Annotated in this window: 40 protein-coding genes and 1 CRISPR repeat array; of the genes, 9 read left to right on the plus strand and 31 right to left on the minus strand. The window is 61.3% G+C overall.

What is annotated here, in order from left to right:
* The first annotated feature begins 7 nt into the window (after window positions 1–7).
* Window positions 8–635: a CRISPR direct-repeat array (repeat unit 28 nt; unit sequence GTTCACTGCCGAATAGGCAGCTTAGAAA).
* 121 nt (window positions 636–756) lie between these two features.
* The 7 genes from bfr to BUE21_RS10390 form a co-directional block, all read right to left on the minus strand.
* Complete coding sequence (gene bfr, locus BUE21_RS10360; RefSeq protein WP_073356632.1) at window positions 757–1239, minus strand: bacterioferritin; 483 nt, start codon at window positions 1237–1239, stop codon at window positions 757–759.
* Between the two features lie 197 nt (window positions 1240–1436).
* Window positions 1437–2309 carry a segregation and condensation protein A gene (locus BUE21_RS10365; protein WP_073356602.1) on the minus strand — a complete coding sequence of 291 codons (873 nt, stop codon included), beginning with the start codon at window positions 2307–2309 and terminating at the stop codon, window positions 1437–1439.
* 6 nt (window positions 2310–2315) lie between these two features.
* Window positions 2316–2534 (minus strand): DUF3460 family protein, encoded by a 219-nt coding sequence (locus BUE21_RS10370; RefSeq protein WP_073356603.1) that lies wholly within the window; start codon window positions 2532–2534, stop codon window positions 2316–2318.
* 188 nt (window positions 2535–2722) lie between these two features.
* Entirely contained in the window at window positions 2723–4042 is a 1320-nt protein-coding gene (aceA, locus tag BUE21_RS10375) for an isocitrate lyase (RefSeq protein ID WP_073356604.1), read from the minus strand.
* Window positions 4043–4300: 258 nt separating this feature from the next.
* Complete coding sequence (gene ptsP, locus BUE21_RS10380; RefSeq protein ID WP_073356633.1) at window positions 4301–6043, minus strand: phosphoenolpyruvate--protein phosphotransferase; 1743 nt, start codon at window positions 6041–6043, stop codon at window positions 4301–4303.
* 85 nt (window positions 6044–6128) lie between these two features.
* Window positions 6129–6398, minus strand: coding sequence for an HPr family phosphocarrier protein (locus BUE21_RS10385; RefSeq protein WP_073356605.1), 270 nt, complete (start codon window positions 6396–6398; stop codon window positions 6129–6131).
* Window positions 6367–6867, minus strand: a complete 501-nt coding sequence (locus tag BUE21_RS10390) for a PTS sugar transporter subunit IIA (RefSeq protein WP_073356606.1) — start codon at window positions 6865–6867, stop codon at window positions 6367–6369. Before BUE21_RS10390 ends, BUE21_RS10385 begins: the two co-directional genes overlap by 32 nt.
* Window positions 6868–7083: 216 nt before the next feature.
* On the opposite strand from BUE21_RS10390, the gene BUE21_RS10395 reads away from it, so the two are divergent.
* Together BUE21_RS10395 and BUE21_RS10400 are read left to right on the plus strand one after the other, a co-directional pair.
* Entirely contained in the window at window positions 7084–7596 is a 513-nt protein-coding gene (locus BUE21_RS10395) for a TlpA family protein disulfide reductase (RefSeq protein ID WP_084523172.1), read from the plus strand.
* A 48-nt stretch (window positions 7597–7644) separates the two neighbouring features.
* Entirely contained in the window at window positions 7645–8136 is a 492-nt protein-coding gene (locus tag BUE21_RS10400) for a GNAT family N-acetyltransferase (protein ID WP_073356607.1), read from the plus strand.
* 33 nt (window positions 8137–8169) lie between these two features.
* Here BUE21_RS10400 and hisI read toward each other — a convergent pair whose 3' ends face one another.
* From hisI to BUE21_RS10440, 8 genes are all read right to left on the minus strand, one after another.
* Window positions 8170–8586, minus strand: coding sequence for a phosphoribosyl-AMP cyclohydrolase (hisI, locus tag BUE21_RS10405; RefSeq protein WP_073356608.1), 417 nt, complete (start codon window positions 8584–8586; stop codon window positions 8170–8172).
* A gap of 41 nt (window positions 8587–8627) precedes the next feature.
* On the minus strand, window positions 8628–9428 hold the full coding sequence (hisF, locus tag BUE21_RS10410; RefSeq protein ID WP_073356635.1) for an imidazole glycerol phosphate synthase subunit HisF: 801 nt from the start codon (window positions 9426–9428) through the stop codon (window positions 8628–8630).
* 107 nt (window positions 9429–9535) lie between these two features.
* The gene (gene hisA / locus BUE21_RS10415) at window positions 9536–10282 is read right to left on the minus strand and encodes a 1-(5-phosphoribosyl)-5-[(5-phosphoribosylamino)methylideneamino]imidazole-4-carboxamide isomerase (protein WP_073356609.1); all 747 of its coding nucleotides are present in this window, start codon (window positions 10280–10282) and stop codon (window positions 9536–9538) included.
* Between the two features lie 90 nt (window positions 10283–10372).
* Window positions 10373–11038 (minus strand): imidazole glycerol phosphate synthase subunit HisH, encoded by a 666-nt coding sequence (gene hisH, locus BUE21_RS10420; protein WP_073356610.1) that lies wholly within the window; start codon window positions 11036–11038, stop codon window positions 10373–10375.
* Window positions 11039–11091: 53 nt separating this feature from the next.
* The gene (hisB, locus tag BUE21_RS10425) at window positions 11092–11715 is read right to left on the minus strand and encodes an imidazoleglycerol-phosphate dehydratase HisB (protein ID WP_073356611.1); all 624 of its coding nucleotides are present in this window, start codon (window positions 11713–11715) and stop codon (window positions 11092–11094) included.
* A 117-nt stretch (window positions 11716–11832) separates the two neighbouring features.
* Window positions 11833–12783, minus strand: a complete 951-nt coding sequence (locus BUE21_RS10430) for a TRAP transporter substrate-binding protein (RefSeq protein WP_200796725.1) — start codon at window positions 12781–12783, stop codon at window positions 11833–11835.
* A gap of 93 nt (window positions 12784–12876) precedes the next feature.
* Entirely contained in the window at window positions 12877–14721 is a 1845-nt protein-coding gene (locus tag BUE21_RS10435) for a TRAP transporter large permease (protein ID WP_200796726.1), read from the minus strand.
* 5 nt (window positions 14722–14726) lie between these two features.
* Entirely contained in the window at window positions 14727–15041 is a 315-nt protein-coding gene (locus BUE21_RS10440) for an NIPSNAP family protein (protein ID WP_073356613.1), read from the minus strand.
* A 280-nt stretch (window positions 15042–15321) separates the two neighbouring features.
* Between BUE21_RS10440 and BUE21_RS10445 the strand changes: the two genes are divergently transcribed.
* Window positions 15322–16419: an AI-2E family transporter gene (locus tag BUE21_RS10445; protein WP_084523179.1), complete on the plus strand. Its 1098-nt coding sequence runs from the start codon at window positions 15322–15324 to the stop codon at window positions 16417–16419.
* 69 nt (window positions 16420–16488) lie between these two features.
* On the opposite strand, the gene BUE21_RS10450 is transcribed toward BUE21_RS10445, so the two are convergent.
* Window positions 16489–16950: an RcnB family protein gene (locus BUE21_RS10450; protein WP_073356615.1), complete on the minus strand. Its 462-nt coding sequence runs from the start codon at window positions 16948–16950 to the stop codon at window positions 16489–16491.
* 276 nt (window positions 16951–17226) lie between these two features.
* Between BUE21_RS10450 and BUE21_RS10455 the strand changes: the two genes are divergently transcribed.
* The gene (locus BUE21_RS10455) at window positions 17227–17541 is read left to right on the plus strand and encodes a hypothetical protein (protein ID WP_073356616.1); all 315 of its coding nucleotides are present in this window, start codon (window positions 17227–17229) and stop codon (window positions 17539–17541) included.
* A gap of 85 nt (window positions 17542–17626) precedes the next feature.
* Here the strand turns inward: BUE21_RS10455 and BUE21_RS10460 are convergent, their stop codons facing one another.
* The 4 genes from BUE21_RS10460 to BUE21_RS10475 all read right to left on the minus strand — a co-directional run bounded on the left by BUE21_RS10460 (window position 17627) and on the right by BUE21_RS10475 (window position 21273).
* Complete coding sequence (locus BUE21_RS10460) at window positions 17627–19531, minus strand: bifunctional metallophosphatase/5'-nucleotidase (RefSeq protein ID WP_073356617.1); 1905 nt, start codon at window positions 19529–19531, stop codon at window positions 17627–17629.
* Between the two features lie 72 nt (window positions 19532–19603).
* A complete protein-coding gene (gene rsmD / locus BUE21_RS10465; protein WP_073356618.1) occupies window positions 19604–20212 on the minus strand; it encodes a 16S rRNA (guanine(966)-N(2))-methyltransferase RsmD in 609 nt (202 codons plus the stop codon).
* 104 nt (window positions 20213–20316) lie between these two features.
* Window positions 20317–20685, minus strand: a complete 369-nt coding sequence (locus BUE21_RS10470; RefSeq protein WP_073356619.1) for a TraR/DksA family transcriptional regulator — start codon at window positions 20683–20685, stop codon at window positions 20317–20319.
* 102 nt (window positions 20686–20787) lie between these two features.
* Entirely contained in the window at window positions 20788–21273 is a 486-nt protein-coding gene (locus BUE21_RS10475) for a hypothetical protein (RefSeq protein WP_073356620.1), read from the minus strand.
* A 169-nt stretch (window positions 21274–21442) separates the two neighbouring features.
* On the opposite strand from BUE21_RS10475, the gene BUE21_RS10480 reads away from it, so the two are divergent.
* Window positions 21443–21976, plus strand: coding sequence for an FKBP-type peptidyl-prolyl cis-trans isomerase (locus BUE21_RS10480; protein ID WP_073356637.1), 534 nt, complete (start codon window positions 21443–21445; stop codon window positions 21974–21976).
* 67 nt (window positions 21977–22043) lie between these two features.
* Here BUE21_RS10480 and BUE21_RS10485 read toward each other — a convergent pair whose 3' ends face one another.
* The 7 genes from BUE21_RS10485 to hrpA form a co-directional block, all read right to left on the minus strand.
* Complete coding sequence (locus BUE21_RS10485; RefSeq protein WP_073356621.1) at window positions 22044–22742, minus strand: ABC transporter ATP-binding protein; 699 nt, start codon at window positions 22740–22742, stop codon at window positions 22044–22046.
* A gap of 20 nt (window positions 22743–22762) precedes the next feature.
* The gene (livG, locus tag BUE21_RS10490) at window positions 22763–23545 is read right to left on the minus strand and encodes a high-affinity branched-chain amino acid ABC transporter ATP-binding protein LivG (RefSeq protein ID WP_073356622.1); all 783 of its coding nucleotides are present in this window, start codon (window positions 23543–23545) and stop codon (window positions 22763–22765) included.
* A complete protein-coding gene (locus tag BUE21_RS10495; RefSeq protein ID WP_073356623.1) occupies window positions 23542–24804 on the minus strand; it encodes a high-affinity branched-chain amino acid ABC transporter permease LivM in 1263 nt (420 codons plus the stop codon). Before BUE21_RS10495 ends, livG begins: the two co-directional genes overlap by 4 nt.
* The gene (livH, locus tag BUE21_RS10500) at window positions 24804–25724 is read right to left on the minus strand and encodes a high-affinity branched-chain amino acid ABC transporter permease LivH (protein ID WP_073356624.1); all 921 of its coding nucleotides are present in this window, start codon (window positions 25722–25724) and stop codon (window positions 24804–24806) included. The genes BUE21_RS10495 and livH overlap by 1 nt, the downstream gene beginning before the upstream one ends.
* 174 nt (window positions 25725–25898) lie before the next feature.
* The gene (locus BUE21_RS10505) at window positions 25899–27011 is read right to left on the minus strand and encodes a high-affinity branched-chain amino acid ABC transporter substrate-binding protein (protein WP_073356625.1); all 1113 of its coding nucleotides are present in this window, start codon (window positions 27009–27011) and stop codon (window positions 25899–25901) included.
* Between the two features lie 131 nt (window positions 27012–27142).
* Window positions 27143–28264 carry a branched-chain amino acid ABC transporter substrate-binding protein gene (locus tag BUE21_RS10510; RefSeq protein WP_073356626.1) on the minus strand — a complete coding sequence of 374 codons (1122 nt, stop codon included), beginning with the start codon at window positions 28262–28264 and terminating at the stop codon, window positions 27143–27145.
* Window positions 28265–28403: 139 nt separating this feature from the next.
* On the minus strand, window positions 28404–32597 hold the full coding sequence (gene hrpA, locus BUE21_RS10515; protein WP_084523176.1) for an ATP-dependent RNA helicase HrpA: 4194 nt from the start codon (window positions 32595–32597) through the stop codon (window positions 28404–28406).
* A gap of 80 nt (window positions 32598–32677) precedes the next feature.
* On the opposite strand from hrpA, the gene orn reads away from it, so the two are divergent.
* Window positions 32678–33274: an oligoribonuclease gene (gene orn, locus BUE21_RS10520; protein WP_073356627.1), complete on the plus strand. Its 597-nt coding sequence runs from the start codon at window positions 32678–32680 to the stop codon at window positions 33272–33274.
* Window positions 33275–33454: 180 nt separating this feature from the next.
* Here orn and BUE21_RS10525 read toward each other — a convergent pair whose 3' ends face one another.
* Window positions 33455–34582 carry a cytochrome-c peroxidase gene (locus BUE21_RS10525; RefSeq protein WP_234971123.1) on the minus strand — a complete coding sequence of 376 codons (1128 nt, stop codon included), beginning with the start codon at window positions 34580–34582 and terminating at the stop codon, window positions 33455–33457.
* Window positions 34583–34713: 131 nt separating this feature from the next.
* Here BUE21_RS10525 and BUE21_RS10530 point away from each other — a divergent pair, with 131 nt between their 5' ends.
* From BUE21_RS10530 to proC, 3 genes are all read left to right on the plus strand, one after another.
* Entirely contained in the window at window positions 34714–37317 is a 2604-nt protein-coding gene (locus tag BUE21_RS10530) for a TonB-dependent receptor plug domain-containing protein (protein WP_073356628.1), read from the plus strand.
* 108 nt (window positions 37318–37425) lie between these two features.
* On the plus strand, window positions 37426–37599 hold the full coding sequence (locus tag BUE21_RS14830; protein ID WP_200796727.1) for a hypothetical protein: 174 nt from the start codon (window positions 37426–37428) through the stop codon (window positions 37597–37599).
* 101 nt (window positions 37600–37700) lie between these two features.
* Entirely contained in the window at window positions 37701–38537 is an 837-nt protein-coding gene (gene proC / locus BUE21_RS10535) for a pyrroline-5-carboxylate reductase (RefSeq protein WP_073356629.1), read from the plus strand.
* Window positions 38538–38572: 35 nt separating this feature from the next.
* Here the strand turns inward: proC and BUE21_RS10540 are convergent, their stop codons facing one another.
* The 3 genes from BUE21_RS10540 to BUE21_RS10550 all read right to left on the minus strand — a co-directional run.
* Window positions 38573–39361 (minus strand): phosphate/phosphite/phosphonate ABC transporter substrate-binding protein, encoded by a 789-nt coding sequence (locus tag BUE21_RS10540; RefSeq protein ID WP_073356630.1) that lies wholly within the window; start codon window positions 39359–39361, stop codon window positions 38573–38575.
* Entirely contained in the window at window positions 39358–39897 is a 540-nt protein-coding gene (locus tag BUE21_RS10545; protein WP_073356631.1) for a PAS domain-containing protein, read from the minus strand. The genes BUE21_RS10540 and BUE21_RS10545 overlap by 4 nt, the downstream gene beginning before the upstream one ends.
* Before the next feature lie 209 nt (window positions 39898–40106).
* The coding region (locus tag BUE21_RS10550; protein WP_234971124.1) for an integrase core domain-containing protein at window positions 40107–40411 on the minus strand (305 nt) is incomplete at its 5' end.

Genomic DNA, 40411 nt, shown 5'->3' on the forward strand with positions numbered 1-40411 from the left:
CACAGCCGTTCACTGCCGAATAGGCAGCTTAGAAATCAAGACGTTTTTTGAACACCTTCAACTGGTCGTTCACTGCCGAATAGGCAGCTTAGAAAAGTCAGATCGCTTGTGGGGTCATACGCCATAGGTTCACTGCCGAATAGGCAGCTTAGAAATGAATCACCGTTTCCGCTTCGGCTTGTGAAATGTTCACTGCCGAATAGGCAGCTTAGAAAAACAATGTGCTGATGGATTATCAGACGACTGCGTTCACTGCCGAATAGGCAGCTTAGAAACAGCATGGCAGCGTCATCTTGGTGATTGCACTGTTCACTGCCGAATAGGCAGCTTAGAAAAATACGCCGATGGCGAAAGCCCACTGTAAAAAGTTCACTGCCGAATAGGCAGCTTAGAAAATAAATACGGACGCCTTTGATAAAAGCGGAAGGTTCACTGCCGAATAGGCAGCTTAGAAAATCGTCATAAGATGCGGCTGGCAATGTAATTCGTTCACTGCCGAATAGGCAGCTTAGAAAGAAGAACAGCCGATGGTATGCGCGTGGGACGTGTTCACTGCCGAATAGGCAGCTTAGAAACTACGGGGAAAAAGCCGCGGTTAATTCTGCGCGTTCACTGCCGAATAGGCAGCTTAGGAATGGTCGCCCCAGATTCCCAGATTTCGAGCAGCTCTTTTTCGTTCACCGCCGAATAGGCAGCAGAAGCTGCAAAGATAAATGAAAGAATCCTCAACAACTTTTACTGCCGTACGGTGGTAACTCAATGCGCTTCAGCCTCACCCAGTTGCGATTGCATGTAGTTTTCCGGGCCGATTTTCTGGATCAGGGCCAGTTGTGTATCGAGGTAATCGATGCGTTCCTCGGTTTCTTCCAGCAGGCGGCGCAAGGTGTCACGAGAGACGTAGTCGAGCACTTCTTCGCAGGCGATGATGCCGTCGCGCAGGTTTTTCTGCGATTCATATTCCAGTGCCAGATCGCATTCCAGCAGTTCTTCCACGGTTTCGCCGATGCGCAGTTTGCCCAGGTCTTGCAGGTTGGGCAGGCCGTCGAGGATGAAGACTCGCTCCATCAGGCGGTCGGTGTACTTCATGGCGTGGATGGATGCCTTGTATTCTTTTTTGCCCAGCTCGGAAAAGCCCCAGTGTTCCAGCATCCGGTAATGCACGAAATACTGGTTGATGGCTGTCAGCTCGATCTTGAGCTGGGATTGCAGACTCTGCATGACTTTCTTATCGCCGATCATGGCATACCCTTTCTGGTGGAGCGACCGCTGGCGTGGGAGCATGTGGCCAATGCCTGTGCCCTGCCCCCGCCTGTTCTGTGAATGTCTGCCATTGTCGGCGGCCTGTGACGACCGTGCAATGCAAGTCCTCACAGCAGTGGTCTGGTTGCTTTTGATGCTGTGTGTCGGAATCATTCCTGCTGCCACACTTGCGCAATTCACACAGTGCGCACCATCACATAAATAGGCGCGAAGGCTTCGGCCTGCACGATTTCGATGAGGTTTTCCTTGCCCAGCTCCAGCAGGGCAACGAACGTGACGACCAGTACCGGAACGCTGTGGCTGGCATCGAAAAGTTTTTCGAATTCCACATAGGGATGGCCTTGCAGCGTGCGCAAGACCCGGCTCATGTATTCGCGGACACTGAGCTTTTCGCGCGTGATGGTGTGGTGCGCCAGCAGCTTGCTGCGCCGCACGATGGCCTGCCAGGCGCGTTGCAGGGCTTCGGGCGTGACGGTGGGCAGTGCCACCGGGGCTTCGTGGGTGGGCACATGGGCACTGGCACACCAGAAGTCCCGTCCCTGCTGTGGCAAGACGGCCAGTTGCTGGGCGGCCTGCTTGGTTTTTTCGTATTCCAGCAGCCGCCGCACCAGTTGTGCGCGCGGGTCTTCGGCCTCTTCCTCATTGACCACAGGCGGGCGTGGCAGCAGCATGCGCGATTTGATTTCGATCAGCATGGCTGCCATCAGCAGGTAATCGGCGGCCAGTTCGAGGTTGTGGCTGCGGATTTCCTGCACATAGTCCATGTATTGCCGCGTCAGCGGCTCCATCGGAATGTCGAGGATGTTGAAGTTCTGCCGACGGATCAGGTACAGCAGCAGATCCAGTGGGCCTTCGAATGCCTCCAGGAAAATTTCCAGCGCGTCGGGCGGGATGTAGAGATCGGCGGGCAGTTCAAACAGCGGCTCGCCATAGAGCCGGGCGAAAGCGGTGACAGCGGTTGCGTCGTCGGTGTTGGCATGCGCGGTGCCGGATGCCACTTCTTCTGGCTTTGCCTCCGGCACGGTATCAGCAGGGGAAGCGGTGCTCACCCGGCATCATTCGGCGGTTTCGCCTGCGTTGGTCTGGTAGACATACGGCTTTTGGGATACTTTGCCAGCGCGGTACTCCTGCCAGAGCTGGCGATCCACACTTTTGTCCCAGAGCAGGCCGCGCCCGGCGACTTGCTGTTCGTCCAGATGCGGTTTTTGCTCCTTGAGCTGGTCGATGAACTGGGTGGCTTCGGAACGGTAGTGGGGGCGTGCGAAGAAGGACATGTCAAAGCCTCGTCTGGGGTGTGGTTTCATGTGGGGATAGATGGCTGATTTTACCGGCAGTTTTCCTCCCTGCTGCACACTCGCACCACACGCCCAAAACAAAACCGGCACAAGGCCGGTTCTGTGGACACAATCACTTTACCCCCAAGGCTGCGCCAGCGCAGTCCTGGGTGAGTGATGGTCGTTTGTCAGTGGAACTGCTCTTCTTCGGTGGAGCCGGTCAGGGCCTTCACGCTGGAGGAGCCTCCCTGGATGACGGTGGTCACGTCGTCGAAGTAGCCTGCGCCGACTTCCTGCTGGTGCGACACGAACGTGTAGCCTTGTTCGCGAGCTGCGAATTCAGGCTCCTGCACCTGTTCCACGTAGTGCTTCATGCCTTCGCCACGGGCATAGGCGTGGGCGAACTGGAAGGTGTTGTACCAATTGACGTGGATACCGGCCAGCGTGATGAACTGGTACTTGTAGCCCAGTGCCGACAGGTCTTCCTGGAAGGAAGCAATCTGGCTGTCGTTGAGGTTCTTCTTCCAGTTGAAAGAAGGTGAGCAGTTGTAGGACAGCAGCTTGCCGGGGTTGGCGGCCAGCACGGCCTGGGCAAATTCACGGGCAAAGCCGATGTCAGGCACGCCGGTTTCGCACCACACCAGATCGGCGTAGGGAGCGTAGGCCACGCCACGGCTGATGGCTTGCTCCAGACCGTTCTTGACGCGGTAGAAACCTTCCTGGGTGCGTTCGCCGGTCAGGAATGGCTTGTCGTTGGCATCGTAGTCGGAGGTGATGAGGTTGGCGGCTTCTGCGTCGGTACGGGCCAGCACGATGGTGGGCACGCCCATCACGTCGGCGGCAAAGCGGGCGGCAACCAGTTTCTCGATGGCTTCCTGGGTCGGAACCAGCACCTTGCCACCCATGTGGCCGCACTTCTTGACGGCAGCGAGCTGGTCTTCAAAGTGGACGCCAGCAGCACCAGCGACGATCATGTTCTTCATCAGTTCGAAGGCGTTGAGCACGCCGCCGAAACCGGCTTCTGCATCGGCCACGATGGGCAGGAAGTAGTCGATGAAGCCTTCATCGCCAGGGCCAATGCCACGGCCCCACTGGATTTCATCGGCGCGCTTGAAGGTGTTGTTGATGCGGCGCACCATGGTAGGGACGGAGTCGTAGGCGTACAGCGACTGGTCGGGGTACATGGTTTCGGACGTGTTGCCGTCAGCGGCCACTTGCCAGCCCGACAGGTACACGGCTTCCAGACCGGCCTTGGCCTGCTGCATGGCCTGACCGGCGGTGATGGCACCGAATGCGTTCACATAGCCTTTCTTGGCTCCGCCATTGACACGCTCCCAGAGCTTTTCGGCACCTTGCTTGGCCAGGGTGTACTCGATTTGCTGGCTGCCGCGCAGACGCACCACATCGGCTGCGGAATAGGCGCGCTTGACGCTTTTCCAGCGGGGGCTTTCGGCCCATTCCTTTTCCAGGGCAGCGATCTGTTGTTCGCGGGTCAGTTGGTTGGACATGTGTGACTCCTCAAGGGCAAATGAAAAAACGAAGATGAAGGGAACGGTTTGAATTCTACCGATACCTTACATCTTATGTCTTATATAAGACTTATTTTTATATGATTAAAAATCAAACACTTACCAAAATTTTTCTTAATGTGGATGAGATTTGTGTTCAATGAAATGCCGATGCTGCATCGCAATAAGGAAATTCCCATTTGGCGAACTTTTTCTCGCAATATGAAATTTTTGACGCAAATTGGCAAGCAAGCGCGTTCAGCGCACAGGCATAAGACGGCGGGGGTCGTTGCTGGCCAGAACCTCCTGTGCCCAGGTTTGCAGGGCACGGGTATCGGCACACAGCACCTGCTCCTTGACTGCAAGGATTTGCGCCGGATGGGACGAGAAAATACGCAGTCCCATGCCCAGCAGCAAATGGGTGATGGCCGGCTCGCCTGCCATCTCGCCACAGACGCTGACTTTCTTGCCGCGCTGGCGACAGCGGTCGATGACATGGGCAATCAGGCGCAGCACCGCCGGATGCAGCGCGTCAAACAGATGCGCGACGCTTTCATCGGCGCGGTCGATGGCGAGGGTGTACTGTGTCAGGTCGTTGGTGCCGATGGAGACGAAGTCGAACACGTCCAGGAACTGATCGATCATCAGGGCTGCCGCTGGCACTTCGATCATGGCTCCCAATTGAATGGGGCCAAAGGCCACACCGGTATCGCGCAGTTCCTGCCGAGCCTGTTCCAGTTGGGCCAGCACCTGTTCAATCTCGGCCTGCTGCGCCAGCATGGGGATGAGGATGTTCACCGGCCCGTGGCAGGCAGCACGCAACAGCGCGCGCAATTGGGCGCGGAACATGACCGGTTCGGCCAATGACCAGCGAATGGCCCGCAAACCCAGTGCCGAAGGTTGCAACGCGCCCTGGCGGCCCTTGCCCAGAGGCTTGTCTGCGCCAATGTCCACGGTGCGAATGGTCACGGGCAAGCCCCCCATTCCTTCCACCGCCTGCCGGTACGCCTGGTACTGTTCTTCTTCATCGGGCAAGTCGCCCGTGCGCCCCATGAACAGGAATTCGCTGCGAAACAGGCCAATGCCATCGGCTCCATGCTCCAGTGCCGCCACCGTGTCGGTGGGCAGTTCGATGTTGGCCTGCAAGCTGATTTTTTCGCCATCGCGTGTGACGGCAGGGGTGTGCTGCAACTGCGACTGACGTTCGCGCACTTGCTGCTCGTGCTGTTGCTGCTGGCGATAGCTGGCCAGTTCGGCTGCGTCGGGTGCGACGATGACGCGCCCAGTGCCCGCCTCCACCACCAGCCAGTCATCCGCCCTAATAGACTCAATCGCCTTGCGCGCACCCACCACGGCAGGGATGTCCATGCTGCGTGCCACGATGGCGGTATGCGACGTGGAGCCGCCCACCTCGGTGACAAATCCGGCAAATGTGCCGTGGCGAAAATGCAGCATGTCCGCCGGTGCCAGATCGTGTGCCACCACAATCAACGGTGTTTCGTCCCTGGCAGCACCAGTGGCATCGGGAACCGCAGGCTTGGCTGCGTCCTTGGATGACGGACTGCTCTGCTTCATGAAACGCAACACCCGGCCCATCAACTGCGCCAGATCGGCCTTGCGTTCGCGCAGATAGGGGTCGTCCATGCGGTCGAACTCCTGCACCAGCGTTTCGTAGTGCTTGACCAATGCCCATTCGGCGTTGTAGTGGCGTTGCACAATCCAGCCCTGCACGGACTGCTTCAGTGTCTCGTCCTGCAACAGCATCAGATGCACGTCGAGCAAGGCCAGCAGTTCGGCAGAGGCCGGCTCTGCCGCCGGAAGGCTGGCCTGCACGGCCTGCAACTCACCAACGGCCTGATTCAACCCCTGTTGCAGGCGTTCGATTTCCTGGGGAATCAGTGGCGGCACGATCAGATAACGCTTCACATCCAGATTGTCGGCCCCAAACAGAACGGCGCGACCAATGGCAATGCCGCGCGAGACGGCAATGCCCTGAATCATCTTCTTCAAGTGGCTCTCCTTGAGCGGCTGCAAGCACGGCATGACGGGCCATGCGGTACGGTATGCGGGAGTGAGTCAGTGGGCCTCACTCACCTTCGCCAAAGCGGTCGGCAATCAATGCCAGCAAGGCATCCATGGCCTGCTGCTCCTGATCGCCATCGGTCTCCAGTTCCACCTCCGAGCCAATCCCGGCGGCCAGCATCATCACACCCATGATGCTCTTGGCATTGATGCGCCTGCCATTGCGGCTCATCCAGACCTGGCAGGGGAAACTGCCTGCCAGTTTGGTCAGCTTGGCCGAGGCACGCGCGTGAAGACCGAGTTTATTGATGATGGTGGTTTTGCTGCGGATCATGGGAATGGTGTTGTTGGAATTGGGTGGCCTGAACGGAAGTCTCCGGCAGTGCCAGAACCCCATTGACCCCGCCGGACACGGCCCGCTCCACCCAGTCGGCCAGTGGCTCGTGGCGATAGCTGATGGCCCGCACCAGCATGGGCAGATTGACCCCGGCGATCACCCGGACGGCGGATACCCCTGCCAGGCTCAGGGCGGCCAGTCGGTGCGCCACATTCGAGGGCGTGGCCCCGAACAGATCGGTCAGGACGAGCAACGGTGCGGCATGACCAACGCAAGCGGCTTCACCAACAGGCAGTCGCGCCAGTTGCTGCAAGGCACGATCCAGGGACTCCTGCGGATGCTCATCGGCCTGTACATCCAGCGCGGCAACATACTGGCCACAGTCAGGAAATACATGCAAGGCGCATTGCAGCAACGCACTGGCCAGCGGACTGTGCGCCACAATCAAAATCCGGGAGTCATTCATGACCTGTATTATCTTCCACCCTGTTCCGCCGGCCACGCAGCGGGAGCAGGAATTGCCCTGATTCGCTGATGTTTATCAGGGCCTAAACAACCAGCTTCCCGGAATTATGACAAGCAGGCCCGCAAGGTTTGGGGCATACTGGCATTGGCCTTGCGGGTCACACTCCTTACAATGGTTTTCTGTACCGGGAGTGCGGCTCCGGCCCACGCTGCTGACATGACCCATCTTCTGAAAAAAAACCTGCTTTCCCTGATCTTGCTGGTTCTGCTGGCCACGGCCCTGTGGCTGGTGTTGCGCCCCACTGCCGTGGCGGCTCCTGCCTCGGCATTCCTGCTGCTGGATGGCAGCGTGCGGCATACCCATGATTTTCAGGGGAAGGTGACACTGGTGAACTTCTGGGCCACCAGTTGCACGAGTTGCGTGGCAGAGATGCCGGCCCTGGCGGCCACGCACGAGAAATTCAAAAGCCGGGGCTACGATACCGTGGCCGTGGCCATGTCCTACGACCGGCCCGAATATGTACAGCATTTTGCCCAAAGTCGGCAACTGCCTTTTGATGTGGCATTCGACCGGGATGGTTCGATTGCCCGCGACTGGGCCGATGTCCGTGCCACCCCCACCAGTTTTCTGCTCGACCCCGAGGGCCGCATCGTGCGGCGTTATGTGGGGCCACCAGACATGGCGCGGCTGCATGCCAGCATCGAGAAACTGCTGCCATCTCCAGACTGACCCCACCCTTTTTTCTGCATTCACCCACCACCGCCGCAAGGCCTAGACATGGAAGCGCAAACGATTGACCTGCACATTGCCCGTAGCCCCCAGGATATGGACGATGCGCGCTTGCTGTTCGAGGAATACGCCCAGAGCCTGGAACTGGACCTGGCCTTTCAGAACTTTGAGCACGAACTCGACACCCTCCCCGGCGACTATGCCGAACCCTCCGGCGTGATTTACCTCGCCCGCATCGATGGCCTGCTGGCAGGCTGCTGTGCCCTGCGGCCGCTGTTCAATACGCATTACTCCAACGCCTGCGAGATGAAACGCCTGTATGTGCGCAAGGCGTTCAGGGGCTTTGGCCTGGGTCGGCAGTTGAGCGAGGCGATTGTGGAGTTTGCCCATATCGCGGGCTATTCGTGCATTCTGCTCGATACGCTCAACGAAATGGAAACCGCCCGCGCCCTCTACGAAGAGCTGGGCTTTGCCGAAGTGGAGCCGTACTACTTCAACCCCTACCCCGGCGCACGCTACCTCAAGGCCGATCTGAACTGAACCGGCAACTGAAGCCGCAGATGCCTCACTCCATCAGCCATAAATGCTGCCGGGGTCTTTGAGCACCGGCTCCACGGTCTGCCACTGGCCGTGTTCCAGTTTCTGGAAAAAGCAACTGTGGCGGCCAGTGTGGCAGGCAATCGACGGAGCATGGCCGTGCTGGGTGATGGTCAGCAGCACCACATCGTTGTCGCAATCGAGGCGAATTTCGTGGACTTGCTGAAAATGCCCCGACTCCTCGCCCTTGTGCCAGAGCTTGCCTCGTGAGCGGCTGTAGTACACGGCCTGGCCGCGTGCGGCGGTGGCAGCCAGTGCCTCGCGGTTCATCCAGGCGAACATGAGCACGTCGCCCGTGCCCTGTTCCTGGGCGATCACCGGAACCAGCCCCTTGTCATCCCAGCGCACGGCATCCAGCCATGCGGCATCGGCGGTGTGGTTTGTTGCTGTCATCGTGTTTCTTTCCAAAAATCCCACGCTTGCGCTGGCCGCGCTCACAGGCGCACGGGAATTCCGCGACTGGCCATGTATTCCTTGGCCTGCTGCACCGTGTAGGTGCCAAAGTGGAAGATGCTGGCGGCCAGTACTGCGTCCGCGCCTCCTTGGGTCACGCCCTCTGCCAGATGCTCCAGCGTGCCCACACCGCCAGAGGCAATGACGGGAATGCCGACCGCGTCGCTGATGGTGCGGGTCAGCTCCAGATCGAAACCGGCCTTGGTGCCATCCCGGTCCATGCTGGTCAGCAGCAACTCACCCGCGCCGCGCTGCGCCATCTCCCGCGCCCATTGCACGGCATCCAGCCCGGTATCCTTGCGGCCACCGTGGCTGAACACATTCCAGCCGGGGCCGCGTGGCTGGCCGCTGGCATCGGGCTGCTGTTGGGCCTCGGCACTGCGTCGCTTGGCATCGATGGCCACCACGATGCACTGCGAGCCGTATTTGTCGGAAGCCTCGCTGATGACTTGCGGGTTGGCGATGGCCGCTGAATTGAAGCTGGTCTTGTCGGCTCCGGCATTGAGCAGGCGGCGCACATCGGCCACGGTGCGCACCCCGCCGCCCACGGTCAGCGGAATGAAGACCTGCGAGGCCACGGCCTCGATGATGGGCAGAATCAGGTCGCGGCCATCGCTGGTGGCGGTGATGTCGAGGAAGGTGAGTTCATCCGCGCCCTGCTCGTTGTAGCGGGCGGCAATTTCCACGGGGTCGCCCGCATCGCGCAATTCCACGAAATTGACGCCCTTGACCACGCGCCCGCCCGTGACATCCAGGCAGGGAATAATCCGTTTGGCCAGCATGACAGCCTGCTCCTTGGCAATGCACATGGATTGCCGCTATGTTTTGTTGGTAAGAGTAGCAAGGCGGGCGGCAGCGCGTGCCGGTCTGCCCGCCTGGGTAGGCAGCGTTACAGCGTGGCGGCCAGTTCGTCGGCGCGTTCCTGCGCCTTGGCAAAATCCAGCGCGCCGGTGTAGATGGAGCGGCCACAGATCACGCCTTCCACTCCTTCGTGCTCCACGGCTACCAGTTGCTCGATGTCCGCAATGCCCGACAGTCCGCCCGATGCGATGATCGGCACGTCCACGGCCTGCGCCAGGCGCACGGTGGCCTCCACATTGATGCCGGTGAGCATGCCATCGCGGCCAATGTCGGTGTAGATGATGGACTCGATGCCATAGTCCTCGAACTTGCGGGCCAGATCGACCACATCCACGCCGGTGATCTTGCTCCAGCCATCGGTGGCCACCTTGCCGTCCTTGGCATCGATGCCGACGATGATATGGCCGCCGAAGGCACTGCACGCATCGCGCAGGAAACCGGGGTTCTTCACCGCCGCCGTGCCGATGATGACGTAGCTGATGCCGCTGTCGATGTACTGCTCGATGGTGTCCAGATCGCGGATGCCGCCGCCCAGTTGCACGGGGATGCGCTCGTCCACCTCTTTCAGGATGGACTTGATGGCCAACAGATTGCGGGGCTTGCCCGCGAACGCGCCGTTCAGATCGACCAGATGCAGCCGCCTCGCGCCTTCGTTGAGCCAGCGGCGCGCCACCAGCGCGGGTTCCTCGCCGAAAGTGGTGGATTGATCCATATCGCCTTGCACGAGGCGAACGCAGTGGCCATCCTTGAGGTCAATTGCAGGAATCAGAAGCATGGGAGATCAGACAGTGTGAGCGGCGCAGCGTGCGCACGGGGTTGATGGAAAGGAAAGCGGAAGAAAACGCCACAGCCACCAATCATGGCTTCATGGCTGCCAGCGCAGGAAGTTGCGGTACAGCGCGATGCCCTGGTCGGCACTTTTTTCGGGGTGAAATTGTGTCGCAAAAAGGTTGTCGCGCACAATGGCCGAGGCGAATGGTTCGCCATATTCGGTGTATCCGGCGCAATGCTCCGGGCGGTCGGGCTGGGCATAATAGCTGTGGACGAAGTAGAACCAGCTGCCATCGGCAATGCCCTGCCACATGGGGTGATTCGGATGGGCCGCACTGCGGTGCACGCGGTTCCAACCCATTTGCGGGATTTTGTAGCGGCTGCCATCGGGCTGCAACCGCCCTTCCAGCGCAAAACGCCGCACCCGCCCCGGAATCAGGCCCAGCGAGGGCGTATCGCCCTCCTCGCTGTGCTCCAGCAGCATCTGCATGCCCACGCAGACCCCGAACAGCGGCTTGCTCTGCGCGGCCTGCAACACCGGCTCCAGCAGGCCCGAGGCGCGCAACTCGCGCATGCAGTCGGCCATCGCGCCCTGCCCCGGCAGGATGATGCGGTTGGCCGCGCGCAAGATGGCAGGGTCGTTGCTGAGCGTGACCTGCCAGGGAGTGTCTGCCGCCGCATGCACCGCCGCCTGCCAGACCGAGCGCAGGTTGCCGGAGCCGTAATCGACCACCACCAGGGTTTTGGAGGAATCAGTCATCGAGAATCAGGAATTCGGGAAAAAATAGGTCAGTATCAGGGAGCGAAGCGGTTTCAGAGTACGCCCTTGGTGGAAGGAATCACGCCGACCATGCGGGCATCCTGCTCCACGGCCATGCGCAAGGCGCGGCCAAACGCCTTGAATGCAGTCTCGGCCTGATGGTGGGCGTTGATGCCCTTGAGGTTGTCCACATGCACGGTAGCCAATGCGTGGTTGGCAAAGCCCTGGAAGAATTCATAGGCCAGTTGGGTGTCGAACTGGCCGATCATGCCACTGGTGAAGGGAATGTGGAAATGCAGGCCGGGCCGACCGGAGAGATCGATGACCACGCGGCTGAGGGCTTCATCCAGCGGCACATAGGCGTGGCCGTAGCGGCGCAGACCTTTCTTGTCGCCCACGGCACGGGCAATCGCCTGCCCCAGCGTGATGCCCACATCTTCTACGGTGTGGTGCCCATCAATGTGCAGATCGCCCTGGCAATGCACGTCCAGATCGATCAGGCCGTGGCGGGCAATCTGGTCGAGCATGTGATCGAAGAAGCCGATGCCGGTGTGCAGGTTGCTGATACCACTGCCATCGAGATTCACCCGCACATGAATGCGGGTTTCGGCCGTGTCGCGGCTGACTTCGGCAATGCGGCTGCTGTGCTGGGTGGGAACGAGCGCGGAAGAGGTCATGGATCGGTGGGGTTGGCCTGTTATGCCTGTTGTAACAATCGGGAAACCCAATGGGAGTATGGCTGTATTGTGCCGCAAATTCCCGTTGCTACCGGCAGAGCGTGCATGCGTGCGCCATCAGCCACCTGCTTTGGCCAGTGCGCGGATGTCGGCAATCGCGGCCTCGCCACCCACGGCATCGGCCATTTTTTCCCAGACGGCATGTGCCCCGGCTTCCCAGGCCGGGCGGTTCTCGGCGGGCAGCACCTGCGCCCCTGCCGCCTGCGCAATCTGCATGGACACAGCTTCATCGGCCTGCATCAGGGTGTTGAAAGTCTGCGCGGCTTCGCGGGCGGCAGCCTGGAACACCGCCTGCTGTTCGGGCGACAACCGGCTCCAGAAGGACTGCGAGAAATACACCACGCCAGTCGCCCAGATATGAGCGGTTTCGGTCAGGCAGGGCACGACTTCGTAGAGGCGAAACCCCGCGTAGGCCGATTGGGTCAAGTCCATTGCCTCGACCACGCCATTGGCCAGTGCGTTGTAGGTTTCCGGGATCGGGATGCCAGTGGGAATGGCCCCGTAGGCCGACCACAGCTGCGTATGCAGCGCGCTCTGGACGCTGCGAAAACGCAGGCCGCGCAAGCCATCGGGTGTGGTGATGGGGGTCTTGGTCAGCAAATGGCGTGCCCCATAGTTGATATAGGCCAGCACCACGAATTGCTGGCTTGCGAACCGTTGCTGCAAGCGTTGCCCCGGCGCGCCTTCGGTGGCCCGCTGCACATGGGCGGCATCCTGGAACAGGAAGGGCAAATCCAGCACCTGCGCTTCAGGCACCCAGGCCGACAGGGCCGATACCGTGGAGAGGCTGGCCTGCACCGCGCCCAGCCGGATGGCTTCGGCCACCTCCCGCTCGCCACCCAATGCGGCATTTTTCACGATATTGAAGCGGAATGCACCGGGCAACCGCTGCTGCACCAGTTCGGCAAATCGGTGCCAGATGCGCGTCTCCGGCTTGTCATCCCCCAGCAGCGAGGCCACCGTCACCGTCGTGGCCTTGGCGGCATGGGCCGGGCGATTCAGTGCCATTCCAGTCGTTCCTGCCATGGCAGCGAGTGTCGCCATGCGGTGCACAAACGTGCGTCGGTTCAAACCCATCAAATTGCTCCTTTTCTTGGTATTTCAAAATAACGGCGGCAACCACAGGGCTGCGGCGCACAGCAGGGCCAGTGCCGCCAGCAAGGCCAGCACATACGGCCAGACCGCGCGGAACATGGCTGTGGCGGGCACACCGCTGAGGCCGCTGACGACCAGAATCAGCATGCCACAGGGTGGGGTCAGGCCACCGATCATCAGCGTCACGACCACAATCACGCCAAAGGCCACCGGGTCAATGCCCGCCTGCACCGCCAGTGGCAACAGCAAGGGGGCCAGCAGCAAAATGGCTGCGCCGGTATCCAGCACCAGTCCCAGCAGCAGCAACAGGCCGCAGATGAGCAACAGCACCCATGCCGGATGCGTGCCCCACTGCGCCAGCGTGGCCACCCACTGGCTGGAGAGGCCATCCACCGCCAGTGCGAACGCCAGCGGCCCGGCAGTGCCGATCAGCATACCGATGGCAGCGGCCTCGCCTGCCGCCTGGCGCAGGCCGTGGTACAGCCCACGCCATCCCAGCCGTGCCCCCCAGCCCAGCAGCAAGGTGTAGCAGGCTGCCACGGCTGCGGCCTCCGTGGTGGTGACCACGCCCATGCGGATGCCCAGCACCACAATCACCCCCAGCCCCAACGCGGGAATGGCTGCAACTGCCGCGCTGCGCACCTGTGCCCCATCCGCTCTGGGGCGCGTGCCACCTGCACCGGCTTGCGTGGCGCAAGGGGCTGTCAGGCGCATGGCCAGCCCCAGCATCACGGCCATCACCAGTCCCGCCAGCACACCGCCCACCAGCAAACGCCCTACCGACAACTGGGTGGCTGCGGCCAGCATCAGGAAGGCAATCGAAGGGGGAATCACATTGTCCAGCACTGCCGTGGCGGCCACAATCGCCCCGGCACGCTCGGGCCGATAGCCGTGGCGCACCAGTTCCGGGTAGAACGTGGCCGTGCCGAATGCCGCATTCGCCACCGAAGAACCCGATGCCCCGGAAAACAGCACACTGCTGAGCAAGGTGGTCTGCGCCAGCCCGCCACGCCAGTGCCCGACCAGCGCGCTGGATAGCCGCACCAGCCGCGCTGCCATGCCGGACTGGGTCAGCCACACCCCGGCCAGCAGGAAAAACGGAATGGCCAGCAACAGAAAGCGCGACATGCCCGTGACCACGTTGTGTACCAGCGCGGGTTCCGGCAGGCTGCTGCCCCAGGGAATGGCCAGGTACGCGGCGGCCAGAAACGCATGGGGCAAGGGTGCGCCCACCAGCAACCCCAGCAGGGCAAACACCGCCAACACCAGCGAACTGGGTGCATCCAGCGGCCAGTGGCCCCACTGCCCCACGCCATAGGCCAGAACAGCCAGTCCCGCAGCACACAGCAGCGACCAGACGCGCCCCTGTGCCAGATGGCGCAACAGCACCAGGGCCAGCATCAATACGCCGCTGCCCGCAAACAAGGCAAAGCGCAGCCATTGCGGCAGGCCCAGGGCGGGCGAAATGCCGCCAATCATGCCCACCATCCGGCTACCGCCCAGCGCGATCACCAGTGCGCTGAGCAGCACGCAGGCATCGGCCAGCCCATCGGCAAGCGGCTGTGCCCATTCGGGCAGACGGTCGCGCACACCCACCAGCCGCAAGGCCAGCGTACTGTGCAAAGCCAGTGGCGCGCCCACGGCAATCAAGGCCACATGCAGCCAGATGGCCGCATCTTCCGCACCCACCCAGCCCGTGCCGAAGCCATAGCGCAACACTACCGAGGCCATCACCAGCAGCAACAAAACCGCCAACAACGCTGCCCCGGCCACGCCCAGCACTGCCTCCAGTGCGCGCAGAGCCTGCGAGGCCCGTCGGGCGACAGGATTCAGGGCTGCCGCAGGAGCCATCGTATTCATTGCATCGGTGAAAATGCCGTGGGGCGCAGAATGCGGCTGCGCATGCTCTGCACAAAGCCCGAGGTCTTGCGGCGAAAGGTCTGCCACTGTGGGTCAGCCTCCAGCGCGGCGCGACGGCGTTCGCGCTCGCCCAGATTCTCGTAACGCCACACATGCACCACCTCGTTCACCACACCCGTATCGGTGGTGAACCAGCCCACCAGATGCCCCAGATGCGACACCTGCAAGGCCATGCCTTCCTCGGCATAGATGTCCAGGTATTCGCGCACATGTGCCGGGTGAATGGCGTAAGTCCGCTCATCGAGAATCATGCTGTTGCCCTTTCCGGGTCTGCCGCACACCCATGCGGCAGACAAAAAACAGGCAGTATAAATTTCCCTCCTCCATGCCCAGACAGCCTTGCGCCATAACCGCATCCAGCACACAGCCATCGCATCGGCTGCGGCCGGGCGCAATGGCCCTGTGCTTGCCACTGGGCAGCGTGACTTTCGCCACCGGATGGCCTACATTTCATGGTCAGGCATGAGCGTGTTTTCCAGCCTCCTGCGTGCCCTGTCCATTGTTTTTCCGCATCATTTCGCATGGATTGCCATGAACTCACAAGAAACCCTGCAAAGCCGTGCCTTCATTGCTGCCCTGATCGCCGTGACGATTGGCTTCTTCATTCTGCTGGAGCCTTTTTATTCGGCCATTTTCTGGGCGGCCACGCTGGCCGTGCTGTTCTGGCCGATTCACCAGAAGATTCTGAGGCGCATGCCCGGCAGAACCAATCTGGCTTCGGTGACGACGCTGCTGGTCTGTACCCTGATTGTCATCATTCCGCTGGTGCTGGTGGGCATTTCGCTGGTGCAGGAGGTGCTGTCGTTCTACGGCCGCATGACCAGCGGCGGCAACTCATTCGACCAGTATCTGCAACAGATCAGCGATGCCACGCCGGAATGGGTGTGGCAATGGCTCAACCGCTTCGGCCTTGACGGGCTGGACGAGGTGCAGCAAAAGATGGCAGAAGTGGCCACACAGGCCCTGTCGGTGGTGTACACGCGTGCGGTGAACATCGGCCAGAACACCATGCAGTTTGCCATTTCGTTCTTCCTGATGATGTACCTGCTGTTCTTCTGCTTCCGGGACGGCGCGCACATCATGGGGCATATGCGCCGCGCCATTCCCATGCAAAAGGATCACCTGGGCAATCTGGCCAACAAGTTCACCTCGGTGGTCAAGGCCACCATCAAGGGCAACATCACGGTGGCAGCCGTGCAGGGGTCGCTGGGCGGCCTGATGTTCCTGGCACTGGGCATTCAGGGGCCCATGATGTGGGGGGTGGTGATGGCCTTTCTGTCCCTTCTGCCTGCCGTGGGAGCCGGTCTGGTCTGGGGGCCTGTGGCGATTTACCTGCTGGCGACAGGCTCCATCGTCAAGGGCATCATCATGATTGTGGTGGGCGTGGGGGTGATTGGCCTGGTGGACAATATCCTGCGCCCCATTCTGGTGGGCAAGGAAACCAAGATGCCAGACTACCTGGTGCTGCTGTCCACGCTGGGCGGTCTGTCATTGTTCGGCCTGACGGGCTTTGTGGCAGGGCCGGTCATTGCCGCGCTGTTCATTGCCATCTGGGCATTGTTCATCAATCGCAAGGAAGATCGGGAGCCTGTGGCCAGCCCAGCCAAACCCCCTTCGCAGGGGCATTGACCCCCTGCCTTGCACACTTTCTTGCCATGCAACCGCTCCAACAAGGGGCGGTTTTTTGATGGCAGGCGATCAGTGTCCCAGCACCACGCTGGCAATGATGCCGGTGGCAATGGCGATCAGCACATAGTCGGCTCCCACCTGTACCCACTGCTGCCCCCGTCCGGGGGGCGGGAGCTTGTGCCCGCGCCAGTCATCCACCACATACTGTGGACGGCGGTGGTTCTGGGACAGGCGGTCGCCCGAATGCAGATTGCGCTGCGGGCCTGCACCCCGTCTCGTCTCAGCCTTCTTCTCTACAGGTCGGGTGGCTTTTCTGGCAGGCTCTGCCTTTTTGGGCTGCTGGTTGTCCGCCTTGCGCCTGTCCTGCTGTGGCTCCTGCTTCTTGTGCTGCGGCTTGGCAGCCTGCTGCTGGGTCTGCGGTTGCTTTCTGTGCGATTCCCGCTCATCACCGGGCTGTGCCAGGCCCCATGTGGGCACGGCCACCAGCGCACTGGCCAAGGCGGTGGCCATCCATTTCCTGCGGTCGATCATCGTCGGACTCCTTTTGGTTCACTGGAAGCAGGCCCATGCCTGTCCATGCTTTCGGCGTTTCCATTGTGGTCGCCGAATGTGATGGCTGGGCATCGCTTCGGTAAAGCCTGGTAAAGCCACTGACCGCCAGCACGCTGGTGGACGTGGCCCCTCTGTCAAGGCCGGGTATCGCGTGTGAACCGGGCGTAAAACTCCGGTAAAAGCCCCCGATGAAGCCTCTTGCCAGAGAGAGTCGCCATCAATAATGGAATCTCCCGCATTTTTCAAGGAGTCTGTATGACACGCATTTTTTCTGTGGCGAGTGCCACCATCGGCGTGCTGTGCATGGGGCTGGCATCCATCGCCTCGGCACAGCAACCACCAGAGCCCAGACCCGATGGCCGTCGAGGCCCGCCGCCACAGGCATTCATCGAGGCGTGCAGTGGCAAGTCGGAAGGGGGTACCGTATCTCTGACCTTGCCGGGGCGCGACGGTGCCACACGCGAAGTCTCCGCAAAATGCCAGTTGCACGAGGGAGTGCTGTCGGCACGGCCCGAACGCCCCGCCGGCACCGATGGCCAGCGTCCCCCGCCGCCACCGGCTGGAACCTGAAAACCTGAAACCACGCGCTTTCCATCAAGAAAGGCCGCACAGGGCGTTCCTGTGCGGCCTTTTCAGTCAGAACCAGGCTCCGGTATCAGTTGGCACTGACTGCCTGGAAGGACTTGGTGCTGTACCACTGGGCATCGAGCTTGCCGATCACCGGCAGGCCGGTGGCCGCATCCTTGGGCATGGTGTTGATGTAGTTGAAGAACACTTCCACGTCCAGCACGCCAACATCCAGTACCCGGTCATCGGGCAGATCGCGCAGGGTGTTGTAGCCATCGCCACCGCTGGCGTTGTAGCTGAGCACGGCCAGCGTATAGCGGCGGTTCGCATCCAGTGGCTCCCATGCCCCACTGCTGGGGTTATGCACCTCGAAGCCGCTGGCACGGCTGCCCTTGGGCTGGCTGGCATTCACATTGAAGCGCAGTCCGCCGGTGTAAGGGTAAGGGCCGGTGGAGCCACCTGTGCGGAATACCGCATCCAGCCCGTCCTCGATCATGCCTTGCACTTCCGCACCGGTCAGCTCCTGCTTGTAGAGCATGTTGCCAAACGGCAGGATTTTCATCAGCGTGGCCGCCGATACGATTCCAGGAACCAGTGGCTCACGCGCGCCGCCGCCGCTTTGCAGCGAAATGTCGGCACCGCCATAATCACGGCGCGTCACTTCCAGATAGGCTTGCGCCACCAGTTGCTGGATGTCGCCACCGCGTGCGCTGACTTCACCCAGTGCATTGCAACTGACGCTGGAGCGCGAGTAGTCGGCCGAGCCAACGCCACCCGGAACACGGCGACTGCAAATCTCGGTTTCCACCACCGCCACCTGTGTTTCCTCGAACACCTTCACTTTTTCAGAAAACGGTTTCAGCGTGGCTGCGGCCTGGGCATGCTGGCCGGTCACACGCAAAAAGCCGCTGCTGGCCACATCGGCCAGAATCGCTTCGCGCTGTGCGGCTGTGGCAGCGGCATTGCCCACGCGGAAATCGTCGCCAATCAGCACATGGGGGGTTCCCTCGCAGGAAGTCACCTTGCCATCGCCATCGAACTGCACCTTCAGCTCACCCACCACCTGGCTGTATTCCCATGCCTGCACCAGACACACGGGATTGCCATCCTTGTCCAACAGGCGTGTGGGGTAGACTCCGGCAGGAGAACCCACGTTGTACTGGCTCAGGGTATCCGGCCCCAGCAGCGAATGGGAATCGCCGCCCACCACCACGTCCACGCCACTGACCTTGGCAATCACCTGCTGGTCGTAGCCGTAGCCAATGTGGCTTTGCACGATGATCTTGTTCACGCCCTGCTCGTGCAGTGCGTCAATCTCGCGCTGCACCGCTGCCGCCTCGTCTGTGAACAGCGTATCCTGATCGGGACTGGAAGAAATCTTGGTTTTATCGGCAATCGTCAGGCCGATCAATCCGATGGACTGGCCGCCACGCTGCACCACCACCGAACGCTTGACCGCACCCGGTGCACGCGAGGAATGCAGGGCCGAATTCGCCCCGAAATTCACGTTCGCGCTCAGCACCTGGGTATTGCAATTGCCCTGTTGCAGCAAGTCCAGAAACCCTTTCAGGCCACTGTCACCCTTGTCGAATTCATGGTTGCCCAATGTGAAGGCATCGAAGCAGACGGTGTTCATCAGCGCGGCATCGGCTTCGCCTTCAGCCCCGGCACGGTTGAAATACAGGGTGCCGGTAATGGCATCGCCTGCATGGAGCTTGAGCACGTTTTCAGACTGCGCCCCCAACTCCTGCATGGCCTGTGCCACGCGGGCAAAACCGGCAGCACTCACCGATACGGCTTCCCGGCTGCCCGTGCCGGCATCCAGCCGCAGACTGCTCTGCTTTTCGGCCAGATTGGAATGGTGATCGTTGATGTGCAGAATGGTCAGCTCCAGAGGGGAGCCGTCATTGTCACTGCCGCCACAGGCCGACAGGGCACAGGCCGCTGCCACCAGGGTCGTGCCCCATAAAGTTCGCAAAGATCGTTGCTGCATCGTGGAAATCTCCTGCTGGAAAAGCAGGCATTCTTTCCACCCCGCATGACAGGGGCATGACGCGGACTGGCTTCAGCCTTTGCGCAACAAATGGGCGTGTACGGCCCCGGCTTTCAGGTAGCGGTGCAAACGCCAGCCCTGTTCGGCCAGCCCTGCCGCATCCGTCCAGGCACGCGCCGATTCCAGGTACACAAAGCCATCATCGGCCAGTGCCTGCCGCGCCAATGGCAGGGCCTGCGCATCCAGATCACTGGCAAAGGGAGGGTCAAGCAGAATCAAGTCCCAACCCTTGGCCTGCCGGGACGGGGGCTGCACCAGCACCTGCAAGCCATCTCCCCGGTGCAGCAGCACATGGGCCGCGCCCAACTGCCGCACCGACTGCTCCAGTTGGGCGAACACCTGCGGGTCTTTCTCGTTCATGGTGACCTGGGTGGCATGGCGGGAGGCCGCCTCGAAACCCAGCGCGCCCGTACCGGCAAAGGCATCCAGGCAATGCCAACCGGTCAAATCCTGCCCCAACCAGTTGAACAGGGTCTCGCGCACGCGGTCGGGAGTCGGGCGCAAACCCTCCTTGTGCAGCACCGGCAAACGCCGCCGCCGCCACTGCCCCCCAATGATGCGCACTTCGGCAGGCAGGCTGCGACGGGGAGAAGAAAACGAGGCAGAACGTGGACGATTCATGGCAAGGAACGTATGAAATACCAAAAACAATGGCCCTGGCAACGCAATTGCCAAGGCCATCGAAAATCTACCATATCTGCTCGACCGGTACGGCAATGCGCCATTCAATGGTGGGCCGCTGCCTCCACCTTTTCCTTGCAGGCAATGCAGCGCATGGATTCTGGCCGGGCCTGAAGCCGCCGGATGTCAATCTCCCGGCCGCAATCGATGCACTCGCCATAGCTGCCATCGGCAATGCGCTGCAAGGCCGCCACGACATCGGCCAGTTCCGTCTCGTCGCGCTGAACCTCCGCACGGCGCACATCCAGGTTTTCCTGCTTGCGGGCCGCATCCTTGGTGTCCATGACATCGCCCAGCCCGCTTCCTGCCTCCATGCCCTCTTCCACGGCATGAATCTCTGCCAACAACTCCTGTTTGCGGGCCAGCAGACGATCACGAAATTCCGCCCAGTCTTTGGGTGTGTGCACGGTCATGGCATTGCTCCTTTGAATCCTGTTGTTCTGTGTTCCGGTACACGGTATGAGACCATTCTATGCCTGAAGCGGCTGCTGCAAGCGACCAATTCTTGACCCCGGTCAGCCAATCTGCACCTGGGCAAAACCAGCGTGATGCAGCAGCTCGCGCACCAGCACAATCGCCACCCACAGCGGCATCTCCAGCGGCACCCCTGCCGATGCGATGGGAGCACCTTCCACCAGCCGGGCCAGCCTTTCAAACACCTGTTCCCACTGCGGGGTGGACACCACATGTGCCAGCGACAAACCGCGCATCTGCTGCAACAAAGGCTGTGCCCATGCGTCCCCCATCACCTGCAAAGGCATGGCATGGCAGGCGCGTGCCAGTGCGATATGCGGCGCAATGGCATCTTCCAGCTCCATGATGGCCTGCTCCATCTGCGCACCGGTGGGTGGCGTATGGCGCAACACCCGTGCCGCCAGAGCTTCCAGCTCAATGCCCAGCGACACGGCAGACAGCGGGGCAGCCTGATCGTCTCCCCCTTCAGCAGGCACGGGGCGCAATTGGCAGTCATCGTGGGTGATCCAAAGTTGCAGAACAGGCATGGCAGTGGCAGGTAAATGTTGAAAACGCATGGATTCCAGTCGGCATCGACGGCCCGCACGGCTGGCCCCGAAGCACCACCACAATGTATCACCGTCACCCACCGTTTCCCCCCATGCCGTCCGATGCGTACAGGCCGGTGCCGCAGTGGAATCTGCGACAATGCGGGCCATGCAAATCATGAATCACACCGTAGTGGCCCTGACCTGGACGCTCAAGGACAGTCTGGGCGAATTGCTGGACGAACTCACCGAGCCGGTGGAGTTTCTGGTGGGAGGGGAAGACCTCCTGCCACGCATCGAACAGGCATTGATGGGCAAGCGCGAAGGCGAAAGCGTGGAGTTGTACCTGGAGCCGGAAGACGGCTTTGGCGATTACGATGCCGACCTGGTGTTCCTGGAGCCACGCAGCCTGTTTCCCGAGGAACTGGAAGAAGGCATGGTCTTCGAGGGCAATGGCCTGCCGCAGGGCGCATCTTCCGATATTCCACCGCACACACTGCTGACGGTCACGGAACTGTACCCGGAGCATGTGGTGCTGGATGCCAATCACCCACTCGCAGGCATTGCGCTGAAAATCGCCCTGCGCATTCACCGCATCCGCCCCAGCACGCAGGCCGAGCAGCATCAGGCCAGCGCAGGCACGGGTTTCTTCAAGATCGCCCCCTCATTGCCCGAGGGACAGGAGCCTCCGCTGCTGCATTGATTGCGCCTGCAATGGGCAGAGACCGGCAGGACGGGAGCCTTTTCAGCCCACCGCGTTCTGCCAAAGTTCACGCGCCCAGATAGGCCTTGCGAATATCCGGGTTGCCCAGCAGGCTCTTGCCGCTGTCTTCCAGCACGACGCGGCCTGTTTCCAGCACATAGCCCCGGTCGGCGATTTGCAGGGCCTTGTTGGCATTCTGCTCCACCAGAAACACCGTCACGCCTTCGGCGCGGATGGTCTGGATGATCTCGAATATCTGCGCAATGATGAGCGGGGCCAGCCCCAGAGTGGGTTCGTCCAGCAGCAGGCGGGGCTTGCTCATGAGTGCGCGGCCAATCGCCAGCATCTGCTGCTCGCCACCGGACATGGTGCCGGCGCGCTGGTTCGCACGTTCGCGCAGGCGCGGGAACAGTCCAAAGACATGTTCGATGCCTTCCTCGATTGCGCTGCTGCCCAGGAAGAAACCACCCATCTTGAGGTTTTCCGTCACGGTCAGATCGGGGAAGACACGCCGCCCTTCAGGCGAGATGGCAATGCCGTCGCGCATGATTCTGTGGGTGTCCAGCCGCGTGATGTCCTTGCCCTCGAACAGCACCTTGCCGGTGGTGGCGCGGGGGCTGCCGCAGATGGTCATCAGCATGGTGGTCTTGCCCGCGCCGTTGCTGCCGATCAGGGTGACGATTTCGCCCTGATTGACGTGAATGCTGACATCGTTCAAGGCACGGATGGCCCCGTAATGGGTCTGGATGTTCTGCAATTGCAGCATGGGAGTAGCGGTCGTATTCATCATTCTTCTCCCAGATAGGCCTTGATGACGCGTTCGTCATTGCGCACCACATCGGGGGTGCCGGTGATGATGGGCTTGCCGTGCTCCATGACGAGAATGCGCTCCGAGACATTCATGACCAGCCCCATGTCGTGCTCGATCAGCAGCACGGCCACCTTGAAGTCGCGCCGCAGCAACTGGATGAGGTTTTGCAGCTCCACTTTTTCCTGCGGGTTCAGGCCCGCTGCCGGTTCGTCCAGCATCAGCAGGCGTGGCTGGGTAATCATGCAGCGGGCGATTTCCAGCCGCCGCTGGTGGCCATAGGCCAGATTTCCCGCCTCTCGGTTGGCGTACTGGCGAATGCCCATGAAGTCCAGCCAGCTCAGCGCGCGGTCCAGCGCGTCCTGCTCGGAACGGCGGTAGGACGGCAGTTTCAGCAGCCCCTTGAGGAGGCCGTTCTCCACCTGGGTGTGCTGGGCCACCAGCAGGTTTTCCAGCACCGTCAGTTGCTTGAACAGGCGCACGTTCTGGAAGGTGCGCACCAGCCCGTGGCGTGCCACCTTGTGGCTGGGCAGGCCGGCAATATTCTTGCCTGCCATGAAGACCTGGCCACCGCTGGGCTTGTAGAAGCCGCCGACGCAGTTGAACACTGTCGTCTTGCCCGCCCCGTTGGGGCCGATGATGGCGAAAATTTCGGTACTGCCCACCTCGAAGCTGACCTGGTCCACGGCCAGCAGGCCGCCGAAGCGCATGGTCAGGTCCTTGACCTGGAGCAGCGCATTGGAATGAAGTGCCTCGCTCATCGTGCCACCTCCACATGCGGACGCTTCGCGGGCAGCAGCCCTTCGGGTCGCCACATCATCATCAGCACCATCACGAGTCCGAACAGCAGCATGCGGTATTCGGCGAACTCCCGCGCCACTTCCGGCAGCACGGTCAGGATGATGGCCGCCAGAATCACGCCCAGTTGCGAGCCCATGCCGCCCAGCACGACCACGGCCAGAATCAGCGCGGATTCGATGAAGGTGAAGGATTCGGGGTTCACCAGCCCCTGGCGGGCGGCAAAGAAGGCTCCGCCAAAACCGGCGAACATGGCCCCCAGCGTGAAGGCCGAGAGTTTGATGCGCGTGGGGTTCAGCCCCAGCGAACGGCAGGCGATTTCATCCTCGCGCAGAGCCTCCCAGGCGCGGCCCACGGGCATGCGGATCAGGCGGTTGGAGACGAACAGCGTCACCAGTGCCAGCGCGAGTGCCATCAGGTACAGGTAGATCACCATGTGCTGGTTGCTGAAGCCCCAGCCCATCATCTGGTGGAAGGTCTGCGTGCCTTCCTCGCTGGCGCGGCGGGTCATTTCGTAGCCCATGACGGTGGGCTTGGGAATGCCGGAGATGCCATCGGGGCCGCCCGTCCATTGCGTCAGGTTGATGAGCAGCAGGCGGATGATTTCACCAAACCCCAGCGTGACGATGGCGAGGTAGTCGCCGCGCAGCCGCAGCACCGGAAAACCCAGTATCCAGCCAAACAGCGCGGCCATCGCGCCCGAAAGCGGCAAAGCCTGCCAGAAGCTCCAGCCGCCCCAGTGGTACAGCAGCGCGTAGGTGTAGGCTCCCACGGCATAAAAGCCCACAAAGCCCAGATCGAGCAGCCCGGCAAAGCCCACCACAATGTTCAGGCCCAGCCCCAGCATGATGTAGATCATCACCAGCGTGGCAATGTCCACCTGACTGCGGCTGCCGATGCCCAGCCCCGGCGCGACGATACCCAGGAACGGCCAGGCAATCGCCACGGCAATCAGCAGGCCACCCAGCCACAGATGCTTGCGGGTGCTCGGCCCGGCGGCCACCGTGGGCAAGCCGATGCGCAGCCGCCCGAATACCTTGCCCAGTGCAGGCTTGATGAGCTGGAGCACAAAGACCAGGCTGCACCCCAGTGCCACCAGCCCCCATTGCGGCTCCAGTGTGGTCTGCGCACCCTGGCGCACCAGTTGCAGACCGAATACCGGCGTGATGATGATGGCCGTCATCAGCGCGGCGATGAATGCGTTCTTGACCGTGTTCGCCATCAGACCTTCTCCACTTCTGGCTTGCCCAGCAGGCCGGTGGGACGGAACAGCAGAATCAGCACCAGCAGGCCAAAGGCCACGATGTCCTTGTACTGCGAGGAGATGTAGGCGGCGGCAAAAGTCTCTGCCAGCCCCAGCAGCACGCCACCGAGCATGGCCCCCGGAATGCTGCCAATGCCACCCAGCACCGCAGCGGTGAAGGCCTTGATGCCGGCAATGAAGCCAATGAACGGGTTGAGCTTGCCGATGGTGACGGCAATCAGCACCCCGCCCACAGCCGCCAGCATGGCCCCCAGCACGAAGGTGAAGGAAATGACCTTGTTGGTATCGATGCCCAGCAGGCTGGCCATCTTCATGTCCTGCGAACAGGCCCGCGAGGCACGACCCATGCGCGAATTCTTGATGAACAGCGTCAGGGCCACCATCAGCAGCACCGTGACCACGATAATGAGAATGCGCGAGTACGGCAGGGTGATGTCGAACTCACCAATATGGAACTGGAATGCCCCGGAAATCAATGAGGGCACGGCTTGATCGCGTGCCCCCTGTCCCAATGCCACCCAGTTCTGCAGAAAAATCGACATGCCGATGGCCGAAATCAAGGCCACCAGACGCGGGCCACCGCGCACCGGGCGATAGGCCACCCGCTCCACGGCAAAGCCATAGATGCCGGTCACCACCATCGCCACGACCAGCATGGCCGCAATGATGAACGGCAGCGGCACGCCACTTTGCGTGCCAAACGCCGTGAGCGTGACCAGTCCCACATAGGCACCGATCATGTAGATCTCGCCGTGGGCAAAATTAATCATTCCGATGATTCCATAGACCATCGTGTAGCCGATGGCTATCAGCGCGTAAATCGCACCCAGCGACAGACCATTGAAGATCTGCTGGATGATTTGAGGCAGTTCAGACATAAACAATCACTCGCTTTTTTTGCAAACCCGGCACTATAACGGCTGGAAACCCCGGCAGGACAGCAACGAACCGCCTCAACCAGTTGCCATCTCACCCCATGCAGCATGTACTGGCTGAATATGGAACAGGTTCTGACGGCAGCCCACCCCATTCAGCCAGCAGCCCCATCGCTATCAGAGTTGCTTCTTGTTACCTGCGCGATCCCATTGGTAAACCGCAAACTCGAAGTCCTTCAGGTCGCCCTTGGCATCGTATTCCACCTTGCCGATGGAGGTATCGAACGTGGTGGCGTGCAGGTAATCGGCCACCTTGGCCGGGTCATCGCCCACGGCCTCGATGCTGGCGGCAATCACTTCCACTGCGGCATAGGCGGGCATCTGGAATGCGCCATCCGGGTCACGCTTGGCTGCCTGGAATGCCTTGACGATCTCGGCATTTTCGGGGCGTTTGGTGAAGTCGGCCGGCAGTGTCACCAGCAGGCCATCAATGGCTGGCCCGGCAATCGCCACCAAGTCCTGATTGGCCGTGCCTTCCGGCCCCATGAACTGCACGTTCAAGTTCTGCTCACGCGCCTGGCGCAGCAGCAGGCCCAGTTCCGGATGGTAACCGCCGAAATACACCAGATCGGGAGACAGGGTCTTGAGCTTGGTAATCACCGCCGAATAGTCGCTGTCGCCCACGTTGATGCTCTCGAACAGGGCCACATTCACGCCATGCTTTTTCAGCGCGTCACGCACCTGGGTGGCCACACCGGCCCCATAGGTCTGCTTGTCGTGCAGCACTGCCACCGTGCGGGGCTTGAGTGTGTTGGCAATGTAGCCTGCGGCAAAAGGCCCCTGCTGGTCGTCACGGCCAATCGTGCGGAAGAAGAAATGCGGCTTGAGCGTGTCGGTCACCAGCGGCGAAGTGGCTCCAGGGGTGATGGCCACGATGCCTTCTTCCTCATACACCCCCACGGCAGGCACGGTAGTGCCCGAACAGGCGTGGGCCACTGCGAACTTGGCACCGGAATTGACCACCTGGTTGGCCGCTGGCACAGCCTGCTTGGGTTCGCAGCCATCATCAATCAGAATCGGCTCCAGTTTCCGCCCCTTCACACCGCCCTTGGCATTGATGGTTTCGATGGCCGTGAGCGCACCGGCCTGAATCTGGTCACCGTACTGCTTGTTGGGGCCGGTCATCGGCTGCGGAATGCCGATCTTGATGGGGTCGGCAGCAGAGGCCACTCCCGTCAGTGCCACAACCGCCACAGCGACGAGGGAAGGAATAAAACGTTTCACAAACATGGCTTCGATCTCCAGGTGACAAAAATTTCAGAATTCAGGCCCATGCGCAAGACACGGCCCATACTACGGAAAAAGGCAAGCAAATTCCATGCCGCCACCTTTGCAATCCAAGAGTGGCGGCCCTGCCCGGCTTACTTGACTGCCGTCTTGCTGCCGTCCTTGTGCCAGGTATAAACGTCGAAATTGAAGCTGCTCAGATCGCCCTGCTGGGTCCAGGAAATGCTGCCCAGCGGAGTTTCCACACTGTTGCTGCGCAGGAAGTCGGCCACTTTTTGCGGCTCTTCGCTCTTCGCACCTTCAATGCCTGCGGCAATCGCCTGCACGGCGGCATAGGAGGTCAGCTGGAACGCCCCGGCGGCATTGCGTTTCTTGTCGGCAAATGCCTTCACGATGGCCGCGTTTTTCGGGTCAGCCGAGAAGTCGGCAGGCAGGGTCAGCAACATACCTTCCACCGCATCCCCGGCAATCGCGTTGATGTCCGGGTTGCCTGCTCCTTCCGGCCCCATGAACGTGGCCTTCACGCCCTGCTCGGCGGTCTGGCGCAGCAGCAGACCCAGTTCCGGGTGGTAGCCACCGTAGTACACAAAGTCCACGTTTTCGGCCTTGAGCTTGGTCACCACGGCAGAGTAATCGGTATCGCCTGCATTGATGCCCTCGAAGAAAGCGACCGGAATCTTGGCTTTTTCCAGGCCATCGCGCACCGCAGCGGCAATGCCCTGGCCGTAGGACTGCTTGTCGTGCAGAATCGCCACGCGCTTGGGCTTGGCCTTCTCGATGATGAACTTCGCGGCAGCCGGGCCTTGCTGGTCGTCACGGCCAATTGTGCGGAAGATGAACTCATAGTCCTTGCCATCGGTCAGTGCCGGGGCCGTGGCCGAGGGCGTGACCATCAGCACGCCTTCCTCATCGTAAATGGGGGCTGCTGCAATGGTCGCGCCCGAACAAACGCCACCCACCACAAAGCCGATTTTTTCATTGACCACGCGGTTGGCCGCCACCGGCCCCTGCTTGGGTTCGCAGCCATCGTCGATGTTCACCGTCTCCAGCTTCTTGCCCAGCACTCCGCCTGCGGCATTGATCTGTTCCACGGCGGTGTGAATGCCTTCCTTCACCATGTCACCGTACTGCGTCACGGGGCCGGTGGTGGGGCCGACCACCGCAATCTTGATGGTATCGGCATGGGCCGCCGATACCGCCAGCAAACCGGCAGTCGAAAGGGCCACGGCCAGATGCGTCAGGCGAAAAGAAACCATTGTTGAACTCCTTGAAACAGTTGAATAAACAGACACACGGCCCATACGACCCGATGGTGTCAGATACATGAACGCATAAGGATACAGCAGAAAATAATCCGTCCGGGACAGGAGAAATCCCGTCATTCCCTGTGCTTTGTCACCCCACCACCTGTGCCCAGACCTTTTCCAGCCGTTTGACACTGACGGGCTGCGGAGTACGCAACTGCTGGGCGAAGAAGCTCACGCGCAACTCTTCCAGCAGCCAGCGGTAGTCTTGCAAGGTTTCGTCGTGCTGGCCCTTGCGCTGGCCCAGCAGGCGGGTGTAGCGTGCTTCCAGCGGGGCGACTTCGGCCTGGCGGCCCTGGTCGCGGGCAGGGTCTTCGCGGTATTTTTCCAGCCGCACCAGCATGGCTTTGAGGTAGCGCGGGTAGTGCTTCAGGTAGGCCTGCGCGGTGTTCTGCACAAAGTGCTTGCCCATGAGCCGCTCCAGTTGCTGGCGGATGTCGGCCACGGCCGTATCCGCGCCGCGCGTGTCCTTGAGCTTGCGCACCACCAGCGCGTATTCGGCCAGCACCTGCCCGACCAGCCGTGCAACCTCCTGCGCCAGCAGGCTCAGGCGTGGGCGGCCTTCGGCCAGCCGCTGCTGGAACTGTTCGGCACTGGTGGGCAATGGCTCTGGCAGAAAAGCCATTTCCAGTGCCACGGCAATGATCTGGCGGCGCAGTTCCTCCAGTGTGCCCAGTGGCATGTAGGCGACGGCCATTTTCTGCATGTCGGGGATGTTCTTTTCCAGGTACTTGAGCGCGTCGCGGGTTTGCAGCGCGAACAGCCGCACCAGGCCCTTGCGGTGCACGCTGGCGGCGGCCTCGGGTTCGTCAAAGACCTCGATGGTGACGGCATCGCCCTGATCGACCAAAGCCGGAAAGCCAATGAGTTTGCGCGTGCCACGGCCCCACTCCATGATTTCCGGCAGTTCGCCAAAGTCCCACTGCGTGTGGCGTTGCTCGGGCTCGCCCAGCTCGCTGCGTGCATCGGGTTTCGCCGAGGCAACGGCCTGTTTTTCCTTCTGGCGGGCGGTCGCTGTGGTGGGCGGTGGCGGCTCTTCTGCGGCAGGCGGGGAAGAGGCTTGCACACTGGCGGCCAGTTTCAGCCCGGCCAGTGCCTGAAACGCGCCGCGCGCCTGCTGGCTCCATTCGGCCTTGAGCGCGGCCAGGTTTCTGCCCTGCCCCAGTTGGCGGCCATGTTCATCGACCACGCGGAAGTTCATGAACAGGTGCGGGCTGAGCATGTCGGCCTTGAAGTCGGTGGGCTTGATCTCCAGTCCGGTCTTGCCGCGCACCCACTGGCGCAGTTTCTCCGTCAGTTCCCCATGGCCGAAAGTGCCATCGGCCAGCCAGCCTTGTGTGATGGCTTCGGCAGTGTCGGCCAGCGGCAACAGGCGTGAGCGTGGCCGTTGCGGCAGGCTTTTGAGCAGGGCCTGAATCTTGGCCTTGAGCATGCCTGGCACCAGCCATTCGGTGCGCTCTTCCTGCGCCTGATTGAGCGCATACAGCGGAATCGTGACGGTCACGCCGTCGCGCACGTTGCCCGGTTCGTGCAGGTAGCTGGCACTGAGGTCCATGCCGCCGAGTTTGATGGTGGGCGGAAACGCCTGGGTGGTGATGCCAGCGGCCTCGTGCCGCATCAGCTCGTCCTTTTGCAGCTCCAGCAGATGCGGGGTTTGCTCGCGCTCCTGCCGGTACCAACGTTCGAGTTGGCGGCCATTGGCAATGGCTTCGGGAATGTGGCGGTCGTAGAAGGCGTAGATGAGTTCATCATCGACCAGCACATCCTGCCTGCGGGCCTTGTGTTCCAGCTCTTCGACCTTGGCAATGCGCTTGCGGTTGGTGGCAAGAAATGGGAACTTGCGCTCCCACTCGGGGGCGTAGTCGCCCTGCACCAGGGCCTGGCGCAGCATGATGTCGCGTGCCGCTGCCGGATCGACGCGCTCGAAAGGCACGCGCCGCCCGTGGTACACCACCAGCCCGTAGAGGGTGGCGCGTTCCAGTGCGACGGCTTCGCCCGCTTTCTGCTCCCAGTGCGGCTCCAGCAACTGTTTCTTCAGCAAATGCCCGCCGACTTCTTCCAGCCACTGCGGTTCGATGTTGGCGATCATGCGACCGTACAGGCGCGTGGTCTCCACCAATTCGGCGGCCATGACCCAACGCCCCGGCTTCTTGCGCAGACGCGCGCCGGGGTGACGGTGGAACTTGATGCCGCGCGCGCCCAGATAGTGTTCGCTGTCGTCCTGGCGGCAACCGATGTTGCCCAGCAGGCCCGAGAGCAAGGACAGATGCACGGCTTCATAGCTGGCCGGGCGGACGGCCTGGGGCTTCCAGCCCTGCTCGGCCACGGCGGTGGCCAGTTGCTGGTGGATGTCGCGCCATTCGCGCACGCGCCGCACGTTGATGTAGCTGCTGCGCAACAGGCTTTCGTACTGGCGGTTGGACAGGCGTGGCGTGGGCTGCTCTGCACTGCTATCGGCTGGCCTGGCCGGGCTGCCCGTTTCGGCAGGGGCGGCTGCATTGCGCTGCGCCGCCGGCAGTACCGCGTGGTTGCGGTGTTTGCCCTGCGCCTGCCGTGCCTGCTCGATCTGCTGCTGGCGTGCCGATGGCAGGCTGGGCTTGCCACCGCGTGCGTCGTGAATCCACTGCCACAGCTTGAGCAGGCTGCTGAATTCGCTTTTCTCGTCGTCGAAGCGGGCATGGGCCTGATCGGCCTGCGCCTGTTTGTCGATGGGCCGGTCGCGCACATCCTGCACCGACAGGGCCGATGCCACCACCAGCACTTCGGCCAGCGCGCCACGGGTGTGCGCCTCCAGCAACATGCGCGAAACGCGCGGGTCCAGCGGCAGGCGGGCCATGTGTCGGCCCATGTCGGAGAGTTCGCGCTGTTCGTCCATCGCGCCCAGCTCCTGCAAAAGCTGGTAGCCATCGGTGACGGCGCGTGACGAAGGAGCTTCCAGAAACGGGAAGTCCTCCACCGCACCCAGGCCCAGCGATTTCATGCGCAGAATCACGCCCGCCAGCGAACTGCGCAGAATTTCCGGGTCGGTGAAGCGCGCTCGGCTGGCAAAGTCCGGCTCGTCGTAGAGGCGAATGGCAATGCCGTCGGCCACGCGGCCGGAGCGCCCGCTGCGCTGGTTGGCGGCGGCCTGGCTGATGGGTTCGACCAACAACTGCTCGACCTTGCTGCGGTAGCTGTAGCGTTTCACCCGCGCCGTGCCTGCATCCACCACATAGCGCACCCCCGGCACGGTGAGCGAGGTTTCGGCCACGTTGGTGGAGAGCACCACGCGCGGCGTGCCACCGGTCTCGAACACGCGATCCTGCTCGGCTTGGCTGAGCCGCGCAAACAGCGGCAGCACCGTGCTGTGGCGGCGCACCGGGTCGTGCGCCAGATGCTGGTGCAGGTGGTCGGCGGCTTCGCGGATTTCGCGCTCGCCGGGCAGGAACACCAGAATATCGCCCTGCGGCCGCCCTTGCCACAACTCGTCCACGGCATCGGCAATGGCGGTGTTCAGATCGGTGTCCTTGCTTTCCTCGAAGGGCCGCCAGCGGATTTCCACCGGATAGGTGCGCCCCGACACATACAGCACCGGAGCCGCGCCCCGGCGGCTGGCAAAGTGCTGGGCGAAGCGTTCGGCATCGATGGTGGCGGAGGTGACAATCACCTTCAGATCGGGTCGGCGCGGCAGAATCTGCTTGATGTAGCCCAGCAGAAAATCAATGTTCAGACTGCGCTCGTGCGCCTCGTCGATGATGAGGGTGTCATAGGCCTTGAGCAGCGGATCGGTCTGGGTTTCGGCCAGCAGGATGCCATCCGTCATCAGCTTGACGCGGGCATTCGGCCCCAGCCGGTCATGGAAACGCACCTTGTAGCCGACCACCTCGCCCAGCGGGGTGTGCAACTCCTCGGCAATGCGCTTGGCCACGCTGGAGGCGGCAATGCGGCGCGGCTGGGTGTGGCCAATCCACTGGCCCCGTCGGCCCTTGGCATCCTTGTGGCCGCGCCCCAGTCCACGGCCCAGAGCCAGTGCAATCTTGGGCAATTGCGTGGTCTTGCCGGAGCCGGTCTCGCCGCAGACGATGACGACCTGATGGTCGTGCAGGGCGCGCTCAATGTCCTGCCGACGGGCCGACACCGGCAGGTCGGCCGGAAACTCCAGCCGCAACGCCACCGGTGCAGGGGCTACGGCTGGAACATCGGCCAGTGGCAAAGCCGGTGGCAGCGCATCGGCAGCGGGCGGGGCCGCTGGTTTGCGGCGGCGGGGACGGGGGGGATGAGAGGGGCGGGCATCGGAATGGGACATAGGGTGCGTATTATCGCCAAGGCATACAATCCCCGCCTGTTTGGCCATGCCACTGCCGCCGGATGCGACAATCCTGCACCATGAACGACTGCACAGAATCCCCCTCCCCCACAGCGACCCCGGCCACCACCCTGGCCAAGTCGGCCGACAACCTCATCTGGCTGGACTGCGAGATGAGCGGCCTGAATCCCGAAAAGGAACGCCTGCTGGAAATCGCCATCGTCATCACCGGGCCGCAACTGACCCCGCGCGTCGAAGGCCCGGTGCTGGTGATTCACCAGAGCGACGAATTGCTGGGCCGCATGGATGCCTGGAACAAGGGCACGCACGGGCGCAGCGGCCTGATCGACAAGGTCAAGGCTTCCACCCTGACCGAAGAAGAAGCACAGGAGCAGTTGCTGGCCTTCATTCGCCAGTACGTTCCCAAGCATGTCTCGCCCATGTGCGGCAACACCATCGGACAGGATCGCCGCTTTCTGTGCCGCTACATGCCCAAGCTCGAAGGCTGGTTCCACTACCGCAACATCGACGTGAGCACCCTCAAGGAGCTGACGCGCCGCTGGCAGCCCGAGATTGCCAGCGGCTTCAAGAAAGCCCAGAAGCACACGGCCCTGGCCGACGTGCATGAATCCATCGACGAACTCGTGTACTACCGCGAGAAGATCATGAAAATCTGACCTTTTTGAGATTCGCCCTATAGGAGACGCTGATTAATTCGCCTGAGCCTGTGCGCCTTGTATCGGGATGAGATGGAAGGCGACATTTGGCGTCAATAGCGGGGCTATTGACGTCAGATGGCAACGCACCAGATCGCCCGAGACAATGTGCGCGGGCCGGGTTGAATTGATCAGCGTCTCCTACAGCACTTCCAGCCAGGCCACCAGTGCCTTGATTTCCTCATCCGTCAGGTTCAGTTCCTGAATGTGGGGGGATTTGACCGGGGTCAGCGGGTCGTCGGTGGTGTTGCCGCGCTCCATATTGCCCATGCCCGCGTTGTACATGCGCACAATGCCGGACAGATTCGGAAAGATGCCGTTGTGCATCCACGGCCCGGCCTGTGCCACACCGCGCAGGCTGGGCGTGCGGAACGTGCCCAGATCGGCAGGATCGCGGGTGTGCTCGAAGCGTCCCAAATCCTGATTTCGGCGGCCAAAGAAGCTCAGGCCGATGTTGTGGAAACGGTTGTCGGTCAGCAGCGCGCCGTGGTGGCAGTTCATGCAGCGGGCCTTGGTGCGAAACAGGTGCAGGCCCAGCAGCTGGGCATCATCCAGAGCCTGGGTATCGCCCGCAATGGCTGCATCGGCTGCGGTGCTGGCCGGGCGCAACACACGCACGAAGCTGGCAATCGCCGACAGCCATTCATCGTCTGCCATGCCGTCACTCCCAAAAGCCGCTTCGGCCCATTGCTGGTATTGCGGCACGCTGGCAATATAGGCGCGGGCCTTTTCCAGGCTGCTGTTCATCTCCAGCGGGTTCTCGATCGGGCCGCGTGCCTGTTCCTCCAGACTGGCGGCACGCCCATCCCAGAACAGCAGCGGAGCGAATGGCGCGGCAAACAGCGGCTGGCTGCGGCGTTTGCCCATCAGCCGGTCTTCCCCCACGGCCAGAGGCAGGCCATCGGTGAAGGAACGCACCGCCTGATGGCAGGTGGCGCAGGACACCGCCCCCTTGCCGGAGAGGCCAGGGTCATGGAACAGCGCGGTTCCCAGGATCAGCCGCGCCTGCTCTGCGGCAGTGGCCGGTGGTTGGGCCGGGGGAACCGGAGCCAGCTCCTGCCACGGCACGCCATCATCAATCCACGGGCGCGGCCACTGCCCAGGCTTGCCTTGGTACTGCTGGCGTAGACAGTCGATGCGCCAGCCACTGGCATCGGCATCAGCGGTGGCCGCAGTGTCAGCAGATGCCTGCTGGCACTGCACGGCTTCGGCAGGTGCCCCATCGCGGGCCACCGCCCCCAAAGCCATGCCCCACAGCACAGCAGCCACGAGGCCACCATGCCAACGAGGCGAAGAAAAACGCAATCGTGGAAACATCTTCTACTGAATTTTCATGAGAATTGTTATTATAAAATTTCGCCCTTTGGTTTTTGCACCGGCTCTTGACCGCTGAATGGAAAATGATGCACAAAAATATACCGCTGGGCGTAGCCGTCGCGCTTGGAGTCGCTGGCATGGGCACAGGACTGGCACAGACCACCGATGCCGCTGAAACGGTTGCGACCGAAACTGCAACCACGGCCAGCAGTGGCCAGCAACTGGACACCGTGGAAGTCACCGCAAAGGCCGAACGCCCCGATGTCCAGCAGATCAACGCTGCTGACATTCAGAAGATGCCCACCCGCAATGGTGGCATCACCGACTTGCTGCGCAACAACCCGAACGTGCAGTTGTCCGACACCGCCGACAGCGGCCTGACAGCGGGGGAAATCACGCCGGAGCGTATCTCGTTTCACGGCGAGAAGTTCTACAACAACCGCTTCCTGCTCGATGGCCTGTCCAACAACGACATTCTGAACCCCGGCGGCTCGATTTCCGACATCACCAACAGCGTGAACGAGGCCAATCCAGCAGCCACCCGCATTGTGCCCGGCCACCCGGAAGCCTTCCACGTCAATGCCGAATTGCTGGACGAAGTGACCGTGTACGACAGCAACGTGCCCGCCCAATACGGTGGCTTCACCGGTGGCGTGGTCGATGCGAAGCTGAAGAACCCCGACCTCAAGCGTGCCTCGGGCCGGATGGGTCTGCGCACCACCCGCGACAGTTGGACGCGCTTTCTGTTCGACGAAGGCGAAACCATCGGCGATGACAATGCCGACAACCCGAACCAGCCATCGTTCACCAAGAAAATCTACGATATCGCCCTCAACCAGCCCATCAACGAGCGGCTCGGGCTGCGGCTGGCCTATAACCGCACCGAATCCAGCATCCCGGAAGTCCACCCCGGCCTGGGCCATATGCGCTACACCGAGGAACGCCTGGCCGAAACCCTGATGCTCAAGGGGCTGTACCAGCACGATGGCCGCAACCGCTTCACGGCCACGCTGATGGCATCGCCACACAGCGGCTCCTACTGGTACAACAACACCAAGAACGGCGAATACGAAATCGAAGGCGGTGGCTGGCGCGGCAACCTGGAATGGTTCAGCCAGCAGGACTGGGGGCGCGTGACCAGCATGGTGTCCTTTGCCCGCAACACCAACCGCATCGACTACAAGGGCGGTGCAGACATGTGGTCGTGGAACGTGACCGACGATGCCGTGGCCAGCCAGTTCGACTGGTGTTCGCGCCCCATCGGCAATGTCACCAGCATGAAGGACTGCACCTGGGCCTATGAAGGCGGCATTGGCGAGCTGGAAAACCAGTCGGAAATCTGGACACTCAAGCAGGACTATGCACTGAACGCCTTCCAGAGCGGCCAGGCCGAACACCGCATCGCCCTGGGCTGGGAAGTCGAACTGGGCGAGGCTTCAGCCCACCGCCCCGTCACCACCAATGTGTACACAGCCAACCGCACCACCACCAGCACCGATTGCCTGTACTGCCTGCCGGGGGTGATCTATGCACCAACCAATCTGGTATACCCCAGCCACCACACCACGGTGGACAACAACCACTACGCCTTTTACCTGCAAGACCGCATCCGCGTCGGCCGCCTGGAGTTCACCCCCGGCCTGCGTATCGATCACGATGACTTCCTCAGCGACACCACCCTCTCACCGCGCCTGGCATTCAATTTCGATGTGTACGGCAACCGTCAGACCCAGGTGTTTGCTGGCCTGAACCGCTACCACGCGGGCAGCATGCTCGCCTATGCCCTGCGCCGCAACATGCCCAAGACTCTCTCCTATAGCGGTCGTGCGCCCGGTCAGGAATGGAGTGAGCTGACACCACGCATTGCCAACAACAGCACCAACTGGGATGTACTGGAACTCAAGACCCCATACAGCGACGAATTCAACATGGGCCTGGCCCAGAGCTGGGGCAATGCACTGTGGACGCTCAAATGGGTACACCGCCAATCGCGTGACCAGTTCACCATGCGCGAATACAAGGATGCCGAAGGCTATAGCTACTCCTACATGAGCAACGAAGGCCGGGGGCAGGCCAATACCGTCACCATGGGCATCAGCAGCCTGCAAGCGCGGCAGGTGGGCGATGTGGCCATCGGCTACAGCTTCGGGGCGCGTTACAGCAGCAACAAGTCCAGCTTCAACAGCTACGAGGAAAGCATTTACGAAGCCAGCGACCTCTTCAGGTACCTCTACGAAGGCCAGATCTACGACCACAAGGGGCAAATTCCGCCCTTCGACCACAACACGCCCTGGACTTCTTTCCTGGAAATCAGCACCGACGTGCCCAAGTGGCGACTGAACTGGACACACCGCTTCAACTACACGGATCGCTACTCCAGCCATGTGCATACATTCTTCACCAGTTGCCAAAATTCCACCCAGCCCGGTGCCTGTGGTTATTACACTGGCCGCGTCTATGACTTCGTCAAGCGCGACTACAAACGCGCCCTCACGCTGGACTGGCGCATCAACTGGCAAGTGCCGGTGCATGGCAACCAGTATCTCGATTTGACGCTGGACGTGCTCAACGTCTTCAACAGCAAGGTCGGTGGACTGGCAGGCTACTCACAGAATGGCACGAACTCGACGGTCTCTGGCTACAAGACAGGTCGCCAGTTCTGGCTGGGAGCCGCCTACCGCTGGTAAAGCCAGCGCATCCAGACCCCACACACCTGCAATTGAGCAATTGGCCACTGTCAGCAGTGCCTGTATCGCATACAATGGCAGGTTTCTCCATCGATTACAGGAACCACCATGGCACGCAAGATTTTCACCGAAGCCGATCGCAAGTTCACCCCTCCTCCCACACCTCCCAAGGGCTACAGTATTCCCCGTGAAGGCGGTGGCCAGAAGGTCAGCCAGGAGCGCGGCGTTCACACCCGCAGCAAGAAGAACCCAGGCAAGCGTGCACACCAAGGCGGATCCTGATCCGTTTGAGTACGCGCATCTTCCGCGACAGGGCAGTCATGCACCCACCCGTGCATAGGCTGCCTTTTTTGTTCATCTCCTTACGCTGAATCGCCCTCACCATGACTGCCTCCCGCGCCACTCCCGCCAGCTTCCCCACCATTGCCTTCATCGGGGGGGGCAACATGGCAAGTGCCATCATCGGTGGCCTGCGCCAGCACGGCCAGCCTGCCGAACAGATTCTGGTGGTCGAGCCGCAGCAGGCCACGCGAGAGGCCCTGCTGACCCAGCATGGCGTGCAGGCACAGGAAGCAGCCGATGCACGGCTGGCACAGGCAGACGTGGTGGTATGGGCCGTCAAGCCACAGCTGTTTCAGCAAGCCGCAGCCCCGGTGAAGACCTGGACGCTCCAAAGCCTGCACCTGAGCATTGCAGCAGGCATCCCCACCCGCAGCCTCAGCCCATGGCTGGGGTCGCAGCGCATCGTCCGCGCCATGCCCAACACCCCCGCACTGGTAGGCAAAGGCATGACCGGCCTGTTCGCCTTGCCACAGGTCGGCGCAGAAGACCGCGAGCGCATCGCATGGATCGCCAGTGCCATCGGCCAGTCCCTCTGGGTGAACGACGAAGCGCAACTGGATGCCGTCACCGCTCTCTCAGGCTCCGGCCCGGCCTATGTGTTCTATTTCCTGGAAGCCATGCGCGACGCAGGCGTGCAAATGGGACTGGAGCCAGAGCAGGCATATCGCCTCGCGCTGGCCACCTTCGAAGGAGGCTCCGCTCTGGCAGCCCAATCCGATGAAAGCCCGGAAGTACTGCGCCAGCGCGTCACCTCCAAAGGCGGCACCACGTTTGCAGCCACCACCACAATGGATGAACTGGGCGTAAAAACATCCTTCATCCAGGCCATGCAGGCGGCCGAAAAACGTGCACAGGAGCTGGGGCAGGAGTTGGGGTAATGGGCAACCAATGATGGACTCCTGCCCCAACGGTTTCAGGCAGGGACAGGAGCCTTACCAAAAAGCAACCATGCTTCCATCAAGTCGATCATGAACTCGGCATCCGATGGCTCCAGCCCTTCAAACCCGCCCGACAACCCCAGCCCATCCAAGATTCTCTGCACTCCGGGCTTCTGGCCCATTTCCAGCAATGTGGTTTGCAGCAAAGGCAAATGCTCTTCATGGTCTGGATTGAGCAACAGAATGTGAGACACACTCCCCAGTTGGCTTTCAAGCAGCGTTTTCAATTGCCTCTTTGTCATGTGGGTGAATGAATGAAAGGCACTTGCCAGAAAAAATCCTGCATCCACCTCATGGTTGAGCAGCATTCTGGCCACCTGTTGATAACTCGATGACTGAACCCAGTTCACATTTCCCGTGCGCAGGCCCACAGACTCCAGAAACCGCAGGCCCATCAAGCGGTCACCATAAGACGTGGTGGCAATACGGCAACCAGGCTTGAGATGCTCAATGGAATGGACAGGGCTTTGGGCATGGGTGGCAATCACGATTTCATCGTTATGCCGAGAAGGTCTGGCAAAGCCGATAAAGCCCTTGTCCCGGATCAAGCTGCCCGCATCGAACAGATTGACATAAACCATCCCAATCTCTTGTGATTGCAGCATGTCCTGCTGCTCCATGAAGTCATTGGGCAGAAGCAAGTGCAACGGCAACCGGGTATGACGTTGCAATGTGGTGTTGAACAGATGCCATTGCGTCACCTGACCGGGAGAAAAGTCCCGCGCCACCAGAAAATTCCATGGATTGCAGGGTGTTCCGCTCATTGCCTATCTCCTTCCTGACTGCTGACTTCCTCGCTGCTGACTGTCTGAGTTGCCTGCGCAGCAAGGAATCTCTGATACATGGGGATCACTGCCTCGACCCAGAGGCGAGAAGGCTTGCGTTGCACCGAGGTGTAGCCGACCACGACACCCTTGCGGACATTGGGAACCACAGTGGCACGAACCCAATAGCAAGCCCCTGCACTGTGCAGGTTCTTGACATACCCATTCCATTTCAGGCCAGCCTGGCAATCAGCCCACATCCCCCTGAAGACAGCCGCCGGCATGTCGGGGTGGCGCAGAACGCAGTGAGGCTGTCCAATCAGCTCCTGGCGCGAATAGCCACTCATTGCGACAAAAGCATCATTGGCGTGGGTGATGATTCCCTGTGCGTCCGTGCGGGAGACAAGCACCAGATCATCAGGAACGGGGACTTCCGTATTCAACCAACACACCAATCGGCTGCTGCCGTCATGGTAGGTAAGCCGTGTTTGCTGGCATACACTTTCCGGGGCCGGTTTCATATCGGGTAGAGACATGGCTTGCTTGTTCCTGGGTGAGATATCGGTGTGGCATTAGCCTGCATGCGGATCAGGCCAACTCTTTGGAAAGCTGCTGAGCGGCACGCCTGATGTCCAGAAAAAGCAGGCCAAACTTGGCCCTGGTTTTGGCTGTCACGGCAAGAATGGCTTCTTCTCCTGCTGCAACAAGGACGATTTGGCCACCACGGCCCTGAAGTTCCCCCACATTACCGGAGGGTATAGAACACTGGATCGGCCATTTCTGGCGTTGGTTTGGAAACAGATTTCTTGCTGCCTTTCCTCCTTTTTTCAAACTCTACAGGCGACAGGTAACCGATGCCTGAATGCAGCCGGTGCGGGTTGTACCAGCCCTCGATCCAGCTAAAGATGTCGCGCTTGGCTCCTGCCTTTGTTGGCCAACTTCTCCTGTCAATCAACTCACATTCCAGACTCGCAAAAAAGCTCTCAGCCATGGCGTTGTCGTAGGCATCACCCACCGTCCCCATGGAGGGCGTTACCTTCATTTCTTTGC

This window comes from Lampropedia hyalina DSM 16112 (assembly GCF_900129055.1).
GTDB classification, from domain to species: Bacteria; Pseudomonadota; Gammaproteobacteria; order Burkholderiales; family Burkholderiaceae_C; genus Lampropedia; species Lampropedia hyalina.

Coding starts and splice junctions, on each gene's coding strand:
- hrpA (WP_084523176.1), bottom strand. CDS start 32,597: ATGTCCCATTCCGATGCCCGCCCCTCTCATCCCCCCCGTCCCCGCCGC.
- hisB (WP_073356611.1), bottom strand. CDS start 11,715: ATGACCTCTTCCGCGCTCGTTCCCACCCAGCACAGCAGCCGCATTGCC.
- BUE21_RS10395 (WP_084523172.1), top strand. CDS start 7,084: ATGACCCATCTTCTGAAAAAAAACCTGCTTTCCCTGATCTTGCTGGTT.
- hisH (WP_073356610.1), bottom strand. CDS start 11,038: ATGACTGATTCCTCCAAAACCCTGGTGGTGGTCGATTACGGCTCCGGC.
- BUE21_RS10530 (WP_073356628.1), top strand. CDS start 34,714: ATGATGCACAAAAATATACCGCTGGGCGTAGCCGTCGCGCTTGGAGTC.
- BUE21_RS10455 (WP_073356616.1), top strand. CDS start 17,227: ATGACACGCATTTTTTCTGTGGCGAGTGCCACCATCGGCGTGCTGTGC.
- BUE21_RS10540 (WP_073356630.1), bottom strand. CDS start 39,361: ATGAGCGGAACACCCTGCAATCCATGGAATTTTCTGGTGGCGCGGGAC.
- BUE21_RS10450 (WP_073356615.1), bottom strand. CDS start 16,950: ATGATCGACCGCAGGAAATGGATGGCCACCGCCTTGGCCAGTGCGCTG.
- BUE21_RS10390 (WP_073356606.1), bottom strand. CDS start 6,867: ATGAATGACTCCCGGATTTTGATTGTGGCGCACAGTCCGCTGGCCAGT.
- orn (WP_073356627.1), top strand. CDS start 32,678: ATGAACGACTGCACAGAATCCCCCTCCCCCACAGCGACCCCGGCCACC.
- hisI (WP_073356608.1), bottom strand. CDS start 8,586: ATGACAGCAACAAACCACACCGCCGATGCCGCATGGCTGGATGCCGTG.
- aceA (WP_073356604.1), bottom strand. CDS start 4,042: ATGTCCAACCAACTGACCCGCGAACAACAGATCGCTGCCCTGGAAAAG.
- BUE21_RS10400 (WP_073356607.1), top strand. CDS start 7,645: ATGGAAGCGCAAACGATTGACCTGCACATTGCCCGTAGCCCCCAGGAT.
- BUE21_RS10435 (WP_200796726.1), bottom strand. CDS start 14,721: ATGGCTCCTGCGGCAGCCCTGAATCCTGTCGCCCGACGGGCCTCGCAG.
- bfr (WP_073356632.1), bottom strand. CDS start 1,239: ATGATCGGCGATAAGAAAGTCATGCAGAGTCTGCAATCCCAGCTCAAG.
- hisA (WP_073356609.1), bottom strand. CDS start 10,282: ATGCTTCTGATTCCTGCAATTGACCTCAAGGATGGCCACTGCGTTCGC.
- ptsP (WP_073356633.1), bottom strand. CDS start 6,043: ATGATTCAGGGCATTGCCGTCTCGCGCGGCATTGCCATTGGTCGCGCC.
- BUE21_RS10430 (WP_200796725.1), bottom strand. CDS start 12,783: ATGGCACTGAATCGCCCGGCCCATGCCGCCAAGGCCACGACGGTGACG.
- BUE21_RS10480 (WP_073356637.1), top strand. CDS start 21,443: ATGCAAATCATGAATCACACCGTAGTGGCCCTGACCTGGACGCTCAAG.
- BUE21_RS10440 (WP_073356613.1), bottom strand. CDS start 15,041: ATGATTCTCGATGAGCGGACTTACGCCATTCACCCGGCACATGTGCGC.
- BUE21_RS10475 (WP_073356620.1), bottom strand. CDS start 21,273: ATGCCTGTTCTGCAACTTTGGATCACCCACGATGACTGCCAATTGCGC.
- BUE21_RS10370 (WP_073356603.1), bottom strand. CDS start 2,534: ATGTCCTTCTTCGCACGCCCCCACTACCGTTCCGAAGCCACCCAGTTC.
- BUE21_RS10545 (WP_073356631.1), bottom strand. CDS start 39,897: ATGTCTCTACCCGATATGAAACCGGCCCCGGAAAGTGTATGCCAGCAA.
- rsmD (WP_073356618.1), bottom strand. CDS start 20,212: ATGAATCGTCCACGTTCTGCCTCGTTTTCTTCTCCCCGTCGCAGCCTG.
- BUE21_RS10470 (WP_073356619.1), bottom strand. CDS start 20,685: ATGACCGTGCACACACCCAAAGACTGGGCGGAATTTCGTGATCGTCTG.
- BUE21_RS14830 (WP_200796727.1), top strand. CDS start 37,426: ATGGCACGCAAGATTTTCACCGAAGCCGATCGCAAGTTCACCCCTCCT.
- livH (WP_073356624.1), bottom strand. CDS start 25,724: ATGTCTGAACTGCCTCAAATCATCCAGCAGATCTTCAATGGTCTGTCG.
- BUE21_RS10445 (WP_084523179.1), top strand. CDS start 15,322: ATGAACTCACAAGAAACCCTGCAAAGCCGTGCCTTCATTGCTGCCCTG.
- hisF (WP_073356635.1), bottom strand. CDS start 9,428: ATGCTGGCCAAACGGATTATTCCCTGCCTGGATGTCACGGGCGGGCGC.
- proC (WP_073356629.1), top strand. CDS start 37,701: ATGACTGCCTCCCGCGCCACTCCCGCCAGCTTCCCCACCATTGCCTTC.
- BUE21_RS10485 (WP_073356621.1), bottom strand. CDS start 22,742: ATGCTGCAATTGCAGAACATCCAGACCCATTACGGGGCCATCCGTGCC.
- BUE21_RS10505 (WP_073356625.1), bottom strand. CDS start 27,011: ATGTTTGTGAAACGTTTTATTCCTTCCCTCGTCGCTGTGGCGGTTGTG.
- BUE21_RS10460 (WP_073356617.1), bottom strand. CDS start 19,531: ATGCAGCAACGATCTTTGCGAACTTTATGGGGCACGACCCTGGTGGCA.
- BUE21_RS10510 (WP_073356626.1), bottom strand. CDS start 28,264: ATGGTTTCTTTTCGCCTGACGCATCTGGCCGTGGCCCTTTCGACTGCC.
- BUE21_RS10495 (WP_073356623.1), bottom strand. CDS start 24,804: ATGGCGAACACGGTCAAGAACGCATTCATCGCCGCGCTGATGACGGCC.
- BUE21_RS10385 (WP_073356605.1), bottom strand. CDS start 6,398: ATGATCCGCAGCAAAACCACCATCATCAATAAACTCGGTCTTCACGCG.
- livG (WP_073356622.1), bottom strand. CDS start 23,545: ATGAGCGAGGCACTTCATTCCAATGCGCTGCTCCAGGTCAAGGACCTG.